The organism is Streptomyces sp. NPDC127119 (assembly GCF_042677425.1).
Lineage (GTDB): Bacteria > Actinomycetota > Actinomycetes > Streptomycetales > Streptomycetaceae > Streptomyces.
In genome coordinates, this window is the sequence record NZ_JBHXTO010000001.1 from 203125 (window position 1) to 260795 (window position 57671).

Below are 57671 nucleotides of genomic sequence, written 5' to 3' on the forward strand. Positions count from 1 at the left end.
CGACCGAGTTGCCGCCCCTCGTCCGCTGAGTGCCGTTTCGCCCCGCCGCCTTCCGGTCACGGGCGTCCCGCCCGGGCCGCCGCCCGCGCGCAGGGGGCGCGGCGGACGGACCGGAGGGCGGTCGGACCGGCTGCCGGGCCGACGGTCGTGATCACGTTCCGGCCGTCCTCGTCCCCGTCGGCGTCGGCGTGAAGTCGTGCATGCCGCGCAGTGGGGAGCACACCACCCAGGCGGCGGCCAGGGACGTGCCCGCGGCGGCGATCCACAGCGTGCCCCTGATTCCGATGGACTCGCCCAGTACGCCCCCGAGCAGTGCCCCGAGTGTCACCGCGCCGAAGCCGACGAAGCGGACGGTGGCGTTCGCCCTGGCCAGCATCGCCTCGGGGCAGACCACTTGGCGGTAGCTGACCTGGGCGACGTTGTACACGACGATGCCGTAGCCGGTGACGAGCAGGCCGGCCAGTGCCGGGGTGAGGGCGAGCAGGGTGCCCCGGCCCGCGAGCGGCACCAGCAGCAGGGCCGGGAACGTGGTCAGCGGTACCAGCCAGACCGCCCGTGCCTGGCCGATCCGGCGGACGACCCGGTGCGCCGACAGTGCGCCGAGCACCCCGCCCAGGCCCAGGACGCTCAGGGTGGCCCCGGCCGCGGAGCCGCTGAGACCGAGGACGCCGGTCAGGAACAGGACCTGTACGGCACCGAGTACACCGGCGAAGAAGTTGGCGGTCGCGGTGCAGCCGGTGATGGCGAGCAGGGTGCGGTGACGGGCCATGAAACGCAGCCCCTCACCCACCTCGGCGAGCAGGGGCGGGCCCGTGCCGTCGGGAGGGTTCGCCGGGTCCGGTTCGCGTACGCGGCGCAGCAGCAGACTGGACGTCAGATAGCCGAGGGCCGTCGCCAGCACGGGAGCGGCGGGCCCCGACAGCTGGACGAGGGAGCCGCCGATGCCGGGCCCGGTGATCTGGGCCAGGGACTGGCTGGACTGGAGGCGGGCGTTGCCCTCCAGGAGCCGGTCGCGGTCGACCAGGGCCGGCAGATGGGACTGGTAGGCGACGTCGAAGAGGACGGCGAGGATGCCGCACAGCAGGGCGACGGCGATGAGCTGGGCGACGCTGAGCAGGCCGCTCCACCAGGCCACCGGGATCGTGCACAGCAGCAGTGCCCGGCCGGTGTTGGCGCGCCGCATCAGCCGGCGCTGGCGGGCCCGGGCCACCCACACCCCCGCGGGCAGCCCGATCAGCAGGTAGCCCATGGTCTCCGCGGCGCTGAGCAGCCCCATCTCCAGCGGGGTCGCCGCCAGCGTGGTGGCGGCGAGCAGCGGCAGCAGGGCGTTGCCGACGTACGTGCCGAACTGGCTGACCGAGTCGGCCGCCCAGAAGAGCCGGAACGCACGGTGGTGCCGCAAGGAGGAGGGCGGGGGCGCGGTGGCGGTGGGCGGCTCGCTCACCGCGTGGTCCGGGGAGCGGCGGACACCGCGTCCGTGAGCACGTCCACGGCCCGGTCGATGTCGGCGGCCGTGACACCCGAGTGGGTGACCGCCCGGATACGGCCCCGCCCCAGTTCCGCGAGGTGGACGCCACGGACGCGCGCCGCCTCGATGAAGGACTCGGTGGTGTGGGAGGTGCCCTCGTCGTCCACGGTGAAGAACACCATGTTGGTGCGCGGCGGCTCCGGGTCGAGCCGCAGGCCGGGGACGTCGGCGAGGCCGTCGGCCAGCCTGCGGGCGTGTGCGTGGTCGTCGGCGAGGCGGTCGGTCATGTCGGTCAGGGCGACGATCCCGCACGCCGCGATCATGCCCGCCTGCCGCATCCCGCCGCCGAGCATCTTGCGGTAGCGGCGGGCGGTCGAGATGGACGCCTCGTCGCCGACGAGCATCGACCCGATCGGCGCGGACAGCCCCTTGGACAGGCAGAACTGGACGGTGTCGGCCGGAGCGGCGAGGTCGGCGGCCGGTACGCCGAGAGCGAGGGCCGCGTTGAAGATGCGGGCCCCGTCCAGATGCAGGGCGACGCCGTGCCTCCGGGCGAGGGCGCCGGCCGCCGCGAGGTAGCCGGGGGTGAGGGGGATGCCGCCGCGGCGGTTGTGCGGGGTCTCCAGCGTCAGGACGGCGGGCAGCGCGAACTGGGGGTCGTCCCGGTCGACCTCGAACGCCTCGGCCACCGCGTCCAGGGGCAGGGTGCCGTCCTCGGCGGCGGTTATGGGTTCGTAGACGATGCCGCCGAACACCGAGGCGCCGCCCGCCTCGTAGACGTAGATGTCCGATTCGGCGCCGACGACGGCCTTGCCGCCGCGCGGGCTGTGGGTGAGGAGGGCGGCGAGGTTGGCCATGGTGCCGCTGGGCATCAGGCAGCCGGCCTGCTTGCCCAGCACCTTGGCCGACATGGACTCCAGTTCGGCGACGGTCGGGTCCTCGCCGTAGACGTCGTCGCCGAGCCGCGCCGCGGTGGCGGCGGCGAGCATCCGGGGGGTGGGCAGGGTGAACGTGTCGCTGCGCAGTTCCACGACGTGGCTCATGGCCGGGCTCCTCACGGTTGACGGATCAGGGTCGACACGGCGGCGGCGAGCGCGCGTTCGGCGGACGCCCAGCGGCTCCTGCGGGCGTCGGCGGCGGCGCCGAGCCGGTCGAGACGGTCGGCGGAGTCGTCGAGGGCGGCGGTCACGGAGGCCGCGGCGGGCCCGCCCCCGGCGTTCGCGGAGGCGGCGACCGAGTCGGGGTCGAGGCCGTCGAGCAGGCCGCGGTGCCGGTCGCCGAGGTGCTCGGCGGCGGTGGCCCCGAAGGAGCGGCCGGTGGCGAGGGCCACCCTGCTGATGTCGCCGACCATGTGGTGGGCCGTGCGGAACGGCACCCCCGCCACGACGAGACGCTCGGCGAGCGCGGTGGCGGCGGTCTGCCCGTCGGCGGCGCGCCGCCGCATGGTGTCCGGGTCGGGTTCCGCGCCCTCGGTCATCAGCCGCAGCAGGACCACGGCGTCGGTGGTGGCCTCCAGGGCGGACCACACATGGCCGACCGCCTCGGTGCCCACCGCGATCGCGTTGGTGTACCGCGCGGTCGACATGGCCGCGGTCGCCGCGGTGAGCGCGCCGAGCGCGCCCGCAGCCCTGCCCTGGATGTTCTCCAGCAGGAACGGGTTGCGCTTCTGCGGCATCATCGAGCTGCTGCCGACCAGGCTGTCGGGCAGGACGAGCAGCGGGTTCTCGGCACTGGTCCAGGACTGGAGGTCGTGCGCGGTCCGGGTCAGGAGCACACCGAGGACGGTGCACGCGGCGAGCAGCCGCAGCACCACGTCCCGGGACGCCACGGCGTGCAGGGAGTTGGTGAGGGGTGCGTCGAAGCCCAGCAGTTCGGTGGTGCGGGCCGCGTCGACGGGCAGGGTGGTGCCCCCGACGGCCCCGGCGCCGAGGGGGTTCTCGCCGAGTTCGCGGCCCGCGTGGTCGAGCTGGTCCAGATCCCGTACGAGGGCCGCGGCGACCCCGGCGAGGTAGTGGCCGTAGGTGATGGGCACGGCGGGCTGGTGGTGGGTGTAGGCGGGCATGACGGTGGTGTGCCAGCGGCGCCCCCGGTCGACGAGGGCCCGGCCCAGGGCGTCCGTCTCGGTGAGCAGGCGGTCGTAGGGGCGTCGCAACTGGAGCCTGAGCACGGTGGCGTTGAGGTCGTTGCGGGAACGGCCGCTGTGCAGGACACCGCCGGTTTCTTCGCCCAGGGTGTCCACGAGGTGGCCCTCGTAGGCGAGGTAGCGGCCCCGCGGGGCGGGGAGGTGCCGCAGCGGGGCGAAGTCCGCGGCGCGCAGGTCCTCGATGCCGGCGAGCAGCCGGGCGGCCGTCCCGCGCTCGATGACGCCCTGTTCGGTGAGCATGACGACATGGGCGCGGTCCACCTCGCTGGTGGGGCCCAGTTCGGCGGCCACCGGGTCCGGGGGGACCCGCAGATGCCTTTCGAAGAGGATCTCCGCGGCGGCCGGGTGCACGGCGGAGGTCAGACGTCCGGTGGCGGTGGCTGTGGCGGTCGCGGTGGCCTCGGCGGTGGCGGTCATACGGGGCTCTCCTCGGCGCGTCGCGGTCGTAGGGAGGTGCGCAGCCGGGCCAGCGCGTCCTCCGCCGCCCGTGCGGCGGATGAGGCGCTGGGGGCGGTGGCGGTGGCGTGGCCGACCCGGTCGCGGTGGTCGTGCCGCGGTACGAGCGGGACGCCGCGGCTTCCCGTGAGGACCGTGGCGGTGACGTACCGCGGCGGACCGGCGGTGGCCGTGGGCGGATCGTCGAGCACCGAGGGTTCGTCGACCACGAGGAAGCGCAGTGCGGCGTGCCGCGCGCTGCGGGGTTCCAGGTCAGGCCGGTGGCCGAGGGCCGCGCCGACCTGGGCGGCGACCAGGTCGATCCCCAGGGCGGAACGGATCAGCTCGGGAATCATGCCGCCCGCGAGCCGTGGGTTGACCTCGATGAGCACGGGTCCGCGGGCGGCCAGCCGCAGTTCGACGTGGGCCGCCCCGTGGCCGAGGCCGAGCGCCTTCACCGCGGCCACGGCCGTGTCCGCGAGGAGCTGTGCCGTACCGGCGGGCACGGGAGCCGGTACGTCGTGCCCCGTCTCGACGAAGTGCGGGGCGGCGCCGAGGTGTTTGCGCACGACGGCGACGGGGGTGCGGCCGAACACCTCGACGGAGAACTCGGGCCCGTCCACGTACTCCTCGACGAGCAGGCCGGGGGCGGTCGGGATGCCGCGCTCGTTGTGCGTACGGGCCAGCAGGCGGGCCGCGTGCTCGGCGGCCTGCGCGCGGTCGCGGCACAGGCGGACGCCGGTGCTGCCGGAGCCGTCGGCGGGTTTGAGGACCACCGGCAGTCCCGTGCGCCCGACGGCGTCGAGGACGGCGTCGGCGTCGGTCACCAGGGTGTGGGCGGCCACGGGCACGCCCCCCGCGGCGAGCGCCGCCCGCTGATGGCCCTTGTGCCGGCACCGGGTCACGGCCCCCGGGTCGGGTCCCGGCAGGCCGAGCGCGTGCGCCGCCTCGGCGGCGACGGGGACGAAGTAGTCGGAACTGGTGGTCACCCCGGCCGGCGGACCGGCGCCGAGCGCGGCGATCGCGTCGAGGACCGCCCCGGCGCTGGACGTGTCGGCCTCGACCACGGTGATGTCCTCGGTACGGGCGTACCCGTAGCGGCCGGGGTCCTCGGCCAGCAGCACCGGCCGGACCCCGAGGTCCCGGGCGCGCCGGGCGAACAGCGGCCCGGTGCCGGAGGTGTTGGACTCGACGAGGACCAGGAAGGGCTCGGTCATCGCTGCTCCTCGGGAAAGGGGACGGGGCCCGGCCGGGCGGCGGCGCCGCGCAGGGCGTCGTCGAGGGTGCGGCGGCGCCACTCCATGCGCGCCCACCCCCCGACGGCGTCGCCGGGGTCGGTGACGGTGCGGGGCGTGGTGGCGGCCGGGCCGTCCAGCAGGCCCCGCTCCGCGAGCCACTCGTCCCGGTAGACCGAGTCCTGGTAGCGGTGCCCCTCGTCGGGGAGGAAGGCGACCACCTGGGCGTCGGGGTTGCGTTCGGCGTACCAGCGGGCGACGAGGAAGGACGCGCCGCTGGTGGGGCCCATGTAGAGGGCGTGCCGGGCGTGCAGTTCGCGGGTGGCCCGGACGACCTCCGCGGGGCCCGCCCAGTGCACCTCGTCGTAGGCGTCGTGGCTGACGTTGGACGGTACGAGGCTGTTGCCGAGGCCGCGCACGACGCGGGGCCCGTCGGTCTGGCCGAAGATGGCGCTGGGCGAGGTGTCCACGCCGATCAGGCGCATGTGCGGCTGGGGCAGCCGCAGGAAGGCGGCGGTGCCCCCGGTGGACCCTCCGGAGCCGACCGGTCCGACCAGGCAGTCCACGGCGCCGACGGTCTCCGCGATCTGCTCGGCGACCGCGGCGTACGCGTTGGGGTTGTCCGGGTTGTCGTACTGGCCCGGGACGTAGTGGTCGGGGTAGACGCTCCGCAGTTCCTCCAGCCGGTCGAGCCGGGCCTGCTGGAAACCTCCGCGCGGGCTGGGTTCGGTGCAGATCTCGACCCGGGCGCCCAGCTCGCCGAGCCTGCGGCGCAGCGCGGGGTCGATGGCCGGGTCGCCGACGATGACCAGGGGATAGCCGCGCAGCCGGCACACCATCGCCAGGCCGAGGGCGAAGGTGCCCGACGAGGTCTCCAGGACCGTGGTGTCGGGGGCGAGTTCGCCGCGCTGCTCGGCGCGGTCGAGCATGAAGCGGGCCGGGAGCAGCTTCATCAGGGTGAACGCGGCCACGCACAGGTTGGGGCCGAGGCGTATGAGCCGCGGCAGGACGGTCGCCTCGACGACCGAGTCGCTGGCCGCGGGCAGAGTGGGTGATCTCATGGTCTCCGCTCTCAGTTCTTGGTGGTGAAGTACCAGGAGTCGCCGATGCCCAGGTCGGCGAGGTGCTTGCGGGCGCTGTCGGTGCGGGTGGCGAGATCGGGCAGGTCGGGGTCGAAGAGGAGTCCGGCCACGTCACCGCTGTGCGCGACCTGGAGCCCGGCCGCGCCCACCGCCTCGGTGACCCGCAGCAGGTCCGTGAGCTGGGGGACGGGCAGGTGGCGCTGGTTGAGGCGGGCGCTGGCGGTCGCCACCCGGCCGAGCAGGGCGACGTCACCGGTGCGGACGGCCCGGCGGGCCGCGCCGAGCAGCGGGCGGAACGCCTCGATCTCCCAGACCGAGTAGCGCGCGGGCGGCAGGGCGAGGGTGTCGGTGCCCGTGCTGTCCTCGCTGGTGCCGAAGCCGACGACGGCCAGCGGCATCAGCGGGCCGCCCAGTTCCTCGATGACCTCGCCCTCGCGGTGGGCGAACAGGACGGCCCGGTGGGCGTACATGAGCGCGTCGGAGGCGGTCTCGGCGGCGACGGCCAGGGCGGCGTACTGGGCGGGGCTGGGCCGGCGCCCGGCGGCGTCGTACACGGCTCCGATGGCCGCCACGACGTCGGCGGTGGAGGAGCCGAAGCCGCGACTGGGCGGGATGTTGCTGGTCAGGCCGAGGGTGCCGCCGGTGAGGGCGCCGCCCAGGGTGCGCAGGGCGAGTTCGGCGGCCCGGCCCGCCTTGGTCCGCCAGGGGTCGAGGACGGTGACCCCGGTGCTGGTGTCGGACGGCTCGAAGACGGCGTGGGACTCGTAGAGGGGGCACGGGAGGGTGATCAGTGCGCGGCGCAGGCGTCCGTCGGACTCGAAGACGCCCTGGAGGATCTCTCCGTGGTGGCCGACGCTGTGGTGGGTTCCCCGGATGCGGACCGCCGTCCCGGACGGTGCTGTGGACATGTCGTGCAGCATGGCTACCTCGATCGAGGGTCGGAGGTCGGGTGCTGGGGTGCGGGGGCGGTCACGAGCGGGTGGCCGGCCTCGGCGCGGTGAGTCGGGTCGCCCGTGCGGGCAGCGTGGGCACCGCCACGAAGCGGGCGGGGATCTGGTAGTCGGGCAGCGACTCGGCGAGGAAGTCGACGAGTTCGCCGTCGTCCGGGATGACGGAACCGGTGTGCGGTACGAGGTAGGCGTGGAGTTCGCCGTCGGCGCTGAAGACCGCCGCCTCGGCGATCCCGCGGTGCGAGGTCAGCCGGGTGCGGGTCTCGTAGGGCGCGACGCGGAAACCCGAGACGGTCGGCCAGACCCCGGTCGGGCCGAGGATCTCGAAGCCGCCGGCGGCGGTGTGGCGGGCCCGGTGACCGGTGGGGGCGAACCTCGCCCCCGCGCCCCGCGCGAGGTGGAGTTCGCCGGGGACCCCGGCGGGCAGCGGCTCGCCGTGGCTGTCGAGGACGGCGGCGGCGACGCCGGGCACGGGGAGACCGACCGGCATCACGACCGCGGAGGGTCCCGGCACGCCGTCGTGCGGCCGGTACAGGGCCAGCGGCAGGTCCGGGGTGCCGAATCCGGTGGCGAGGCGGGCGCCGACGGGTTCCCGCAGGGCCGCGGGATCGGTGTCGGCGCCGATCGCGAGGACGGCGTCGGCGCCGTGGGCCAGCGCCTCGCGGTGGTGCGCGAGGAGGGTGTTGACGGTCGTGTCGGGCAGGAGGAGCGCGGCGAACGGCTCCTGACGCCCGGCGAGGAGGGCGGCCAGCGCTGCGGGCGAGGGCTCCGGTGTCCCGGTGAGGACGAGGGTGCCGCCGCGAGCCAGGGTGGTCCACACCTCAAGGAGGAACAGGGAGCTGTCGGCCGCGGCGGTCTGCGGGACGTGTCCCGCCCCGAAGCCGAGGGCGTCGAGTGCGGCGACCGCGCCGGTGAGCGCGGCGTGGGTGATCTCGGCCCGGCCCACCAGCGCCAGTACGTCACTGCCGGCCGGCCGGTGCCCGCCGTCCCGTCCGCCGGGATCGGCGGCCTCCGTCCGTCGGGTCACGGCCTCGGTGACGAGCGCCTCCGTGGCCGCCGGTTCGGTTCCGGGGGCGAGGACCCGCGCCGGGACCCCGGTACGGGCGGCGGCCAGCAGTGCGGCCACCAGGTCGGTGCCGGGCGGCAGCCGCAGGGCTGCGGGACGTCCGGGTCCGGCGCCCAGGCGGGACAGCACCCCCGCCAAACGGTCGGCGCGGGCGCCCAGTTCGCGGTAGGTGACGGAGTCCGGGCCCGTGCTCAGGGCCGTCCTGTCGGGGTGCTCGGCGATCTGCCGTTCCACCCGTTCCACCGGCGTGGGCCCGGCGGACGCGGCCTCGGCGGCCGGCGCCGCAGCCGCGCTGGTGAGCCGGAACCTGGACACCGGCAGGTCGGGCTCGTCGAGCGCGGTGCGCAGCAGGTCGCGGTAGGCGCCCACCATGCTCCGCATCGTCTCGGCGTCGAACAGGTCGGTGGCGTACTCCCAGATGATGGTCAGCGAGTCGTCCTCGCTGCTGGGGCGCTTGCCCACGCGCTGCTCGGCGCGGGGGATGGCGACGATGTTCAGGTCGGCCTTCGCGGACCCGTTGTGCCCCATGAACACCTCGCCGCGCAGCCCGGCGAAGTCGAGGTCGGGGACCGCGGAGTCGTGGAAGCTGAACATGGCGGAGAACAGCGGGTTGCGGGACAGGTCGCGGGTCGGGGCGAGGGCCTTGACGAGCTTCTGCAGTGGCACGTCCTGCCAGCCGTACCCCTCGACCGCCGTGCCGTGGACCTGCTCCAGCAACTGCCGGAACGTGGGATCGCCGTCGAGACGGACCCGCAGCGGCACCGTGTTGACCATCATCCCGATCAGGCGCTCCGCCTCGGCGAGCCTGCGGTTGGCCACCCCGACGCCGAGCACGAAGTCGGTCTGGTCCGCGTACCGCGACAGCAGGGCGGCGAACGCGGTCAGCATCGTCGAATAGAGGGTGACCCCGAACTCCCGGGCCCGCTCCCGCAGCCGGTGGTACTCGTCCGGGTCGAGGGTCAGCCGTACGACGTCGCCGCGGAAGGTGAACTCCGGCGGGCGGGGCCGGTCGGTGGGCAGTTCGAGAGCCGCGGGGGCCCCGTCCAGGGCCTTCGCCCAGTGATCGAGATAGCGGTCCATCACGGGGCCGTCCAGCCAGGACCGCTGCCAGGCGGCGAGATCGGCGAACTGGAAGCGCGGCTCCGGCGGGGCGACGGCGCCCTCGGCGAACACGCAGTACAGAGCGGTGAGTTCCTTCACGAACACCGCGAACGACCAGCCGTCGTGCACCAGATGGTGCTCCACATGGAGCAGCCGGTGCGAGTCCGGGGCGTCCCTGGCCACGACCCAGCGGGCCAGCGGGGGCGCCTGGAGGTCGAACGGCGTGGCCTGCTCCTTGGCCGTCAACTCCTCCCAGGCGCGCTCGCGTTCGGCCTCGGAGAGGGCGGAGAGGTCCACCAGGGGTACGTCGACGGTGACGGCGTCCATCTCCACGGGGCACTGCGCCGGCACCCCGTCGACCTCACGGAACGCGGTGCGCAGGATCTCGTGGCGGCGGACCAGCTCGGTGAGCGCGGCGCGCAGGGCGGTCATGTCCAGGGGGCCGCGCAGGGTGAGCGTGGCCTGCATCCGGTACGCCTCGTTGAGCGGCGAGAGCTGTTCGAGGAACCAGACACGCTCCTGGGGGAAGGACAGCGGGATCGGCCGGGTGCGGTCCGCGTGCCGCATCGGGGGCACCTCGGGGACCGCCTCGCCGTCGTCGAGAGGCGCGCCGCCGTCGACCAGTGCGGCGATCTTCCGTGGTGTGGCGTGGTGGAAGAGGTGGGAGAGCGGGATGTCGGTGCCGTGGTCGCTGCGGATACGGGCGGCGAGGCGGCCCACCAGCAGGGAGTGGCCGCCGAGTTGGAAGAAGTCGTCGGTGGCGCCGGCGGGCGTCCCGCCGAGCAGCTCCGACATCAGCGCGGCGACGGCCTGCTCGGTGGGCGTGGCCGGTTCGTCGCCGCTGCTCACCCCGGACCTGTACGGCGAGGGCAGCGCCTGGCGGTCCACCTTGCCGCTCGGGGTGAGGGGCAGCGCGGGCAGCACGACCACGGTGGAGGGAACCATGTGGGCGGGCAGCGTGCGTGCGCACCAGGTCCGCAGGTCGGCGGGGTGCACCGGGGTGTCGGGGGCGGACACGTAGCCGACCAGGACGGTGCCGCGCGCCACGACGACGGAGTCCGAGACGGCGGGGTGCGCGCGCAGCACCTCGGCGATCTCGCCCGGTTCGACGCGGAAGCCGCGGATCTTGACCTGGTGGTCGGCGCGCCCGGCGTACGCGTAGCGCCCGTCGGGCAGGCGGCGGGCGAGGTCGCCGGTGCGGTAGGCGCGGCCGTGCCCGGTGGGGACGTACCGTTCCGCGGTCAGGGCGGGGCGGCCGAGATAGCCGCGGGTCACTCCGGCGCCGGAGACGACGAGTTCGCCGATCTCGCCGGGCGGCACCGGCAGCCCTTCCTTGTCCAGCAGGTCGATCCGTACGCCCGGCAGCGGGCGTCCGATGTCGGGCGTCCCGGATCCGCTCACCTCGCCCGTGGTGGCGACGATGGAGATCTCGGTCGGCCCGTAGGCGTTGAAGACGCGCCGGCCGCGCCCCCAGCGGGCCACGATCTCCGCGGGCAGCGCCTCCCCTCCGCAGACCAGCGTGCGCAGCGCGGGCAGTTCGGCCTCCGGGAGCGCGGCGACGACGGACGGCGGCAGCAGGGTGAAGGTCACCGCGAAGCGGTCCATCAGGTCCACCAGGCCGGGGCCCGGCACCACGCTGTCGGCGTCGGCCAGGACCAGCGCGGCCCCGCCGGTCAGGGCGACGCCGGTCTCCAGGACGGAGGCGTCGAAGCTCGACGGGGCGAACTGCAGGACGCGTTCGCCCGCCCCCACCCCCCACTCGGCGCGCATCCCGGCGATGGTGGCGGCGACGCTCCCGTGTTCGACGAGGACGCCCTTGGGCCGGCCCGTGGAGCCGGACGTGTAGATGACGTAGGCGAGATCCCCGCGGCCCACGGAGGGCAGGGCGGCCGGGGCGGTCTCGTCGGCGCCCTCCGGGTCCAGGACGCGGACACCCGCGGGCAGCCGGCGGGCCGAGGACTCGTCCGCGATCACCAGGGAGACACCGGAGTCGTCGAGCATGTACTCCAGCCGGTCCTGCGGGTAGGACGGGTCGAGCGGGACCCAGGCGGCGCCCGCCCGCATGACGGCGAGCAGGGCGGTGGGCAGCGCGGGGCCGCGGCCGACGCAGACCCCGACCAGTCGGCCCCGGCCGACCCCGGCGGCCAGCAGCCGGTCGGCCAGCACCGCCGAGCGGCGCTCCAGGGCGCCGTAGGTCAGGGTGCCGCCCGACCACAGCAGGGCCGGGGCGTCGGGGGAGCGCAGGGCGTGCTTGAGGAACGCCTCGTGCAGCAGGGGGGTCTTCATCGTGTCGCACCTCGTTCGTGGTCCGCGGGAGTGGTGGCCGGGGAGGTCTCCGTGAGGAGCCGGCGCGCCTCGTCGTCGGACATCGCCTCGATCTCGGCCAGGATCAGGTCGTGGATGTACTCCGCCGTTCCGGCGACGGTCGGGCGCTCGAAGATCACGCTGAGCGGGAGCTGGGCGTCGAAGGCCTGCCGCATCCGGTTGACGGCCCGGGTGGCGATCAGCGAGTGGCCGCCGAAGGAGAAGAAGTCGTCGAGGACGCCGATGCGGGGCAGGGACAGCACGTCGGCCCAGATGTCGGCGATGATCCGCTCGGTCTCGTCGCGGGGAGCGACGTGGTCCGCGCTCTGGTGGTCCGCCGGGTCGGGCTCGGGAAGCAGCGAGGGGCTGAGCTTGCCGCTGGCCGAGCGGGGGAGCGCGTCCAGCACGGTGACGGTCGAGGGCACCGCGTACCCGGGCAGCCGGGCGGACAGGTGCTCGCGCAGCTCGTGGACGGTCGTCCCGGTGTCGTCGAGGGCGACGTAGGCGGCCAGCCGCAGATCGCCGGAGGGGACGCGGCGGGTCACCACCGCGGCGTCCGTCACCGCGCGGTGTTCGCGGAGCGCGGCCTCGACCTCCCCCAGTTCCACCCGGACGCCGCGCACCTTCACCTGGCGGTCCATCCGCTCCAGGTAGACGAAGGTGCCGTCCGGTCGCATCCGTCCGCGGTCGCCGGTCCGGTACACGCGCTCGCCGGGCCGGTAGGGGTGCGGGACGAAGGCGGCGGCCGTCTTGGCGGGGTCGCCCAGATAGCCGCGGGCCAGGCCGGTCCCGGCGATGCACAGCTCGCCGGGGACACCGGGCGGCAGGGGGGAGAGGCGGTGGTCGAGGACCAGCACCTCGTTGTTGTCCATGGGCCGGCCGAGGCTGACCGCGCCGGTGCCGCGGGTGTCCTGGGGGCCGCAGACGTGGAACGTGGAGTCGATGGACACCTCGGTGGCGCCCCAGGTGTTGTCCAGGCTGACCGTGTCGCCGAACGCGGCACGGAAGCGCTCCACGAGAACCGGGCGCAGCGCCTCGCCGCTGGACAGGACGCTGCGCAGGTTCCGGCGCAGCGCGGTGACGTCGTCGGGGCTGAGTTCTTCGAGGAAGAGGTCGAGGACGCTGGGCACGAACTGCACGTGGACGGCGCGGTGGCGGACGGCGGCGTCGACCAGTGCCCGCGGGTCGCGGTGCAGGCCGGGCGGCAGCAGCGCCACCGTGCCTCCGGTGATCAGCGGCCAGAGGATCTCGACGGCCGCGTCGTCGAACGGCAGGGTCGTCTTGTGCAGGACCGTCTCGCCCGGCCGCAGCCCGTGCCGGTGCTGCATCCACGCCATCCGGTTGACCCAGCCGCGGTGCGTGCAGGCCACGCCCTTGGGCCGGCCGGTGGAGCCGGACGTGTAGTAGACGGCGCACAGGTGGTCGGGGTGGACGGACACGGCGGGGGGTGCCGCCCGGTCGTCAGGGTCGACGGTGAGCGGGACGGCGCCCCCGGCGGTGACGGTGTCCGCGTGTTCCGGGACGGTGAGGCAGACCGGGGCACCGGCGTCGGTGAGCAGGGTGGCGACCCGGGAGGCGGGCGTGGCCGGCTCGATGGGCAGGTAGGCGCCGCCCGCCTTGAGAATGCCCAGGAGGCCGACGACCAGCGGGACGGAGCGGTCGATCAGCAGGCCCACGGGGATGTCGGGCCCGACCCCGTGGGCGATCAGCCGGCGGGCGACGGCGTTGGCGGCCGACTCCAGGGCCGCGTAGCTGGTCGTGGTGCCGTCGGCGTCGACCAGGGCGACCGCGTCGGGCCGGGCCGCGGCCGTGAGGGACACCAGTTCGTGCAGGGTGCGCCGGGGGGTGTCGACGGCCGGGCGCAGGGTCAGGGCGCGCAGGGCGTCCTGCTCCGGCCCCGAGAGCAGCGGGATGTCGTCGAGGAGGGTGTCGGGCCGCTCGGCGACGTGCCGCAGCAGCCGCTCCAGCCACTGTCCCAGGCGCTCCACGGTGTCGTCGTCGTACAGGTCGGTGTCCCAGTTCACGCCGCACCACAGCCCCGCGGCACCCTGCTCGAAGCTGACGCAGAGGTCGTACTTGGCGCCTTCGTACGGCATCGGGAGTTCGGTCACGGTCAGGTCCGGCAGCTGCGGGGTACGGCGGCGGCCGGTGCGGAAGTTGACCAGGATCTGGAACAGCGGGGTGCGGGAGGGATCGCGCTCGGCACCGCTCTCGCCCACGAGCCGGTCGAAGGGGACGTCGGCGTGATCGAACGCGTCGAGCGACACCTCCCTGAACCGCTCGACGAACTGACGGAACGTCAGCTCGGGGGAGGGTCGGCCCCGCAGGGGCAGCATGTTGATGAGGACGCCGAGCAGGCGCTCGGTGGCGGGGTCGTCGCGGCGCGCGTAGGTGGTGCCGGTGGTGACGTCCTGCCGGCCGGTGTAGCGGTACAGGACGCTCTGGACCGCGGCGGTCAGCAGCATCGCGGGGGTGGCTCCCGCGGAGCGGCCGAGCGCGACGAGCGGTTCGGCGACCTTCGGCGGCAGCACGAAGGCGGTACGCATCGCTCCCCGCCCGGCCCGTACGGCGGGGCGGGGCCGGTCGCCGGGCACCTCGAAGGGGGTGAGGTCGGCCAGCGCGGTGCGCCAGTGCTCCAGCCCGGCCGGTTCGGCTTCGTCGGCGAGGGCGTCGAGGCGGGCGGCGACGGTGCGGTAGGGCTCGGCGGGCGCCGGGACGGGGGACGGGTCCCCCGCGGTGAAGGCCGCGTAGTCGGCGGCCAGTTCGTCGTAGACGAGGGCGCAGGACCAGTCGTCGGCGGCGACGTGGTGGATCGTGAGGACGAGGGTGTGCTCACGCTCGCCGTGGCGGATCAGCAGGGCGCGCACGGGCGGTTCGGCGGCCAGGTCCATCGGGGTGGCCGCCTCCTTCGCGAGGGCCGCGTCGAGCGCCCCCGCGTCGGCCGCCGTCGTCTCCCGCAGCCGGAACGCGTCCGGCGGGCGGACCACTCCGACGGGCCGCGCGTCCCCCGCGACGACACCGGTGCGCAGTACCTCGTGGCGGGCCACCAGGGCTTCCAGCGACCGGCGCAGCGCGTCGCGGTCGAGGGCCCCGGCGAAGTGCAGCCGGAGCGGGATGAGGTAGTCGGACGAGCAGCTGCTCAACTGGTCGACGAACCAAGTTCGTTCCTGGTCGCGGCTGAGCGGCACCTGGACCCCGGTGGGGCCGGGGGTGGCAGACATGTGCGATCAGATCCTCTCGGGCAGGGCGGCCGGGGTGGCGGGTGCGGGGGCGGGGGTGGTGTCGAGCACGGCGAGGCTGCCGCGCCCCCAGGCCGGCTCGGGCAGGAGGCGCCGGTCCTCCTTTCCGTTGGCGTCCAGGGGCAGCGCGTCGAGCGCCACGTACTCGGCGGGCAGCATGTGGCGGGGCAGCCGGCCGGCGAGGAAGCGGTGCACGTCGGCGGCGGGCAGCGGACCCGCCGCACGCGGGACGACGTAGGCGACGACACGCTTGTCGCCGGGGGGCGCGACCCGTGCGGTGACCAGGCAGGCGCGCACCCCGGGCGCCTCGCAGAGCGCGGCCTCGATCTCACCGGGTTCGATCCGGAAACCGCGGATCTTGACCTGCTGGTCGGCGCGGCCCGCGAACTCCACGGTGCCGTCGGGGCGTTTGCGGGCGAGGTCGCCGCTGCGGTACGAGTACCGGCCGGTCGCGGGGTCGGTGACATAGCGTTCCGCGGTGAGTTCGGGCCGGTCGTGGTAGCCGCGGGAGACGGTCTCCCCCGAGATCCACAGTTCGCCGGTCTCACCGGGCGGGAGGGGACGGCCGCGTTCGTCCATGACGTGCAGGCTCGTACCGGGCAGCGCGGTACCCAGCGGCAGCGGGAACTCCACCTGGTCGGGGTCGGTGAGCAGCCGGCGGCAGACGGCCACCGTCGTCTCGGTGGGCCCGTAGATGTGCGCCACCGTCAGCCCGGGATTGGCGCTCAGCACGCGCCGCACCCGGGGCGGGGACACGACGTCCCCGCCCGTGACGACGGTGCGCAGGGGCGCGAACGCCTCCGGCACGTCGTCGGCGATCCGGTGGAAGAGACCCGCGGAGAGCCACAGGTCGGTCACCTTCTCGTCCACCAGGACCTCGGCGAGCTCCGCGGAGGTCAGCAGGTCGTCCGGCGGGAAGGCCAGACAGGCCCCGCGCAGCAGCACCCCCCAGATCTCCAGCACCGACGCGTCGAACGAGAAGGAACTGCTCTGCAGCATGGTGCGGCCGGGCCCGAGCGCGGCGAAGTCCTGCCGCAGCGCGAAGGCGGTGACATTGCGCTGCTCGACCAGGACCGCCTTGGGACGTCCGGTCGATCCCGAGGTGTACATCGCGTACGCCAGATCGGCGGACCCGGCCCGCACCGCGTCCAGGGCGTCGGCGGTGCCGTCGGTCGTGCGGTCGGCCGCGTCGTCGTCATCGGCGTCCTCGCCGAGCGGGGCCGGATCGAGGACCACGCAGTCCGCGAGGGCGCCCGGCAGGTCCTCGCCGGAGCTGCGGACCAGGACACGGATGCCGCTGTCCCGGCGCATGTGCGCCAGCCGCTCCTCGGGATACGTCAGATCCAGCGGTACGTAGGCGCAGCCCGCGCGCAGCACCGCCAGCGCCGCCACCACGAACTCGGGGCACGGGACGGCCGCCACCCCGACCAGTTCCTGGGGCCGGACGCCGAGCCGCAGCAGCCGGCGGGCGAGCCGGGTCGCCGCACGGTCCAGTTCGCCGTAGGTCAGCCGGGTGCCGGGCGCGCGCAGCGCCACGGCGTCCGGGGTGCGTACCGCCCACGTACGGAAGGCGGAATCGATCGTCACCATCGTGCGTCCTCCAGTCCGACCCCGAGGTCGTGCAGCAATTCGCGCAGGAAGTCCTCACCGGCGTCCGAGTTGGCCGTGACGACGAGCCCCAGACCGCGGTCCGGGTCGGCCCAGGTCAGGGAGCGGAAGCCGGGGACACCTCCGGTGTGTCCGAACCACCGGCGGCCGCCGTACGGTTTGCCCGCCGTGCCCAGTCCGCCCGGGGTGCCGGGATGGGTGCGGAGCATCTCGTCCGCCGCCTCGGCGCCCAGGAGGACCGAGGGGCCGCCGGTGACCGCCCGCTGGATCTCGACGGCGACCCGGGCCAGGTCCCGGGGCGTGGACCACAGCCCGCCCGCGGCCGACTCCGGGTACAGGTGCCAGCCCTCCGGGTGGGGGACGCCCGCCGCGTCGTGGTTGCGGGCGACCGTGGTGCCGGGCAACCGCGGGACGCGCGGCGCGAAGTCGCTGTCGCGCATCCCGAGCGGGTCCAGGACGAGCGAACGCATCAGGGGCGCGAAGTCCTGACCCGTGACGTCCTGGAGCACCTGCTGGACCACGGTGTAGTTGCTGCTCGCGTACAGGTACGGCGAGCCGGGCGGGCCCACGGGCCGCACCGGCGGGGTGAGTGCCGGGGGACGGCCGTCGAGCACCTGTGCCAGCGTGGGCATCGGCCGGTCCGCGCGGTAGCCGTCGTAGGACTGCGCGCCCAGGCCCGCGGTGTGGGTGAGCAGGTGGCGCAGGGTGACGCCGTCCCCGGGCAGCCGCCAGCCGGTGAGCAGGCGGTTTACGTCGGTGTCGAGGTCGAGACGTCCGTCCTGGACCAGGGACATCACGCCCAGCGCGGTGACGTGCTTGCTGATCGAACCGACCTGGAAGACGGTTCGCTCGTCCACCTCGACGGGGTCCTCGGCGCCGAGGGTGCCGAAGCCCCAGGCCCCGCGCAGGTCGCCGTCGGCGATCACCGCGATGCCCACGCCCGGGACCCGGTGCCGCAGCATCGGCAGCCTCGGCGCCGGAGTTCCGGCGAACAGCCGCCGTACGAACTGCTCGGCCGGCCGCCGCAGCGCCGCGGGCGGGGTGTCGCCCAGGTCGGTGAGATGCCGCAACTGCCGTTCGGCCAGGGAGCGTACGGTGCCGGCGTCGAAGTGGTCGGCCGCGTACCGCCACTCGATGTGCAGCTCGCCGCCGAGGACCGCCGCCTCGATCTCCACGAGGTGGGAGCGCCGCTGCGCGGGGTCGACGGGATCGCCGTACGTCCGGGGCAGCGGGCGCAGCAGGGCGTCCGGTGTCTCGACGGTGTCCCGGCGGCCGTGGTAGTTGAACGAGACCTGGGCCGGGGGCGCTCCGATGCCGCCCCCGCGCAGATACCGGGCGAGTCCGTGGCCGATGCCGCGTCCCGCGGGGGTACGGGTGTGCTCGGCGACCACGTCGATCCAGGCGTCCGTGCCGTCGGACTCGGGACGGGTGATCGTCAGGGGCTGCACGCTGGTGAACCAGCCGACGGTGCGGGTGAGGTCGACGTCGTCGAACAGCGGCTCACGGCCGTGCCGTTCGACGTCGATCACGCAGGTGTCACCGCCGGTGGCCTCGGTGAGCGTGCGGGCCAGGGCGGCCAGCATGAGGTGTTCCGGTTCGGCTCCGCGCAGCGCGGCGGCCTGGCGCAGCAGGGCCGCCGTGGGCGCGGCCGGCAGGACCACCTTCGTGACACGGGTGCGGCCCTCGGTGTTGTCGCCGCCCGGACCGTCCGCCGGCAGTGGTTCGACGGGTGGCCGCGGCAGCGCCCAGTAGGCGGCCTCGGCCTCGAACCCGGCGCTGCTCGCGTGCTCGTGGAGCCGCTCGGCCCAGTGCCGCACGGAGGTGGTCTTGGCGGGCAGTGCGCCTCCGCCGCACAGGGTGTTCAGGTCCTCGGTCAGGATGTCCCAGGACACGGTGTCGACGGCCACGTGGTGGACGACCAGCAGGAGTTGTCCCGACGGCCTGAGCAGGACGGCGCGCAGCAGGGGGCCGTGGGCCAGGTCGAGCCCGGCGTGCGCGGCCTCCACCGCGGCGTCGGTCTCCTGCGGGGAGTCCACGACCGTCAGCGGGTCGCCGTGGTCGCTGCCGTGCTCGCCGTGCTCGCCGTGGTCGTCCGGCGGTGCCAGGTACTGGTGCCAGTCGCCTCCCCGGCGCTGCCAGCGCAGCCGTAGCGCGTCATGGTGGTCGATCAGCGTGCGCAGCGCCGCCCGCAGGGTGTCGGGGTCGACTCCGGGACCGGTTTCGAGGAGCCGGCTCTGGTTGAAGCGGTCCAGCGGCCCGAGTCCGGCGTAGTGGTGCTGGATCGGCCCGAGGCGCACCTCCCCGGTGACGGGGCCCTGTTCGGCGTGCACGGCGGTGTCGCGGCCCAGGGCCGCCGCCTCGTCGCAGGCCGCGGCGAGCGCGGCGATCGTGGGGTGTTCGAAGACCATCTTCGGAGTGAGGGACAGGCCCGCCTCACGCGCCCTGGCGACGGTGTGGATCAGCAGGATGGAATCCCCGCCCAGCGCACGGAAGTTGTCGTGCACCCCGATCCGTTCCACCTTGAGGACCCGGCACCAGATCCGGGCGAGGGCCTCCTCCGTCGGCGTACCGGGAGCCGTGTGGGACCGCGCCGTCGCCTCCCGGGCGGCGGGGTCCGGGTCCGGCAGAGCGGCCCGGTCCACCTTGCCGTTGGCGTTGAGCGGTACGGCGTCCAGGGCGACGAGGAACCTCGGCACCATCACGTCGGGCAGTTCGGCGCGCAGCGCGGCCAGCGTACGGTCCGGGTCGTCGTCCCCGACGGTGTAGCCGACGAGACTCCGTGCGGCGCCCACGGTCCGTACGTCGGCGACCGCGTCCCGGACACCGGGTGCCCTGCGCAACGCGTCCTCGATCTCGCCGAGTTCGACGCGGACACCACCGAGCTTGACCTGGTGGTCGGCGCGGCCGGCGAACTCCAGGACGCCGTCGGCACGCCGGCGCCCCAGGTCGCCGGTGCGGTAGAGCCGGGAGCCCGGCGCTCCGAAGGGGTCGGGCACGAACCGCTCGGCGGTCAGCCGGGCCCGGCCGTGGTAGCCGCGGGCCAGCGTGGGGCCGCCGATGAAGAGTTCCCCGGTGACCCCGGTCGGCAGAGGTGCCATCGCCCCGTCGAGCACATGGACGGTGTTGTTGTCGATGGGCAGGCCGAGGGCGACCGCGCCCGTGTCGCCGACGGCGTCCTCGGCGGTGCACACCCGGCAGGTCGAGTCGATGGACACCTCGGTGGCGCCCCACGTGTTGTCGAGGCTGACCCGGTCCCCGAACACTTCGCGGAACCGGCGCAGCAGGGCGGGCCGTAGGGCCTCGCCGCTGGTGAGGACGGACCGCAGCCGGGGCATGGCCAGGGCCCGCGCCGGGGTGAGGACGTCGAGGAACACCTCCAGCACGCTGGGGACGAACTGCACATGCACCACGTCGTGCCGGGCGACGGCCTCGGCGATCGCGTGGGCGTCGCGGTGCGCGCCCGGCGGCAGCAGGACGACCTCGCCGCCGGTGATCAGCGGCCACAGGATCTCCACCGCCGCGTCGTCGAACGTGAGCGTGGTCTTGTGCAGGACCCCCTCACCGGGACGCAGACCGTGCCGGCGCTGCATCCACGCCATGCGGTTGACCCAGCCCGCGTGGTGCGAGGCCACCGCCTTGGGCGAACCGGTCGACCCCGAGGTGTAGTACAGCGAGCACAGGTCGGCGGGCAGCGCCTCCGGCCGGGGGCCGGGGCCGGGTTCGGCGGTCCAGGCCGCGGGGTCGTCCAGCGCGAGCACGCTCGCGTCGCTGTCTTCGGGAAGGGCCGCGCGCAGATGGCTCTGGGTGAGCACCACCCGGGCCCCGGCGTCGGCGAGGATGTACGCCTGGCGGCGGGCGGGGTGTTCGGGGTCGACGGGGACGAAGGCCGCCCCGGACTTCAGGATGCCGAGCACTCCCACGACGTGGTCGAGGGACCGTTCGGTGCACAGGGCCACCAGGTCGCCCGGCCGGACGCCCTCCAGGCGCAGGCGGTGGGCCACCCGGTCGGCCCGGGCGTCGAGTTCGGCGTACGTCCAGGTGTCGGAGCCGAGCCGGACGGCCACGGCGTCGGGCGTGGCCGCGGCCTGTTCCTCGACGAGGGAGTGCAGGGTGCGGTCGGCCGGGAAGGCGGTCGTCGTGTCGTTCCAGGCGCCGACGACCCGGGCGCGTTCCCCGGCCGACAGCATGGGCACGTCGGCGACGGTGGGACGGTCCTCGGCCAGGCCGGTCAGCAGCTGGACGAACTGGGCGAGCAGCCGGTCCGCGGTGACCTGGTCGTAGTGGGACTTCTCGCAGCCCAGTTCGAGGGTGAGCCCGGCGGCCCGCATGACCTCCAGGACCAGGGGATAGCCGGTGTCGCGGACCTCGCTCTCGGCGACCGGGACGACCCCCGGCGGCAGACCGCCGAAGCCGGTGTCGGTGAAGACGACCAGGCTGTCGAACAGCCGCCGTCCGGGCGCCACGTCGCTCGCCCGCTGGACGGCGGGCAGCGCGACGTGCGCCCGCCCGGCCACCTCGGTGATCCGGCGCTGCACCTCGCGCAGCAGCTCGGTGAGGGGTGCGCCGGGGTCCACCTCGACGCGCAGGGGCAGGGTGTTCATCAGCAGGCCGACCATGCGCTCGATGCCCGGGACATCGCCGAACCGGCCCGAGACGGTCGTGCCGAAGACGACGTCCCGTTCCCCGCTCGTCCGGCTCAGCAGCAGGGTCCAGGCGGTGTGGACGAGGGTGCCGACGGTGACGTGATGGCGGCGGCCGGCTCGTTCCAGGGCGTCGCACAGGTCGGCCGGAAGGGTCCGCCGGGCGCTCCACACGCCTTCGGCGGCGCCGGTGGGACGGCTGCCGGGCAGGGGCGTGGGGCGGGTGAACCCCGCCAGGTGGGAGCGCCAGTGGGCGTCCTCGCGCGCGGCGCCCTCGGGGGTGTCGTGCTCGGCGAGCTGGCGCAGGTGGTCCCGGTACGGGGGCGGGTCGGCGAGGACGGGCAGCCGGCCGGTCGCGCGCCGGCCGCGGTAGCTGTCGAACGCCTCGGTGAACAGGGCGTGCAGGCTCCACCCGTCGAAGACGACGTGGTGGGTCGTCCACACGAAGCGGTGCCGGTCCTCGGCCACGCGGATCAGCAGGAAGCGGGCCGGCGGGGCGGCGCCGAGGTCGAAGACGGTCCGGCCCTCCGCCTCGGTGAGCGCCGCGACCCGTTCCGTACGAACGTCCGGGGGGAGCGCGGACAGGTCGGTGTACCGGAAGCGGGGCGGCGCGGCACGCCGGACGGCCTGGACCGGGCGGGGCAGGTGCGCCCAGTGGAAGGTGGACCGCAGGATCGCGTGACGGTCGACCAGGTGGGTCCAGGCGTCCTCGAAGGCCGCCCGGTCGAAGTCGCCCTCGATGTCGACGGCGAAGGCGCGGACGTAGTCGCCGGTCTCCGCCAGCGTGTCGAGGAGCAGCCCGGTCTGCATGGGAGACAGGGGCAGGACGTCCTCGGTGTCGTCCCTGCCCACGGTGTCCAGGAACCCGTCCAGGGTGTCGCCGTCCAGTCCGGTGAACTGGAACGGCTCGCTCACCACGGGTTCCGCCGCGGGCGCCGCGGAACCGAGGCCCGCCAGCTCCGCCACCGTGGGGTGGGCGAAGATCTGCCGGGTGGTGACGGCGAGCCCGGCCTGCCGTGCGAGCGCGGAGACCATGACCGCCTTGAGGGAGTTGCCGCCCAGGGCGAAGAAGTCGTCGTCCGTCCCGATGTCCTCGGTGTGCAGGACACGGGCCCAGATGTCGGCGAGGCTCCGCTCGGCGGCAGTGCGGGGCGCGGTCCGCCCGGCGGTGCCCGTCGTCGGCTCCTCCGGGGCGGGCAGCGCCGCGCGGTCGACCTTGCCGGCCGGACTGAGCGGCATCGACTCCAGGACGACGAGCCGGGCCGGCACCATCGCGCGGGGCACCTTGCCGCGCAGATACGTCCGTACGTCGGCGGGGTCGGGCGCGTCGCCGACGAGATGGCCGACCAGGAACTCCTCGCCCGCCGTGTCCCGGTGGACGGTGACGGCGGCGAGCCGTACGTCCGGGTGGCCGGTCAACGCCTCCTCGATCTCCCCGAGTTCGATGCGGTGACCGCGGATCTTGACCTGGTGGTCGTCGCGGCCGAGGAAGCGGATCCGGCCGTCGGCGCGCCGCGCGGCGAGGTCGCCGGTGCGGTACAGCCGGGCGCCTGGACCGCCGAACGGGTCCGGCACGAACTGCCGCGCGGTCAGCGCGGGCCGCCCCAGATAGCCGCGGGCCACCCCCGCGCCGCCGAGGTACAGCTCGCCCGGCACCCCCAGGGGTACGGGCCGCATCGCCTCGTCGAGGACGTGGGCGGTGGTGTTGGGCAGGGGGAGGCCGATGGTCACCTCCTGCGCGCCCGGATCGACCTCGTCCCAGGTGGACCAGACGGTGGCCTCGGTCGGGCCGTAGACGTTGATCAGCCGGGGCAGGCCCGTACCCAGCTCGGCGGCCAGGGGCTCGGGCAGCGCCTCCCCGCCGACCAGGCCGACGGCGACACCGTCCGCCGCCCCGAACCCGGCGGCCAGCAGCAGCCGCCACCCGGACGGGGTGGCCTGGACATGGGTGACCCCGTGACGGCGGATCAGATCGCGCTGCGCTGCGGCGTCCCAGCGCCCCTCCTCGGGGACGACCACGAGCCGGCCGCCCGTGGTCAGCGGCACGAACATCTCCACGGTCGAGATGTCGAAGGACAGGGCGGTGAGCCCCAGCCACACCTGGGGGCCGGCCGGGCGCAGGACATGCGTCATGGCGGCGGTGAGATGGGCGAGCGCCGCGTGGGTGACCTCCACGCCCTTGGGGCGGCCGGTGGAACCGGAGGTGTACAGCACGTAGGCCACGTCGTCCGGCCGCGAGGGCTCGAAGCCGCCCGGCTCCTCCGGGGACCCGGGCTCCGGCCGCTCCCCGGCGCTGTCAGCGCCGCTGTCGTCGGCGCGGACCACACGCACCTCGGGCGGTACGGACGCCGGGAGCGGTTCGCCGCCCGCGAGCAGGACGCGTACCCCGGAGTCGGACAGCACGAAGGCGGTCCGGTCGTCGGGGTACTCCGGGTCCAGCGGCACGTAGGCGCCGCCGACCCGCCAGACCGCGAGCACCGCGGCCATCATGGTCGCCGAGCGGTCGAGACGCAGTCCCACCCGGTCCCCGCGACGCACCCCGGCGGCCCGCAGCCGCCGTGCCAGCCGCACGACCTCGTCGTCGAGCCGGGTGTACGACCACTCCTCGGCGGCCTCTGTGTCCTCTGCGGCCTCGGAGGCTTCGGCGTTTTCGGTGCCGCACACCACCGCCGTCGCGTGCGGGGTGCGTGTCGACTGCTCCCCGATCATCGCGGGCACGGTCGTGGCGGCGGGGAAGGCGTGCGCGGTGTCGTTCCAGTGGTGGACGACCCTCTCGCGGTCGGCGTCCGGCAGGATCGGCAGCTCGCCGACCCGGGCGTCGGGCCGCTCCACGAAGGCGGCGAGCAGACGGCCGAACGACGCCAGCAGGCGCTCGGCGTCACCGGAGTCGACACGGAGGTCGTCGTGGATGAGCTGGAGGACGGCCCCGGCCGGTGCGAAGCGCACGTTCAGCATCAGCGGATAGCCGCTGCTCTGGTGCACGGGACCCATGCGCAGGCGCAGACCGCCCAGGTCGGCGCGCTCGGCGACCGCCAGGTTCTGCATGACCAGGATGCTGTCGAACAGCCTTCGGTCGCCCGGCACCTCGGACCAGTCGTGGATGTCGACGAGCGCGGAGTGCTCGACGTCGCGCAGCCCGGCGAGCTGTCCGGCGAGGCGGCCCAGCCAGTCACCGAGCCGGTCGTCGTCCGCCCAGCGCACGCGTACCGGCAGGGTGTTGGACAGCAGCCCCACGACCTGCTCGACACGCGGCAGGTCGACGGAGCGCCCGGAGACGGTCAGCCCGAACAGCACGTCACGGCGCCGGCTCCAGCGGCCCAGCAGCAGCGCCCAGGCGCCCTGGAACACGGTGCCGGGCGTGCAGCCCCGCTCGCGGGCGAACCGGGTCAGACCCTCGGTCAGCTCCGCGTCCAGCGCGAGTTCGACGCTGCGGGCCGCTCCGGCGGGTTCGTCCTGCGGGACCTGCCGGACCACCGGGATCGGGGTGGGCTCGCCGAAACCGGCGAGGGAGTCGCGCCAGTAGCGTTCGACGGCGAGCGGGTCCTGTCCCGCCAGCCACTCCACGTAGGCGCGGTGGGGGACCGGTACGGGCAGGTCGCGCGGCGGGTGCCCCAGCCGGCGCAGGGCCGTGACGGTGGCGAAGACCTCGTTCAGGAGCGGGCCGACGCTCCAGCCGTCGGACAGGATGTGGTGGTTGTGCCACACCAGTTGATGGCTGTTCGGGCCGGTGCGGACGAGGTGGAACCGCTGGGGCGGGACGCGGAACAGGTCGAAGCCGCGCCCGCGTTCCTCGGCGAGCAGCGCTTCCAGGCGCCCGGGGAGGGCGTCCTCGGGGGTGTCCGTCCAGTCGAGGACGGTGAAGTCGGCCCGTACGGTGCGGTGGACGATCTGGAGCGGGTGGTCCAGGCCCTCCCAGCGGAAGGAGCAGCGCAGCGCGTCGTGCCGGTCCAGTACGTGCTGCCAGGCCGCGACGAGCGCGTCCTCGTCGAGGTCGCCCTCGATCTCCCAGCGGTACTGGTTGAAGTAGGAGTGGCCGCCCGGGTCGTGGAGGCTGTGGAAGAGCATGCCCGCCTGGAGCGGGGTGCAGGGGTAGATGTCCTGCACGTCCCCGGTGGGCAGCCCGGACAGGACGCGTTCCAGGCCGTCCCGGTCCAGGCCGGCCAGCGGGAAGTCGTCGGGGTCCACCCCGCCGGCCGCCGTACCGGTGTCCAACGGGACGGCCACGGCGGCGAGTTCGGCGAGTGTCTGATGGGCGAACACCTGGCGTGCGGTGAACGCGTAGCCCGCCTCCCGGGCCTTCGACACGAGGTACACGGCGGTGACGGAGTCGCCCCCGAGGGTGAAGAAGTTGTCCTGCGCGGCGACCGGCGGGATGTCGAGCAGCCGGCTCCAGATGTCGGCGAGGACCCGCTGGACCCCGTCGGCGGGCGGTGTGCGCTCGGCGGGAGCCGCGCTCCGCGGGGCCGGCAGCCGGCGGCGGTCCACCTTGCCGTTCGGCGACAGCGGCAGGCTCTCCAGGAAGACGAGGACGGCGGGCACCATGGCGACGGGCAGGGCGGCCGTGAGGTGGCGGCGCAGCTCGTCCTCCGAGGCACCTCCGACGACATAGCCGACGAGCCGGGCCCCGGCGGGCAGCTGCTCCGCCACCACCACGGCGTGCGCCACGTCCGGGTGTCCCGTCAACCGGGCCTCGATCTCGCCGAGTTCGATGCGGTGGCCGCGGATCTTGACCTGGTGGTCGTCGCGGCCGAAGAAGCGGATACGGCCGTCCGGGCGCCGGGCCCCCACATCGCCCGAGCGGTACAGGCGCGCCCCGGGCGGTCCGAACGGGTCGGGCACGAAGACGCCCGCGGTCAGCCCCGGGCGCGCGTGGTAGCCCCGCCCGACCCCGGGCCCTCCGATGTACAGCTCGCCCGGTACACCGACCGGCACGGGGCGCAGGGCCGCGTCGAGCACGTACACGGTGACGTTGTCGACGGCCGTGCCGACGGTGATCTCCGCGGCCGGATCGGTGACGTCGTCGTACGTGGCCCACACCGTGGACTCGGTGGGCCCGTAGCAGTTGAACAGGCGTCCGGCCCTGCGGCGCAGCTCCGCCGCCAGCGTGGGCGGCAGCGTCTCGCCGCCGGTCAGGGCGACCGCCAGGTGCGGCAGGCGGTCCGCCGCGGCGAGCAGGACCCGCCAGCCCGACGGGGTCGCCTGCACATGGGTGACCTGGTGCCGCCGGGCGGTCTCGACGGCGGTGCCGCCGTCGTGCGCGGCGCCCTCGGGGGCCAGGACCACCCGGCCGCCGGTGGTCAGCGGCAGGAACATCTCGACCAGCGCGATGTCGAACCCGATGCCGGTCAGGCCGAGCCACACGTCGTCCGGGCCGGCGCCCAGCCGTTCCCCGGTGCCGCTCAGGAAGTTGACGAGCCCGGTGTGCTCGATCGCCACCGCCTTGGGGCGGCCGGTGGAGCCCGAGGTGTACAGCAGATAGGCGAGGTCGGCGGGGAGCGGCGCGGGCCCGGGCCGGGCCGGCTCCGTGGACGCGATGCGGTCCGCCGTGCGGTCCGCGGGGTCGGCGTGGAACACCGGCACCCGGCCGAGCCGCTCGTGCCGACCCCGCTCCGCGACGACGAGCGCGACGTCCGCGTCCTCCAGCATGGTGCGCAGACGCTCGTCGGGATGGTCCAGGGGCAGCGGGAGGAAGGCGCAGCGGGCCTTCCACACCGCGAGCAGGGTGGCCACCAGCTGCTCGGAGCGGGGCAGATGGACCCCGACCAGTGCACCGGGCCCGGGGACGGCCGTGCGCAGCCGCGCGGCCATGCGGTCCGACCACGCGTCGAGCTCGCGGTAGGTGAGGGACGCGGTGTCCGAGGTGACGGCCGTGGCGTCGGGCGAGGCGGCGACGGCGGCGGCGAACAGGTCGAGCACGGTGCCGTCGGGCGGTGTGGCGCCGGTGCTCTGGAAGCCGTCGACGACCTGGGCGCGTTCGGCCGCGGACAGCAGTTCCACCTCGCCGACGGTGGTGTCGGGAGCGGCGACCGCGCGGGTCAGCACCTCGACCAGCGAGTCGAGCATCCGCTCCACCGTCGCGGGCTCGAACAGGGTGCTCTCTCCCACCAGGTCGAGCCGGACGCCCTCGTCCAGGTTCGCGGCGACCAGCGACAGGTCCACCTTCGCGGACGCCAGGCCGATCCGTTCGCGCTCGACGGTGACGCCGGGCAGCTCCCACACGTGCTCGCGTGACTCGATGCACTGGTACATGACCTGGGACAGGGGGTTGCGGGACGCGTCCCGGGCCTGCCCGGAATCCGCCACCAGCTGCTCGAAGGTGACGTCCTGGTGCTCAAGGGCCCCGAGCACCACGGTGTTCATCCGGCGCACCAGTGTGGTGAAGCCCGGGTCGTCGGTGACGTCCACCGTCAGCGGCAGGGTGTTCGCCAGCATGCCCACGAGCGGTTCGGTGTCGGCGGCGACCCGTCCGGAGACCGGTGTCAGCACGGAGAAGCGGTCCTGTCCTCCGCTCCAGCGGTGCAGATAGCCGGCGAACACCGTCAGCAGGGCGGTGAAGAGGGTGACGTTGTGCCGCCTGGCGAAGTCGCGCAGCGCGGAACTCACCTCGGGTGACAGCAGCCGGCGGGCGCCGTGCCCCCAGAAGGACGGGGTGGGCGGACGTATGTGGTCGGTGGGCAGTTCGAGGACCGGGGGCACTCCGTCCAGGACCGAGCGCCAGTACGCGAGTTGGCGTACCAGCAGGTCACCGGAGAGCCGCTCCGACTGCCAGGCCGAGTAGTCCGTGTACGAGGCGGGAAGCTCGGGCAGTGTCCTCGCCAGGTCCTGGCGGCCGGCTCCGCGCGTGCACGCCGCGTACAGGGCGCCGAACTCGCGGGCCAGCACACCGCACGACCACTCGTCGGCGACGCAGTGGTGCAGGTTCAGTACGAGGACGTGGGTGGTGTCGTCGCAGACCGCCAGCACGGCCCGGAAGACGGGGCCGCGCTCCAGGTCGAAGGGGAGAGCGATCTCCTCCTCGGCGAGCCGCACCGCCGCGGCCGCCCGGGCGGCCGGCGGCAGGTGCGTCAGGTCGACGGTCCGCAGCGGGGCGGGCCCGGGAGGCAGCGGGATCTGGCGGGGCGGGCTGTCGTCCCGGAACGTCATGCGCAGGGTCTCGTGCCGTTCCACCAGGGCGTCCAGCGCGCGGCGGACCGCGTCGCGGTCCAGCGTCCCGGTCAGCCGCAGTACGCGGTGGACGCTGAACGTGGAGTTGTCCGACAGGAGTCGGTCCGCGACCCACAGGTTGTGCTGGACGGGCGCCAGCGGGGCGCTCCCGGCGCCGGGGCGGCGCGGCACGGAACTCACGGCACCCGGGGGCGCCTTCGCGGTGTCCGACCGCCCACGCAGCCGCTGTGCCAGCAACTCCCGCTTCGCGGAGGTCAGTTCCCTGTCCTCCGCGACCGACTCTCCCGCTCCGGCTGCTTCTTCGGTCCGCGTCGTCATGACGGTCGTCTCACCGGGCCTGACGGAGGCTGAGCGGCCGCATGTCGGTCCACACCCGCTCGACATGGGCGAGGCAGTCCTCCTTGGAGCCGGAGGTGCCCTCGTCGAACCAGCCGGCGGGCAGTTCCCGTCCCGTCGGCCAGACCGAGTACTGCTCCTCGCCGTTCACCACCACGCGGTACGTCTGCGCCACCATGCCTTCACCTCTCGAAAAGTCGTTACGGACGTGCGATCGGTACGGCCGGCCCTCACCGCGGGCCGGCCCGGAGCGGCCGGCTCCGAAGCGGCCGGCCCCCGGAGCGGGTCAGGCGGCCGTGCGCCGCAGCGCCACGAGGGCGAGCGACTCGGGGGTCCGGGACCTGAACAGGTCGCGGACGGTGATCCGGACGCCCAGTCGCGCGCTGATGAGGGACACCGCCCGGGCGGCCGTCAGCGAGTCGCCGCCGATGTCCAGGAATCCGCTGCTCGTGTCGGGCACCTCCTGTGCGCCCAGCACCTCTCCGAAGACCGTGGCGATCCGTACGGCGATCGCCCGGGCCTCCTCGGTCGCGCTGTCCACCGTCATATTCCGTTCCCTTCGGGCTCGAAGACTTCTGACTTCTGCAGCGGGGGGCGAATTCGCGATTGTTCGCATACGCCCCCGGTGCCTCATCACTGTGACTCCGGCGGGTAATTCGTCTCCAGTCCCCCGGCCCCTCAGCAAACTGCGCGACATGAAAGTGAGCGGGTCACATTTCACGCCCATGCGAGCAGAACCGGCCACGGAGACAGGGGCCGGAGAGGGAATCAGTATTCTGTTCCGCCGCTGTTCACCCGGCGGCCCGGAGCGGCCGGAGTCCAGGGGGACGGTGGCTTCTTGGCAGCTCAGAGGTGGTCTCGGCCCCATATCCTCGCGGTGTCCCGAGAATGCGTGTCTGGCGAAGGCCGCTTTCCCATGGAATACTCTGCGACCGCCGTCGAAGATATTTTCGCGCGCGCTCATGGCATCCGTACGGGGGCCGATTTACGCGGCCTCCGCCGATGCCGATCGTTCGTCCGGCCGCCGTGCCCCGCGAACTGCCCGCCTGCGCTGTACGAGCATCCATCCGCGTGTTTTCCGGGGCGGCGTCACCACATTCTTCTCCGCCGACGTCCACGCGTGGTTCCAGACCAGAAGGCACTGAACCCGAAAGGCGACAGCCATGTTCCGTACCATGCTCAAGTCCAAGATCCACCGAGCCACGATCACTCAGTGCGACCTGAACTACGTCGGTTCCCTCACCCTCGACGCCGACCTGATGGACGCGGCCGATCTGCTCCCCGGCGAGCTGATCCACCTCGTGGACATCAACAACGGCAGCCGGCTGGAGACCTATGTGATCGAGGGGCCCCGGGGCAGCGGGATCATCGGCGTCAACGGCGCCGCGGCCCGCCTCGTCCAGAACGGCGACCTCGTGATCATCATCGCCTACGCGGCGGTGGCGGACGGGGACGCCTCGAAGGTGGAGCCCCACGTGGTCTTCGTGGACGAGCACAACGGGATCGTGCAGTTGGGCGACGCCCTGGGTGCGGCGCCCGACGGCCACGGGCTGATCGCCGGGGACACGGTGAAGACCGGCTGACACATCGCGGGCCGGCGCTTCACGAGAAGACCTCGCGAGCGCCGGCCACCGGCCCCGCCGTACCCCCGCCCGACCATGCCGGCCCTGTCCAGGGCCGGCTTTCGCGTGTAGGGGGTCCCGGCGGGGCCCGATCCCACCGGAACCGGCCACGAGCGACGCCCGCGCGGCCGTGGACGGGCCGTGACCGGCTCCCGGAACCGGACCGCATCCGGCCCGCAGCGGGCCCGCATCCCGCCGACGGCGTCCGTATTGCCATCGATTGCGGCCCCGTGGGTTTTTCGTTCACCCCCCGCTTTGGTGCCGGAGAACTTGGTGAATGGTTCCGTCGGTGGATTGTGGGACGGGCGCACACCATCCTGGAAGAGCGGAAGGGGAAACGGCCGGACAGCACCGGACGGGACCTTCCAAACATTCCTCACTCTGAATTCTGGGAGAAATCATGAAGTCTGTCCGTGTGTTCGTGGCCACTGTTCTCTGCGCGATGATGGTCGGCGCCGTCGCCGGCACCGCCGCCGCCGAAACGGGCAGCGCCGACTACCGGACGACGTCCTCCGTCGCGCCCGGCGACGACAGCGGCTGGGGTCGCATAGCCGGATGACCTGCAGGTATACACGGGGAAGTCGACCCGTGGCGAGTTCCGGAGTCTGTGATCCAGCAGGTCCCGGAACGCAGGAATCAGACAGAGAAAGGGCGCCCGACTCCGTGAGCAATAAAATACGGGATGCTGTCCGGAAAATTGGTGACCGGGAAAGAGAAGCACTCGGACATGTGGCGCGCGGGGACACCTACGGGGAGATCCCCCGGCGCTTGAATGTCAGTCCGCATGCCGTCGGAAAAACCACGGCGACCGGAATCTCGTTACGCGAACGCGCCGCGGGTGGCCCGCGTCAGCGGTCGGTGCCCGCACCGACGGAGGGAGCCCGGGAAACAGCTCCCTTCGCCGAGCTCCTGAAGCGGCACCGGGGCCGGTCCGGGCTGACGCAGCAACAGCTGGCGGACTTCGCCACGCTGAGCGTCCGGGCGATCCGGGACCTGGAGAGCGGACGGGTGCGACGGCCCCGGCGGGAGAGCGTGGGGCTGCTCGCCGACGCGTTGCGGTTGGGCGACACGGAGCGTCTGCAACTGCACGCCGCCGGAGGAAGCCCGGCGGACCTGCGGGTCTCCCTGTTCGAACTGCCCGCGCCGCCCGCCCTGCCCGAGCCACCGGCTCCGCCCGGCGCGCTGGTGGGACGGGAAGCCGAACTGCAGGTTCTGCTCGATCAGGTGACCGTCCACGGTCACCGTCTGGTGAGCGTCGTCGGCATCGGGGGCATCGGTAAAACGCATCTGGTGCTCGAGGCGGCCCAGTCACTGCGCGCCAGGGGCTGGCGGGTCGGGTGGCACGCCCCGGCCGGAGATCCCCTGTGCTGCGGCGCGATCCCCGCGGCCGGCCTCGGCCCCAACTCCAACTCCAACCCCAACTCCAACCCCAACTCCGGCTCCGGCGAACGGTCGCCGGGTGCCACCGGCTCGACCGACGACCTCGTCGAGGCGATCGGCGAGCGGTACGACCTGCTGCTGATCGACGGCGACGACGCCCCTAGCCCCGGCCGGGTCGACATCGGCGAACTGCTTCGGCGCCGGCCGGGACTGCGCGTCGTGGTGACCGGCCTGACGCCACGACATCTGCCGGGCGAACGCGTCCTGCCGCTCACCGCGATGGCCGTGCCGGAGGAGACGCGGGACCACGACCACGCCCGGTTGAGCGAGGTCGCGTCCGTGGCCCTGTTCCTGTCCCACATGCGCCGTTCACGGCCGGGGTTCCGGCTCCGGCAGGACAACGCGCACACCGTGGCGGGGCTGTGCCGCTGGCTCGACGGCGTACCCAGGGCACTCGAGTACGCGGCGGGCTGGTGCCTGGTGTACCCGCCCGAACTCCTGCTGGCCAGGGCTGGCCGTGACTCCTCCCTCCTCTCCTCCCCGGCGGGCTGCGGCTGCCAGGACCTGCTGCGTTCTGTCGCCCGCAGCGTCGACATCGTGGCCGAGCGCCACCGCCGGGTGCTGGCCGAGGTGGCGGACCGTCCCCACTGGACGGTCGCGGACCTCGGCCACCTCGTGCCGGATCCGGCCGCCGCCCTGCACGCGCTGCTGGTCCACGGCCTGGTACGGCCGGCGGGCGCCCGACTGCCGGAGCACTTCACGGCGCTGCAGCTGGTGCGGCTCCTGCACGGACGGGACCGCGTCCCGACGGGCGTGGCCCGGGCCGGCTGAGACTGCCGCTGCTTCTGCCTACCGGGGCCCGCGGCGGCCCCTACGTTTACCCGTGTCTTGGCGGTCGATGAAAGGGACTGGAAATGGTCACCTGCCCGGAATGTGAGAACGCGGTGGTTCCCGCCGGAACACCGGTGATTGGCGAGATAGTGGAATGCGGTGAATGCGCCAGCGAACTGGAGATCCTCACGCTGGACCCGATACGGGCCGCCCTCGCGCCGGAGATCGAAGAGGACTGGGGCGAGTGAGCCGCGCCGAGCCGTTCGCGGTCCTCGCGTCCCGGGTACGGGCCAGCGAGAAGAGAATCCTCGAAGCCCTCTCCCGCAGAGGGATCTCCCATCGGCACATCGACAGCCGTGAGTGGTGGCACCGACTCGGTGACCGCTTCCCCCATCCGATCGTGCTGAACAGGGAGATCGGGCTCGCCAGGGCGACGTACGCGGCCGACGCGCTGGAGGCGGCGGGTGCGACGGTGGTCAACTCCGCACGGGCGACAGCGCTGTGCGGCGACAAGTGGCGCACGTCCGCGGCACTCGTCGAAGCCGGACTCCCGACCCCGCGCACGGCCCTCGGGCTGACCCCGGAAGCCGCGCTGACGGCGCTGGAGAGCCTCGGCTATCCGGCCGTGGTGAAGCCGCTGCAGGGCTCGTGGGGCCGGCTGGTCTCCGCGTTGCCCGACCGGCAGACCGCGGAGACCGTGCTGGAGTACGTCGCCGCCCTGCCCTCACCGCAGGCGCGGATCGTCTACCTGCAGGAATGGATAGCCAAACCGGGCCGGGACATCCGGGTGATCGTGGTGGGCGGCGAGGCGCTGGCCGCGACCTACCGGCGCAGTGAGCACTGGCGGACCAACGTGGCGCGGGGCGCCGTGAGCGAACTGTGCCCCCTCACACCGGACATCGCGAAACTCGCGGTCATGGCCGCGCAGGCCGTGGAGGCCGAGATCGCCGGTGTCGACCTGATCGAGGACGGGACGGGAGAGATCCTGGTCCTCGAGGTCAACCACGGCGTCGAGTTCTCCGGTCTCCAACAGGCTCTCGGCGACACGGTCTCCGTCGCCGACCGGATCGTCGACCACCTCCTGGAGAAGTCACGCTCATGCTCCGAGTAGCGATCGTCGGGGCGTCCGGCTACATCGGCGGCGAACTGCTGCGGCTGCTGCACGGTCATCCACGGGTCACCGTCGTGGCCGCCACCTCCGACCGCCTGGCCGGACGCCGCGTCGACGGCCCCCACCCCAACCTGCGCGGCCACACGGAGCTGTGCTTCGTCGGCCACGACACCTTGCCCACCATCGATTTCGACGTACTCCTCCTGGCCGCTCCGCACCGGGAAACCATGGGAAGGATGGCCGAATTCCTGAAACTGGCCGGGACGGTCATCGATCTGTCCGGCGATTTCCGCCTGCGGGACCCCGACATCTACGCGTCCTATTACGGGGTCGCGCACAGCGCGCCGGAGCTGATTCCCGAATTCACCACCGGGCTGCCCGAATGGCATCGCGCCGAACTCGCCACGAGCGACCGGATATCCGTTCCCGGTTGCATGGCCACCGCCGGCATGCTCGCGGTCCGGCCGCTGGCCCGGGCGGGGCTGATCGAGGGCACGGTCCGGGTGGACGCCAGAACCGGTTCCAGCGGCTCGGGCGTCTCCGCCGGAGCCGCCGGCGCCCATGCCGAACGCAGCGGCGCCCTCCGCGTGTTCGCCCCCTCCGGGCACCGGCACGAGGCGGAGATCGCCCAGGCCACGGGACACCCCGTGCGGATGACCGCCACCGGCGTCGAGGCGGTCCGCGGCGTGCAGGTGCTGTGCCACGTGAAGCTGGCGTCCGGCGCGTCGGAGAGGGACGTCAGGTCCGCGTTCCGCGCGGCGTACGGGAACGAGCCGTTCGTCCGGGTCATCGCCCAGCGGCAGGGCCTGTACCGGCTCCCGGAGCCGAAGATCCTGACCGGATCCAACTTCTGCGACGTCGGGTTCGCGGTGTCCGCGGACGACGGCACCGCGGTCCTGATCGGAGCCCTGGACAACCTCGTCAAGGGCGGCGCGGGCGGCGCGGTGCAAAGCCTGAACGTCCGCTTCGGCTGGCCGGAGCGGACAGGCCTGGAATTCACCGGACTGCATCCGAACTGACGTGAGGCTGATGAAGCGAATGCACGACATTCTCGTGGTCAAATGCGGCGGCAACGCCGCCGTGCGGTCGGAGGCGATCTGCGCGGACGTCGCCGCCGTGCACCGCGGCGGCAGGCCGGTGATCCTGGCCCACGGCGGCTCGGCGGACATCGACCGGCTCGCCGAACGCCTCGACGTACCCTCGCGCCGGCTCGTCGCCCCGGACGGGGTGTCGACCCGGTACACCGACGAGTCGACGCTCGAAGTGGTGCAGCTGGCGCTGGCCGGCTCCGTCAAACCCCGGCTGCTGGCCGCCCTGCGCGCGTCCGGAGCGGACGCGGTCGGGCTGACCGGCCTGGACGCCGGACTTCTCCTGGCCGCCCGCAAGCCGGCGCACCGCGCACTCGTCGACGGACGCCGGGTCATGGTCAGGGACGACCACTGCGGACGGATCGTCGCGGTCAACGACGACCTGCTGTCCACGCTGCTCACCGCGGGGCTGCTGCCCGTGGTGTCGCCGCCCGCCGTGGCCGAGGACGGACGGGTGGTCAACGTGGACGCGGACCGCGTCGCCGCGGCCGTCGCGGGCGCCGTCCGGGCGAGCACCCTCGTGCTGCTCACCGGGGCGAGGGGGGTGCTGGCCGACCGGTACGACGAGGGGTCGGTGCTCCCCGTCTGCCGGGTCCCCCGCCGGGGGGCGCCTCCGGTGGTCACCGGCGGCATGGGGGTCAAGCTGATCGCGGCCCGGGACGCACTGCTGTCCGGTGTGCGGCGCGTCCTGATCGCGGACGGCCGCAGGCCGCGTCCCGTCCAGGAGGCCCTGGCGGGCGCGTGCACCGAAGTGCTCCTGGAGGAAGAGTGACAAGGTTCTCCGACCCGGCAGCGGTGGAACTGCTGCAGGGCATGCTGAAGATCCCCTCACCGTCCTTCGAGGAGTCGGAGCTGGCCGCCCACGTCGTGGACGCCATGCGCGGAGCCGGTCTCACCGCGCGGATCGACGCGGCGGGCAACGCCGTCGGAGAGATCCGGCGCGGCCCGGGGCCGACGGTGATGCTGCTCGGGCACCTGGACACCGTGCCCGGGGACATCCCGGTGCGGGTGGACGGCGACCGCCTGTACGGCAGGGGCGCCGTCGACGCCAAGGGGCCGCTCGCCACGATGATCTGCGCCGCCGCCGGCAGTACCGGCTTCCGCGGCCGGATCGTCGTCGTGGGCGCGGTGGAGGAGGAGACCACGATGTCCCGGGGCGCGGTGGAGATCCGCCGTACGCACGAGCCGCCGGACGCGCTGGTCATCGGCGAGCCCAGCGGCTGCGACACGGTCGTCCTCGGGTACAAGGGAAAGCTCGACCTGCGCTACCACGTACGGTGCGAGGCGACCCATCCCAGCAACGTCGTGCCCAAGGCGTCCGAACTCGCCGCGCGGGCCTGGACGGAGCTGCTGGACCTGCTCGGCCCCGGCGCGAGCCACGCCCGGTTCGACAGCCCCGGCCCGACCCTGACGTCGATCGAGGGTGGACTGACGTCCGCCACCGCGGAGTTCAGCATCCGGATTCCGCCGGGCTTCGACGCCGAGGGCCTGGTGACCGCGCTGTCCGCACGGCTGGACCCGGACACGCTCCAGGTCGTCAACACGGTGCGTGCCTGCCGGGTCGGCCGCAACGACCCGGTGGTACGGGCGCTGTCGGTCGCGATCCGCGCACAGGGCGGCAGCCCGAGGGCCAAGGTGAAGACCGGCACCTCCGACATGAACACCCTGGCGGAGCGGTGGACCGTACCGATGGCCACCTACGGGCCGGGGGACAGCGGCCTGGACCACTCCGACCGGGAACACATCGAACTGTCCGAGTACCTGTTCGGCATCGGGGTGCTGACCCGTGCGCTGGCCGAACTGGACGAACACCTCCCCGGAGAGCACCGATGAGCGACGACCACGCGCGCACGGCACGGGAACTCGTCGTGCGGATGTGCGCCAACCCGGAGGGCGGCCACCTCGGCGGATCGATGTCCATGGTCGAGATCCTGGTGACGCTCTACCGCGACGTGCTGAGGATCGACCCGGAGCGGCCCCAGGCCCCCGACCGGGACATCCTGCTGCTGAGCAAGGGACACGGCGCGATCGGACTGTACGCCGTCCTGGCGGAGCGGGGCTTCTTCCCCGAGGAACTGCTGGCGAGCTACGGCACCGCGGACAGCATGTTCACCGCGCACCCCAATCCGGCCGTCCCCGGGGTCGAGATGCCGACCGGGTCACTCGGCCACGGACTGCCGCTCGGCGTCGGCTTCGCGCTCGCCGCACGCTTGGACGGGAGCGACCGGCGCTGCTTCGTCGTGCTCGGCGACGGCGAACTGCAGGAGGGTTCCGTCTGGGAGGCCGCGATGGCGGCCGGCGCCCAGGGCCTGGACCGGCTGGTGGCGATCGTGGACCGCAACGGGCTCCAGATCAGCGGAGACACCGAGGAGACCATGGGCCTGGAGCCGCTCGGGGACCGCTGGCGCAGCTTCGGCTGGACGGTGCTCGACGTCGACGGGCACGAGCCGGACCAGCTGCGGGCGGCCCTGTCGCGCGTCCCGCACACCCCGGGCAGACCGACCGTGCTGCTGGCCCGCACGGTCAAGGGCAAAGGGCTGCCCTACATCGAGGGCCAGGCCCGCAGCCACTACGTCCGGCTCACCGAGCGCGGGCACCGGCGTGCCCGTGCCGCGGTGCTGCGCGGCGAACGACCCCGAACGGAGACGACATGACCGTCGTGACAGCCGAACCCACCGTGTCCACCGGACCCACCGGACCCCCCGTGTCCACGGAACCCACCGTGTCCGCCGAGGCCCGCGCGGCCCGGGAGGTGTACCGGGACGTCCTGGTCGAACTGCTCGGCCGGGACGAGCGTCATGTGTGCCTGGACAGCGACACCGGTCTGTTCTCCGGCACCGACTGGGGCGACGCCGCGCCGCGCTATCTCAACCTCGGTATCGCGGAACAGAACCTGATGGGTGTCGCGGCGGGACTCGCCAGGTCCGGCCGGATCCCCTTCGTCAACACCATGGCGACCTTCGCCGCCACCCGCGCGCTGGAAGCGGTGAAGCTCGACATCGCCTGGAACGACCTGCCGGTGCGGATCGCCGCCACCCACGGCGGACTCTCCGCCGGCCATCTCGGCTCCACCCACCACGCGCTGGAAGACCTCGGCATCATGCGGATGCTGCCGAACATGACGGTCCTGGTGCCCGCGGACGGCCCTGCCACCGAGACCCTGGTCCGGGCCGCCGCGGAGCTGCCGGGACCGGTGTACCTGCGCCTCGGACGCGGCGCGACGCCGAGTCTGGCGCCGGGGGCGGAGCCCGTACGGATCGGGGTCGCGCAGCGCCTGCGCCGGGGCACCGACGTGACGCTGATCGCCACCGGACCGCACCCCGTGCTCACCGCGGTCGAGACCGCCGGCGAACTGGCCCGCGCCGGGATCGACGCGGCCGTGCTCAACATGCACACGGTCAAACCGCTCGACCGGGAGGCGATCGTCGAGGCCGCCACCCGCACGCGCGGAATCGTCACCGTCGAGGAACACTGGGCGGCCGGGGGCCTCGGGTCCGCCGTGGCCGAGGTGGTGGCCGACCTCGGCGTCGCCTGCCCCGTACGGCGGGTGGCGGTCGCCGACCGGTTCGCCGCCGGCACCGGGGGACACCGGCATCTGCTGGCGCGCAACGGGATCTCCGGCGCGACGGTGACCGAACACGTACGACGCCTGCTGGCCTGAAACCCGGCGCCGAAGCGGCCCCGGCGGCCCGAACCGCCCCCGCACGCCACCGCACCCCATGATCCGGGACCAGGATCATGGGGTGCGGTGGCGTGCCGTCACCGGGTGCCGAACGCCCCGGCCCATTCCTTGTCGGCGATCTCCGAGGCGCGTTCCCAGTGCGGTGTGTAGTCCGTCGTCGCGGCGACGGCGGCCAGCGTCTCGCGGTGCTGCCAGACCTTCTCGAACGCGTCGGCGTACCGGTCGAGCAACGGGCCCGAGTCCGGGTGCAGATGCGCCTTCTGGATCGTGAAGGAGTCGTCCAGGACCCGCAGGGTGGCCGGGAAGTCCTCGGCCCGGTAGGGGCGGTCCACGACACCGGGCAACGCCCACGGGTAGGCACCGAACCCGCGCCGGCCGGTGAAGACCCGCTGCGCGGGCAGCGGTTGCAGCTGGTAGGGCACGGCGGGCACGCCCTCGGCACGCAGGGCCCGCTGGACGACCGCGCGCAGCGGGCCCGCGAACGCGTCGGCCAGTCCGAAGGCGGCGGGGTTCACCCGGATGCGCAGGATGTGCCAGGCATGGGTGCGGTCCTGCGGCACCTCCGGCACCAGGAAGCCGGGATACGCGGCCAGCCGCCCCAGCAGCCGGCTGACGTTCTCCTCGCGGACGGCCGTCTCGGCGGGGAGCCGCGCGAGACGGCTGCGGGTGAAGGCCGCCTGCACCGCGTTCGGTTTGCAGTTCCAGCCCAGCAGATGCGCCACGTAACTGCGCTCGCCGCCCGCCGGAATGAGCTCACCGAACTGCCGCAGCATGGTCGCCCTCGTCGCCACGTCCGCGTCGTCGGTCGTGATCAGGCCGCCCTCACCGCAGGTGGCGAGGTTCTTGCTGACGTTGAGGCTGAAGGCGTTCACCACGCCGAACGAGCCCACGGACCGGCCCCGGTACCGGGCGCCGTGCGCCTGCGCCGCGTCCTCGACCACGGTCACCCCGTGCCGGTCGGCGATCGCGGTGATCTCGTCCAGCTCGGCGGGCAGGCCGTGCAGATGGACCACGACGATCGCCTTGGTCCGGCCGGTGATCGCGGCCTCGACCGCCGCGGGGTCCAGGTTGAACGTGACGGGGTCGATGTCCACGAACACCGGGACGGCCATGAGGTGCAGCGGGGCGGTGGCGCTGCCGATGAAGCTCAGGGCGGGCACGATGACCTCGTCGCCGGGCTCCACACCCGCGGCGCTCAGCGCGACCGACAGCGCGGCCGTTCCGTTGCTCACCGCCACGCAGTGCTCCGTGCCGACGTACCGCGCCCACTCCCGTTCCAGGCCGGTGATCTCCTGCTCTCCCGACGAGGCGGTGGTGAACCGGCCGGACCGCAGGACCCGGTGGACCGCCTGCTCGTCCTGGTCGGTCACCATCGGCCAGGGCCTGATGCCGAGTTCTCTGGGTACGGCCCGGCCACCGCCGAACATCGCAAGGTCGACCGTCGGCTGGACCGCCTGCTGGATTGTCACCGCTGAGCCTCTTCTCGATGTGATTCCGTCCGTACGTCGCGCATGTCATCGTCCGTGCGCTCCGTCGCGTCCGGCGGCAATCCCACCGGCAATTCAGCCGCGTTCCTCCACGGCGCTCCTTCCAATTGCCGCTTTGACTGCCGCAGGCGCCGAGCGCCGCTCGCTAACTTCGTTCCTGATTCCAGACCGGACTCGGAATGAGGGAATACGTGACCAGCCCTTTCGATGAACCGAATTCGAGTGTGGCCGGGGAAACTCCGGTCACCCGGCACCAGCGCGTCCTGTGCCACCTGGTCGCCGATGTCCTCGGGGTGAGCGACGTCGGGGCCGACGACGGGTTCGTGGCGCTCGGCGGAGACAGCATCATCGCCATGCAACTCGTCAGCCGGGCACGGAAAGCCGGTCTGCGGATCACCGTCGGCGACGTGCTGACGCGGCGGGACATGGCGGCGCTGGCCCAGACGGCCACCACGCTGGACCGGGAGCGGGCGTCCGTCGTGGACAGCGGCGTGGGAGCGGTCGTCACCACTCCGATCATGCACTGGCTCCGGGAACGCGGCGGCCCGGTCGACACCTACAACCAGTTCGCGGTCCTGCGCACGCCGGCCGGGCTGACGCGGCCCCGCCTGATCGCGATGACACAGGCCCTGCTCGACCACCACGACATCCTGCGCCTGCGGCTGTCCGTGCCCGGCGACGGGGCGGACTGGGCGCTGGAGACCCTGCCGCCCGGCGCGGTCGACGCGGCCTCCGTCGTCCGGCGGGCCGACGTGGCGGGACACCCCGAACAGGACCTGGCCGCGCTGGTACGACAGGAGTCGGACGCGGCGCGCGACAGGCTCCGCCCCCGGGAGGGCAACGTCCTGCAGGCCGTGTGGTGCGACGCCGGACCGGATCGCCGGGGCCTGCTCGCCCTGGTCGTCCACCACCTGGCCGTCGACTCCATCTCCTGGCGCGTCCTGGCCGCCGACCTCGCGACGGCCTGGCAGGCCGTCGAGAAGGGTGCCGCGATCGCTCTCGATCCGGTGCCGGTCTCGTTCCGCCGCTGGTCCCACGTCCTCGCCGAGCAGGCGCACTCACGGACCGCCGTCGCCGAACTCCCCGGCTGGCTCGACCGGTTGCGTCCCGGCGCCGCCCGGTTCGGCGACCGGGCGAGGGTCCCGGGACAGGACCTCGAAAGCCGCGACCGGAGCTTCACCGAGTCCCTGCCGGCCGAGTTCACCGAGGCGTTGCTGACCACGGTCCCTTCGCTGTTCAACGCAGGCATCAACGACGTACTCCTCGCCGGTCTCGCGCTGGCACTGGGCGACTGGCACCGCGCACGCGGTACGGCCGGGGACGGCACCGCACTGCTGCACCTGGAGGGCCACGGCCGGGAGGACGCGCTCGCGGAGGTGGATCTCTCCCGGACCGTGGGCTGGTTCACCAGCCTGTTCCCGATCCGGCTCGACCTGGGCGAGACGGACCGGGCGGAGCCGCACGCCGCGGGACCTGCGGTGGGCGACGCGGTGAAGCGGATCAAGGAACAGGTGCGCGCGGTACCCGACAAGGGAGTCCGCTACAGCCTCCTGCGCCATCTGAACCCGGAGACGGGCGCGTTGCTGAAGGAGGCGGCCCAGCCGGAGTTCGTCTTCAACTACCTGGGCCGTTTCGAGGTCGCGGACGACGCCGACTGGTCGGTCGTACCGGAGTACGGGACCGGTCTGGACGACACGGGATCAGGGATGCCCATGGCCCACAGCATCGAGGTCAACGCGGCCACGGTGGACCGGGCCGACGGTCCGGAGCTGCGGGCCACCTGGGCCTGGGCCGACAGCGTCGTGTCCGAGGCGGACACCCGCGAGCTGGCGCAGGCGTGGTTCCGGAGCCTCCGGACCCTGGTCGCGCACGCCCGCGAACCCGGAGCGGGCGGACTCACCCCGTCCGACCTGACCCTGAGCTCGCTCAGCCAGCACGAACTCGAAGAGATCGAATCCGATCTGCGGGCTTTCTGAGGAAGTTGACACTGAAGATGAACCAGTCGGTAGTCGAGGACGTCCTTCCCCTGTCACCCCTTCAGGAAGGCCTTCTCTTTCACGCGCTGTTCGACCGGGAAAAACACAGTCCGTACCTCGCGCAATTCGCGGTGGATCTCGAAGGACCGGTGGATTCCGAGCTCCTGAAGGCCGCCGCGGACACCGTGATACGGCGCCACGCCACCCTGCGCTCCGGATTCCGGTACCGCAGGACAGGTGAACCGATACGGGTGGTCCGCCGCGAAGTCCCGCTGGACTGGCGGGAGATCGAGACCGGTCAGGAGGACGCGGCGGAACGGATCGCCGAACTGACCGAGCAGGACTGGGCCCGGGGCATCGACGTCGGCGGATCGTCGCTGATCAGGTTCACCCTCGTCCGGCACACCGCCCGCCACCACCGGCTGCTCGTCACCGCCCACCATCTCCTGCTGGACGGCTGGTCCTTCGCCCTGCTGTTCCAGGAACTCTTCGCGGTGTATTCGCAAGAGGGCGGCACCGCCGGCCTGCCGCCGGTGCGTCCGTACCGGGACCACCTGGCGTGGCTGGCGCGACAGGACCGGGCCGGCGCGGAGCGGCACTGGGCGGCGGCCCTGGAAGGGGTCGCCGAGCCCACCCTTGTCGCGTCCGCCGATTCCCGGAGCGGTCCGCCGCCCGAGGAGGTGGAGGTGCTGCTGCCGTCGGCGACGACGGCGCTGCTGACCGCGCACGCCCGGCGGAACGGCGTCCTGCTCAACACGGTGTGCCAAGCGGTCTGGGCCATCCTGGTCGGTTCGCTCACCGGACGCGACGACGTGGTGTTCGGCTCGACGGTCAGCGGCCGTCCGGCGGAGCTGACCGGCGCGGACTCGATGATCGGGATGCTCATCAACACGGTTCCGGTACGGGTACGGCTGGACCGGGCGGCTTCGGTGAGCGCGCTGTTCGAGCAGATCCAGGCGGGCCGCGCCGCGTCGCTCGACCACGATCACCTCGGCCTGACCGACATCCAGCGCCTGACCGGTCTCCCCACCGCGCTCTTCGACACCAACGTGGTCTTCGACAACTTCCCGATGCACGACTACAAGGTCGACTCGCCCGACGGCGACCTGCAGGTGGGCGTCACGTTCCGGGACAGCGCGCACTTCCCGCTGACCCTCGCCGTCGAACCGGGCGAGCGGCTCGCGCTGCGCCTGCACCACCGCCCGGACCTGTTCACCGCCGCGCAGGCGGCCGAGCTCGCCGACCGGCTGGTGCTGCTGCTCGAACAGGTGGCCGAGGACCCGGACCGGCCGCTCTCCGCGCTGACCCTGCTGTCGCCCGAGCAGCACGACCTGGTCGTACGGCAGTGGAACGACACCGCGGCCGAGCTGCCCGCGGTGACGCTCGCCGAGCTGTGGTCGGAGCAGGCCCGGCGCACGCCGGACGCACCGGCCCTGGTCGCGGCCGACGAGCGACTCAGCTACGCCGAACTGGCCGGACGAGTGGACCGGCTGGCGGCGCGACTCGCCCACCGGGGCGCGGGCCCCGACCGGATCGTGGCCGTGGCACTGCCCCGCTCGGTGGAACTGGTCGTCGCGATCCTCGCCGTCGTCCAAGCAGGCGCGGCCTACCTTCCGGTGGATCTGGACCACCCCGCCGGGCGGATCGCCGCGATGGTCGCGGACGCCGGGCCGATCCTCGTACTGACCGACGCGAAGAACGCCGCCGCCGTCCCCGGCCCCACACCGAAACTGCTGCTCGACGAGCCGATCGAACCGAACGCGCCGGTTTGCGCCCAACCCGTGCGACCGCTCCCCGCGCACCCCGCCTACGTCATCTTCACCTCCGGATCCACCGGACGCCCCAAGGGCGTCGTGATCCCGCACGCGGCCATCGTCAACCGGCTGCTGTGGATGCAGGACCGGTACCGGCTCACCGGCGCCGACCGGGTCCTGCAGAAGACCCCGGCCGGGTTCGACGTATCGGTGTGGGAGTTCTTCTGGCCGCTGATCTCCGGGGCGGCCCTGGTACTGGCGAAGCCCGGCGGACACCGCGACCCCGCCTATCTCGCCGAGCTGATCCGGCGCGAATCGGTGACCGTCACGCATTTCGTGCCCTCGATGCTGCAGGCGTTCCTCCGGGAGCCCGCCGCGGCCGGCTGCACGGGCCTGCGCCGGATCATCTGCAGCGGCGAGGCCCTGCCCGCGGAGACACAGCGCGAACTGTTCGCCACGCTCGGCTCCACCGAACTGCACAACCTCTACGGACCGACCGAGGTCGCCGTCGACGCGACCTACTGGCAGTGCCGCCGCGACGACGAGGGAAGTACGGTGCCGATCGGCCGGCCGCCGGCCAATGTGGCGGCGTACGTGCTGGACGGCGGGCTGCGGCCGGTGCCGCCGGGGGTGGTGGGCGAGCTGTACCTGGGCGGGATCCAGCTCGCCCGGGGATACGCAGGACGTCCCGCGCTGACCGCCGAACGGTTCGTGGCCTGCCCGTTCGCGGCCGGGGAGCGCATGTACCGGACCGGCGACCTGGCCCGCTGGACCGCCGGCGGAGAGCTGGAGTACGCCGGCCGCGCGGACGCCCAGGTGAAGATCCGGGGCTTCCGCGTGGAGCTCGGCGAGATCGAAGCGGTGCTGGCCGGCCACCCCGAGGTGGCGCAGGCCGCGGTCCTGCTCAGGGAGGACCGGCCGGGCGACCAGCGCCTGGTGGCGTACGTCGTGACCCGGTCCGCGGGCCTCACGGACCTCGCACTCCGCCGGTTCGTGGCGGACAGCGTCCCCGACTACATGGTCCCCGCCGCGGTGGTCCTGATCGAGGCCATGCCGACGACGATGAACGGAAAGCTCGACCGGGCCGCCCTGCCGGAGCCGGACCGGACCGCGCACGCCGTACGGGAGCCGCGCAGTCCGCGCGAGGAGATCCTGTGCGAACTCTTCGCGGAAGTGCTCGGAGTGCCCCGCGTGGGCATCGACGACCACTTCTTCGACCTGGGCGGGCACTCCCTGCTGGCCCTGCGGCTGCTCTCCCGGATCCGGTCGGTCCTGGGGGAGGGCTTCGAGATCCGCGACCTGTTCGCCGAACCCACGGTGGCCGGACTGGCCCGGCTCACCGGAGCCGCGCGCCCCGCCCTGACCGCCCGGACGGGGGCGGAGCCCGTGCCGCTGTCGTCCGCCCAGCGGCGGCTGTGGTTCCTGAACCGGATGGAACGCGACGAGGGAACGTACAACGTGCCCGTCGCGGTCCGGCTCACCGGAACGCTGGACCGGGACGCGCTGCAACAGGCGCTGGCCGACGTGGCGCTGCGGCACGAGAGCCTGCGCACGGTCTTCCCCGAGGAGGGCGGTGAGCCGTACCCGGTCGTGCTGGACTCCGTTCCCGCGATCGAGGTCGTCGAGGTGGCACCGCGGGACCTCGCCGGCGCCATGGCGGAGCGGGTCCGCCACCGGTTCGACCTCACCGCGCACGCGCCCCTCCGGACCACCCTGTTCCCGCTCGGCCAGGACGAGCACGTCCTGCTGCTGGTCGTCCAGCACATCGCGGCCGACGGCTGGTCCCTGCGCCCGCTGCTGCGGGATCTCGGCCTGGCGTACACCGCCCGCCGCGAGGGGAGTGCTCCCGACTGGGCGCCGCAGCCCGTGCGGTACGCCGACTACACGCTGTGGCAGCGGGAACTGCTCGGGGACGCCGAGGACCCGAACAGCCTGATGACCCGTCAGTTGAGCTACTGGCAAAAGCAGTTGGCCGAACTGCCCGCGGAACTCACGCTGCCGGTGGACCGGCCGCGCTCCGCGGTGGCCGCGCAGTCCGGCGGCACGGTGGCCGTCCACTGGGAACCGGAACTGCACCGCAGGCTGCTCGAACTCGCCAGGTCCGCCGGCTGCACGCTGTTCATGGTGCTCCAGGCGGGATTCGCGGCGCTGCTGACCCGAATGGGCGCGGGCACCGACATCCCCTTCGGCACCCCGGTGGCGGGCCGCACGGACAGCGCGCTCGACGACCTGGTCGGGTTCTTCGTCAACACCCTGGTGCTGCGCACCGACACCGCGGGCGACCCCGGGTTCACCGAACTGCTGCGCCGGGTCCGGGACACCGACCTGGAGGCGTTCGCCCACCAGGACGTCCCCTTCGAGCGGCTCGTCGAGGTCCTGCGGCCCGAGCGGTCGCTGTCCCGCAACCCCCTGTTCCAGGTCATGATCCAGGTGCAGCACGGCGGGACCACCACCGCGGACTTCGCCGGACTGGAGACCGGCCACGCCCCGGTGAGCTGGGACGTCGCGAAGTTCGACCTCAGTCTCGAACTGGTCGACGAGCGCGACGACCGGGGCGCACCGGCCGGCCTGACCGGCTACCTGGAGTACGCCGAGGAACTGTTCGACCGGACCACCGCCGAACAGCTCGTGGCCCGCCTGCGACGGCTGCTGGAACAGGTGCTCGCCGCCCCCGAACGGCCGATCGGCGCCGTCGACGTCCTCTCGGACGGTGAACGGCGACGCCTCCTCGCCGAGCGCCCCGTGCCCGTACCCGCGCCGCGGACCGTGTTCCTGCCCGACGCGTTCCGGGAGCAGGCCGCCCGCACCCCCGACGCGACGGCGCTGGTCTTCGAGGACACCGCGCTGACCTACGCCGAACTCGACGCACGTGCCACCCGGCTCGCCCGCCACCTCGTGAGCCGGGGCGCGGGCCCGGACCGGGTGGTGGCGGTGGCCCTGCCCAGGACCACGGACCTGGTGGTCGCCCTGCTGGCGGTACTGAAGTCGGGCGCCGCCTTCCTCTTCGTCGACCTGGCGTACCCGGCCCGGCGGATCGCCCACCTGCTGGCGGACTCCGCCGCCGCCCTGGTCGTCACCGACAGCGCGTCCGCCGGATCGCTGCCCGTCCACGAACCGGTGCTCGTCGACAGCCCCGCACTCGACGACGTGTCGCCGGAAGGACTCACGGTCGCGCCCGCCGCCGACCATCCCGCCTACGTCGTCTACACCTCGGGGTCGACCGGCGTGCCCAAGGGCGTGACGGTGACGCACGGCGGGCTGGCCAATCTGCTCGCCTTCTACCGCGAGGAGGTCATCGCCACCGCCGAGCGGACCCGCGCCCCGGGACGCTGCCGCATGGCGCTCACCGCGTCACTCTCCTTCGACACCTCGGTCGTCGCCCTGCTGTGGCAGGCCGTCGGCCACGAACTCCACCTGATCGGCGACGACACCCGCCGCGACCCCGCCGCCATGGCCCGCTACCTGGACCGGTGCGGCATCGACGCCCTCGACGTGATGCCCAGTTACGCCGAGGAGCTGATCCGGCAGGGGATGCTCGACCCGGACCGGACGCCGCCGGCGGTGCTGATGACCGGCGCGGAGACGGTGGGCGAGAAACTGTGGACACGGCTCCGGGAGACCGCGGGGATCACCGTCTACAACATCTACGGACAGACCGAGACCACCGTCGACTCCCTGTTCTGGACGTCGGACGACGGCGACCGGCCCCTGATCGGCCGGCCGATCCCCGGTGTGGACGTGTTCGTGCTCGACCAGGACCTGCGTCCCGTCCCGCCGAAGGTGATCGGCGAACTGTACGTCGCGGGAGCCCAGTTGGCGCGGGGCTATGTGAACCGCCCCGGCCTCACCGCCGAGCGGTTCGTCGCGAACCCGTTCAGGCCCGGACGGCGCATGTACCGCACGGGCGACCTGGTCCGGTGGACCGACGACGGCGCGCTGGAATTCCTCGGCCGGGCCGACGACCAGGTGAAGATCCGCGGGTTCCGCGTCGAACTCGGCGAGGTCGGGGCGGCACTGGCCCGCCACGAGGACGTCGCGCACGCGGTGGCGGTCCTGCGCGAGGACCGGCCCGGGGACGCACGGCTCGTCGGCTACGTGCTCGCCCGGGACACGGAACCCGACGTACGACGGCTGCGCGAGTTCGTACGGCAGAACCTGCCGGACCACATGGTGCCCGCCGCGATCGTGGTCATCGACGAACTGCCGCTGACCCCGAACGGAAAGGTCGACGTCGCCGCGCTGCCGCAACCGGTCTACCCCACCGGCACCCGGCGCGCACCGCGCACCCTCCGCGAGGAGCTACTGTGCGGGCTGTTCGCGGACGTGCTCGGCCGTGACGAGGTGGGCATCGACGACGGCTTCTTCGACCTCGGCGGCCACTCCCTGCTGGCCGTGCGGCTGAGCAGCAGGGCGCGCTCCGTGCTGGGCGTGGAACTGCCGGCCCGGCTGCTGTTCGCCACCCCGACCGTGGCCGGACTGGCGGACAGCCTCGACGAAGCGCTCCCCGGCAGGCCCGCGCTCCGGGCGGGACAGCGCCCGGACGTGCTGCCGCTGTCCTACGCCCAGCAGCGACTGTGGTTCCTCGACCAGTGGGAGGAGACGGGCACCAGCTACAACCTTCCTGTCGCTCTGCGCCTGCGGGGTCCGCTGGACCGGGACGCTCTCGAACAGGCCTGGTCCGACGTCACGGACCGGCACGAGAGTCTGCGGACGGTCTTCGTCGAACAGGACGACCGGCCCGCGCAGTCGGTGCTCGCGCCGGGAGCGGTCCGGCCGGTACTGGCGCACCGCGAGGTGACCGAGGCCGGGATCGGAGCGGCGATCCGCGCCGCGGCGGACCAGCGGTTCGAACCGGCCGCGCAACCTCCCCTGGCCGCCCACCTGTTCACGACAGGGCCGGAGGACCAGATCCTGCTGCTGGTGTTCCACCACATCATCTGCGACGGCTGGTCGCTCGGGCCGCTCCTGCGCGATCTCTCCACCGCCTACGCCGCCCGCACCCGCGGCGAGGCTCCGCGGTGGGACGAACTGCCCGTGCAGTACGCCGACCACGCGCTGTGGCAACGGGAGTTGCTGGGCGGTGAGGACGACCCCGACAGCCTGCTGTCCCGTCAACTGACCCACTGGCGCGACCGGCTGGCCGGTCTCCCGGTCGAACTGGCCCTGCCCACGGACCGGCCGCGGCCCGAGATCAGCGACTACGCGGGCGGATCGGCGGACATCGCGTGGGGCCCCGACCTCCACCGGAGCCTGCTCGCGCTCGCCAAGGAGCACAACTGCACGCTGTTCATGGTGCTCCAGGCCGCATGCGCCGCCCTGCTCGGCAGGCTGGGCGCGGGGGAGGACATCCCGATCGGCACCCCCGTGGCCGGCCGCACGGACGACGCCGTCGACGACGTCGTCGGGTTCTTCGTCAACACGGTGGTCCTGCGGACCGACCTCTCCGCGGACCCGAGTTTCGCGGAACTGCTCCGCCGCGTCCGGGCCACCGACCTCGCGGCCTACGAGCACCAGGACATCCCGTTCGAGCGGCTGGTGGAAGAGCTGAACCCACCGCGTTCGCCCGGCCGCCACCCGCTCTTCCAGGTCATGGTCCAGCTCCAGCACGCGAGCGACGGTCCGCGGTTCCCCGGTCTGCGGGTGTCCGACTGGCCCATCCCGTCGACCACCGCGAAGTTCGACCTGGTCGTCGACGTGGAGGAGCGGCTCGACGAGGACGGAGCACCGGCCGGACTGACCGGGGCCCTGATGTACTCGACCGCGCTGTTCGACGCCTCGACGGGCGAGCGGCTCGCCGACGGCCTGCGCCGGCTGCTCACCCAGGCCGCCGAGGACCCGCGACGGCCGGTCGCCGATTTCGACGTACCACCTGTCCAGGACCGGCAATCCGACGACCGGCGCTCCGACGACCGGCGGTCCGGTGACGTCTCCGCCGGCATCTCCGGTGACGTCACCGCACGCCCGGCTCCCTCGCGGGACGCGGCACCGGCCGCCACCGGGCCGCGTACGGCGACGGAGGAGGTGCTGGCCGGGCTGTTCGCGCAGGTGCTCAGCCTGGACTCGGTCGACGTCGACGACAACTTCTTCGCCCTGGGCGGGCACTCGCTGCTGGCGACCCAGCTGATCTCCCGGGTGCGCTCGACCCTGGGGCTGGAACTGCCGGTCCGCGAACTCTTCCGCGCCCCGACCGTCGCCGGGGTCGCCGTGTACCTCGCGACGGCCCGGCCCGCCCGGCCGGCGCTGCGGCCCGCCGCTGCCCGCTGACCGCGCGGGCGTTCACCGACAGACCTGGGAGACGGACCTCATGCTCACCATGTTCGGACTGGAACAGCTGGAAGAAGCGGTGTACCGGGAGATGCGCGGGTCGCCGCCACCGGTCGCCGAGGAGATCGCCGACCGGCTGGCCGTCACGCCGGACCTGGTCCGGGCCTGTCTGGACCGGCTGCTCGAACTCGGCCTGCTGCGGCCCTCGTTCGAGGTGCCCGGCCGGTACGCGGTGGTGGACCCGGTCCTGAGCCTGCAGCAGTCGCTGGCCGGCCAGCACGAGGAACTGATGCGCCGGCAGCGGCGGATCGCCGAGACCCATGCCGAGGTCGTCCGTCTGCTCGTGTCCGACGCCTCCGGCCGGTCGGGCCGGGCCGAACAGGTCGAACGGCTCCTGGGGATGGACGAGGTGCAGTGCCGGGTGGACCGGCTGACGGGCGAGGCCACCCGCGAGGTGCTCACCTTCTGGCCCGGTGGCGCGCGTTCGGCGCCGGAACTCATGGCGGCGCGCCGCAACGACGCGGCGCTGCTGAGCCGCTCGGTGTCGATCCGGACCGTCGGCACGGACACCGGCTCCTACGACGCCGCGACGACGGCGCACGTGCAGTGGCTGACCGGCAACGGGGGCCGGTTCCGCCGCTCCGAGGCGCCGCTGCCGAGGATGACCCTGTTCGACGGTTCGGTCGCGCTGGTCCCCCTCGACCCGCGGAACGCGACGGCGGGCGCGCTCCAGGTCACCGACCCCGGACTCGTCGCCCCCATGGTCGCCCTGTTCGAACAGACCTGGTCGTCGGCGACCCCGCCGGACACCGGGCGGCCCGCGGCGGACGACACCCTGAACGGCAAGGAACTGGCGCTGCTCAGGCTGGTCGCCGAGGGGTGCACCGATGCCGCCGCCGCCGGCCGGTTGCATGTCTCGCACCGCACCGCCCGCCGCATGATGGCGGCCCTGATGGAGCGCCTGGGCGCCCGCAGCCGCTTCGAGGCCGGGGTCAAGGCCGCCAGGCTCGGCTGGCTCTGACCACCGGGCGACCCCCGTGCGGCCCCGCGCGATCGGCGGGCGCCGCCCTGAGCTGGCCCGCCGCACCCACCTGTGACACCACTCTGAGAGGACCATCCCGTGAACAACCCGTTCGACGACGAAACAGGCTCCTACCTCGTCCTGACCAACGCGGAGCGCCAGCACTCCCTGTGGCCCGCGGACATCGACGTACCCGCCGGATGGTCCACCGTCTTCGGCGCGGCGACGCGGGCCGCGTGCCTGGCCCATGTCGAGGAGAACTGGACGGACATGCGCCCGGCGTCCCTCGTGGCCGCGATGAACGGGGCCTGACCGATGACAGCGAACGACATCGGTACCGCCGCGCCGACGCCCGCCGCGCCGACACTCACCGGGGCGTCACGGTGACCGGCGTACGGGACACCACGATGGTGCCCCTGCACCGGACGCCGCACGCCGAACGGACCCTGGTCGGCCTGAGCTTCTTCGGCGGCGGTACGGCCGCGTACCGGCCGTGGACCGCGCACCTGCCCCCCGCGACCGACCTGACCGTGCTCTGCTACCCCGGCAGGGAGGGGCGGTTCGTCGAGCCCTTCGCCCGCGACTGGTCCGAGCTGGTGGACGATGTCGCGGACTCCCTGCGGGCGGCCGACCTCGGCCCGTACATCCTCTTCGGGCACAGCATGAGCGGCTGGACGGCCTTCGACGTCGCCGCCCGGCTGGAGCCGGACGAGGCGCACCGGCCCGAGGCGCTCGTCCTGTCCTCCTGCAACGCGCCGGACCGCGGCCTGACCGACAGCGAACGCTCTCCCGCGGCCCAGGACGACGACGAGCGGCTGCTGGAGTGGATGGGGACGCACGGCCTGCTGCCCCCGCACGTCCGTGAGAGCGCCGACCTGACCGAGGTGGCGCTGGAGCTGATGCGGGCCGACATCGCCGTCCGGGACACCTTCGTCCACAGCGGCGCCACGGTGAGCGTGCCGCTCCAGGTGTTCTCCGGCGCCGGCGATCCGCTGATCCACGCCGACACGGGCCCCCGCTGGAACGGCCTGACCTCCGGCCCGTACCGGCACGACGTGCTCGGCGGCGGCCACTTCTACACCCCCGAGATCTGGCAGACCCTCCCGAGCCGGATCGCCCCCGTCCACGCCGTCGCATCCGGCTCTGCCTCCTGAGGAGTGACCTCGTGTCCCCAGTGTTCCCGGTGTCCTACGCCCAGCGCAGGCTCTGGTTCCTGAATCGCGTGGACGGCCGGTCGGCGGTCTACAACTGCTCCCTCGTGATCCGGGCGAGAGGTGAACTGGACCGCACCGCCCTGGCGGCGGCGCTCACCGACCTGGCGGACCGGCACGAAGTGCTGCGCACGGTGTACCCCGGGGCCGACGGCGAACCCGTACCGCGCGTGCTCGACCGACGGCCCGAGCTGGACGTGGTCGCGTGCGAGGAGGATGAACTCGCCGACGCGCTCTCCTCGGCCGTCGACCGCGGGTTCGACCTGACGACGGATCTCCCGGTCCGGGCGACGGTGGTCACGACGGCGCCACGCGCACACGTACTGGCGCTGGTGATCCACCACATCGCCTGCGACGAGTGGTCCTGGGAGCCGCTGCTCACCGACCTGGCCACGGCCTACCGGGCCAGGGCCGCGGGGGAGCCCCCGCGGTGGACGCCACTGCCGGTGACCTACCCGGACTACGCGGTGTGGCAGCGGGAGCTGCTGGGCGACCAGGACGATCCGGCGAGCCTCCTCGCGACGCAGCTGTCCTTCTGGCGGGAGCAACTGGCCGGGCTGCCCGCCGAACTGGACCTGCCGTTCGACCGGCCGCGCCCCGCGGTGGCCGACCACCGCGGTGACCAGGTGCCGCTGAAGCTCGACGCCGAGCTGCACGGACGCCTCCTCGCGGTCGCCGCCGACCACGGCTGCACCACGTTCATGGTGCTGCAGGCCGCACTGGCGGTCCTGCTGTCCCGGCTGGGGGCCGGTACGGACATCCCGATCGGCACCCCGGTCGCGGGACGGCTCGACGAGGCACTGGAAGACGTGGTGGGTTTCTTCGTCAACACGCTGGTGCTGCGCACCGACGTGTCCGGCGATCCGACCTTCACCGAACTGCTGCACCGGGTACGGGACACGGATCTCGCCGCCTACGACCACCAGGACATCCCCTTCGAGCGGCTCGTCGAGGACCTGAACCCGGAGCGGTCACTGGCACGGCATCCGCTCTTCCAGGTCATGCTGACCCTGTCCAGGGGCGAGGAGGCCACGCTCGCGCTGCCGGGTCTCGAGTGCACCGAAGTGCAACTGGACTCGCAGGTCGCGAAGTTCGACCTGTCCGCCGACTTCCGGGAGAACCACACGCCGGACGGGAACCCCGCGGGCATCGACGGCTCCCTGGAGTACGCCACCGGCCTGTTCGACCGGGCCACCGCCGACCTCGTCGCCGATGCCCTGCCCCGGTTGCTGGGGCACCTCGTGTCGGCACCGGACCGGCCCACCGGCGAGGCCGACCCGCTCTCCGCCGAACACCGCCACCAGGTCCTCGACGTGTGGAACGACACCGCCGCGCCCACGGCGACGGCCACCGTGCCGGAGCTGTTCGAGGCGCAGGCCGCGCGCACGCCGCGGGCGACCGCGCTGGTGTGCGGGAGCACGAGCCTCACCTTCGCCGAACTCGACGACCGGGCCGACCTGCTCGCGCACCGGCTGCGCGCCCTGGGAGCCGGGCCGGAACGGGTGGTCGGGCTGGCCCTGCCGCGGTCGGCCGACTCCGTCGTGGCGATGCTGGCCGTGCTCAAGACCGGCGCGGCCTATCTCCAGGTCGATCTCGAATACCCGCAGGACCGGATCGCGCACATGCTGCGGGACACCGCACCGGTCGCCGTCGTCACGGACACCGCGACCGCCGCCGCGTACGGGTTCGGCGCGCTGCCCACGGTGCTCGTCGACCGACTGGAGACACCGGCCGCTCCCGTCGCCGCCCTGAACTGCCGCGTGCTGCCGGAGAGCGTGGCGTACGTCATCTACACGTCCGGCTCGACCGGCCGCCCCAAGGGCGTGCTGACCCCGCACTCCGCGCTGAGCAACCTGTACGCCTTCCACCGCGCGGGGCTGATCGCGCGCACCGAGGCCACCGCGGGCCGCCGGCTGAGGTCCGCCGTCACCGCCTCGCTGTCGTTCGACACGTCGTGGGAGGCACTGTTCTGGATGCTGGCCGGACACGAACTCCACGTGATCCGCGACGACATCCGGCGGGACGCCGCCGCGCTGACCGCGTACGTCGAGACCGCCGGGATCGACGTCCTCGACGTCACCCCCACCTACGCGGAGCATCTGCTCGACGAGGGCCTGCTGTCCGGACCCGGTGCGCCGCTGGTGCTGCTGCTCGGCGGGGAGGCCGCCGGGCAGGCGCTGTGGACCCGCGTACGGGAGGCGTCCGGGACGCTCTGCTACAACCTCTACGGCCCCACGGAGTGCACCCTGGACGCGCTGTGGTGGGACGCCGCGGACAGCCCGCACCCGCTGATCGGCAGGCCGATCGGCAACACCAGGGTCTTCGTGCTCGACGAGCGGCTGCGCCCCGTCGCGCCGGGCGTCCCGGGCGAGTTGTACGTGAGCGGCCCCGGCGTGGCCCGCGGCTACCTGAACCGCCCGGCCGCCACCGCCGAACGGTTCGTCGCCTGCCCCTGGGCCCCGGACGGGGAGCCGGGGAGCCGTATGTACCGCACCGGTGACCTGGTCCGCTGGGACCACCGGGGCAGGCTGGACTACCTGGGCCGCGCCGACGACCAGGTCAAGGTGCGGGGCTTCCGCATCGAACTGGGCGAGGTGGAGGCCGCGCTGGCCCGCTGCCCGGAGGTGGCGCAGGCCGCCGTGGCCGTACGCGAGGACGCCCGGGGCGACAAGCGGCTGGTGGGGTACGTGCAGCCGGCCGGGGACCGGGCGCCCGAGGCCCGCGAGCTGCGCGGGTGGCTGTCCTCGATCCTGCCCGACCACATGATCCCGTCGTTCTTCCAGCCGCTGGGACGGCTGCCGATGACACCCAACGGAAAACTCGACCGGGACGCGCTGCCACCCCCGGACTTCACACACCGTCCGGCGTCGCGCGGTCCGCGCGGACCCTACGAGGACGTTCTCTGCGGGCTGTTCGCGGAGGTGCTGGGGCTGGACCGGGTCGGCGCCGAGGAGAACTTCTTCGAGCTGGGCGGTCACTCCCTGCTCGCCACCAGACTGCTCTCCCGGGTACGAGCGGTGCTGGGCGGGCACCTGACCATCCTGGACCTGTTCCAGGCACCCACCGTCGCCGAACTGACGGACCGGCTCGCCGACGGCACCCGGCACGACCCCCTGTCGGTGCTGCTCCCCTTGCGGACGGGAGCCGGCCGGCCCGCGGTCTTCTGCGTGCATCCGGCCGCCGGCATCAGCTGGGGCTACGCGGGCCTGCTCGGTCACCTCGACGCCGGTCACCCCGTCTACGGCCTGCAGTCGAGGGGCCTCACCGATCCGGCGGCGACCGGCCGCTCCTGGCGCGAGACGGTCGAGGAGTACGTGCGGCAGATCCGGTCCGTCCAGCCCGCGGGCCCCTACCGGCTGCTCGGCTGGTCCTTCGGCGCCGTGGTCGCCCACCTGCTGGCCACCGAACTGCAGTCCCAGGGAGCCGAGGTCGACCTGCTCGCACTGCTCGACGGCTATCCGCCCGACTCGATACCCGGCCACCCACCCCTCGTCGACGGCGACTCCGGGACGTACACGGAGCTTCTGGAGTCCCTGGGGTACGACCTCTCCGAACTCGGCGGGGGACCACTGGGCTACGAGGACTACGAGCGGGCGGTCCGCCGGCCGGGCAGCCCGCTCGAACGGCTGACGCCGGAAGAGGCCGCCGCGCTGGCCCGGGTGTTCGTGGACAACGACCGGATCTTCGAGGAGCTCCGGCCCGGGACGTACCGGGGGGACCTGGTGTTCTTCTCCGCCACGGAGGGAAGACCCGAGGACGCGCCGCCGCCGGAGTCCTGGCGCGACCACGTGACCGGCCGGCTCGAAGTGCACGAGATCGCCTGCGGCCACGGTGAGATCACCCGGGCGGAGCCGATCGCCCGGATCGGCGCCGTGCTCGCCGGGAAACTCGCCCTGCTGGACGGTTCGCGGCCCACGGCGGGTGAACGATGACCGCCACGTCCCGACAGAGCCCCGTCGACCAGGACACGTCCCACGAGAACCCGGTCGACCAGGGCACGTCTCACGAGAACCCGGTCGACCAGGGCACGTCTCACGAGAACCCGGTCGACCAGGGCACTTCCCACCAGAGCCCGGTCGACCAGGGCACGTCCCAGCAGAGTTCGGTGGCCGGACGCGAGTTCCGGTTGTTCTGGTTCGGGGAGACCACGAGCCTGCTCGGCAACGGGATCGCCGTGGTGGCACTGCCCCTGGTCGCCGTCATCACCCTGCACGCCGACACCTTCGTGGTCGGCATGCTGACATCGGTCGCCTATCTGCCCTGGCTGATCCTCGGCCTGCCCGCGGGCGCCTGGGTGGACCGCCTGTCCCGCCGCCCGGTGATGCTGGTCTGCGACGCCGTCTCCTTCGTCACGTTCGTCAGCGTGCCGGCCGCGGCCTGGGCGGGCGTTCTCACCGTCCCGCACCTGCTCGTGGCCGCGTTCACCGGCGGTTGCGCGAACGTCTTCTTCACCACCGCGCACCGCGCGTATCTGCCGACCCTGCTCCGGGACGAGGAACTGCTGGCGGGCAACGCGCGGTTGCAGGGCAGCGAGTCGACGGCGGAGGTCATCGGCCCCGGCCTGGCCGGAGTGCTGGTGCAGGCCTTCGGAGCCGTCGCGGGACTCCTGGCCAACGCCCTGAGCTTCGTGGTGTCGTGGCTCTGCCTGCGGGCGATCCGGACGACCGAGCCGCCGCCCCTGCCGGCCCCAACGGTCCGGCGGCGCCGGCTGCGCACCGAGGTCGGCGACGGTCTGGGATTCCTGTTCCGTGACCCCGTCCTGCGTACCCTCGCGGTCTTCAGCGCGGTGTCCAACATCGCGTTGACCGGACTGAGTTCGATCGAAGTGGCGTTCCTGGTACGGACGGTCGGTGTCGGCGAGGCCGTCCTCGGCGCGGTGCTGACGTTGTGCGGCCTCGGCGGGGTCCTCGGCGTGCTGCTGTCCCACCCGGTGTCCCGGCGGTTCGGCACCGCACGGGCCGCGCTGATCTTCCAGGTCTGCGCCGCGCCCTTCACGCTGCTCTTCCCGCTGACCGGCCCGGGAGCCGGCCTCGCGTTCTTCGTCGTCGGCGGTGTCGGCGGCGGCGCGGGAGTGGTCGCGGCGAGCATCATCACCGACACCTTCCGCCAGCGGTACTGCCCACCCGACCTGATCGGGCGCATCAGCGCGAGCGCGGCCGTGATCAGTTTCGGCGCCATCGCCGTCGGCGGACTGCTCGGCGGCGCGCTCGGCGAACTGTTCGGCGTCCGGGAAACACTCTGGGCGATGAGCGGGCTGCAAGTCCTTTCGACGGCCATTCTGCTGTTCAGCCCGATACGAAAACTGCGCGATTTCCCCGAATCCGACCGCGCAATTCTTGCGGCCGAGGCCGAAAAGGCCGTGTCCTAAAGGGTCCTGGCCGTTTCCGCACACCGTCGAAGGCTTTTCTCGGCGTAGCGCATAAGTAAGATATTGATAGCGAAGAAAGAACGCAGAGAGTTCATCGAAGCGAGG

At 73.3% G+C, this 57671-nt stretch carries 30 protein-coding genes; 17 read left to right on the forward strand and 13 right to left on the reverse strand.

Annotated features, from left to right (window positions below):
- Nucleotides 1-151: 151 nt before the first annotated feature.
- The 12 genes from ACFVH5_RS00740 to ACFVH5_RS00795 form a co-directional block, all read right to left on the reverse strand.
- Nucleotides 152-1444 carry an MFS transporter gene (locus tag ACFVH5_RS00740; RefSeq protein WP_385830944.1) on the reverse strand — a complete coding sequence of 431 codons (1293 nt, stop codon included), beginning with the start codon at nucleotides 1442-1444 and terminating at the stop codon, nucleotides 152-154.
- Entirely contained in the window at nucleotides 1441-2511 is a 1071-nt protein-coding gene (locus ACFVH5_RS00745; protein ID WP_385830946.1) for a GntG family PLP-dependent aldolase, read from the reverse strand. The genes ACFVH5_RS00740 and ACFVH5_RS00745 overlap by 4 nt, the downstream gene beginning before the upstream one ends.
- Nucleotides 2512-2522: 11 nt before the next feature.
- On the reverse strand, nucleotides 2523-4028 hold the full coding sequence (locus ACFVH5_RS00750) for a lyase family protein (protein ID WP_385830947.1): 1506 nt from the start codon (nucleotides 4026-4028) through the stop codon (nucleotides 2523-2525).
- Nucleotides 4025-5263: an ATP-grasp domain-containing protein gene (locus tag ACFVH5_RS00755; protein ID WP_385830948.1), complete on the reverse strand. Its 1239-nt coding sequence runs from the start codon at nucleotides 5261-5263 to the stop codon at nucleotides 4025-4027. The genes ACFVH5_RS00750 and ACFVH5_RS00755 overlap by 4 nt, the downstream gene beginning before the upstream one ends.
- Nucleotides 5260-6342, reverse strand: a complete 1083-nt coding sequence (locus tag ACFVH5_RS00760; protein WP_385830949.1) for a pyridoxal-phosphate dependent enzyme — start codon at nucleotides 6340-6342, stop codon at nucleotides 5260-5262. Before ACFVH5_RS00760 ends, ACFVH5_RS00755 begins: the two co-directional genes overlap by 4 nt.
- Before the next feature lie 11 nt (nucleotides 6343-6353).
- The gene (locus tag ACFVH5_RS00765) at nucleotides 6354-7271 is read right to left on the reverse strand and encodes a GHMP kinase (protein WP_384798363.1); all 918 of its coding nucleotides are present in this window, start codon (nucleotides 7269-7271) and stop codon (nucleotides 6354-6356) included.
- 61 nt (nucleotides 7272-7332) lie between these two features.
- A complete protein-coding gene (locus tag ACFVH5_RS00770; protein ID WP_385830950.1) occupies nucleotides 7333-11766 on the reverse strand; it encodes an amino acid adenylation domain-containing protein in 4434 nt (1477 codons plus the stop codon).
- Entirely contained in the window at nucleotides 11763-15005 is a 3243-nt protein-coding gene (locus ACFVH5_RS00775; RefSeq protein ID WP_385830951.1) for an amino acid adenylation domain-containing protein, read from the reverse strand. Before ACFVH5_RS00775 ends, ACFVH5_RS00770 begins: the two co-directional genes overlap by 4 nt.
- 6 nt (nucleotides 15006-15011) lie before the next feature.
- Entirely contained in the window at nucleotides 15012-16613 is a 1602-nt protein-coding gene (locus tag ACFVH5_RS00780) for an amino acid adenylation domain-containing protein (RefSeq protein WP_385830953.1), read from the reverse strand.
- Entirely contained in the window at nucleotides 16607-28753 is a 12147-nt protein-coding gene (locus ACFVH5_RS00785; RefSeq protein ID WP_385830954.1) for an amino acid adenylation domain-containing protein, read from the reverse strand. The genes ACFVH5_RS00780 and ACFVH5_RS00785 overlap by 7 nt, the downstream gene beginning before the upstream one ends.
- Nucleotides 28754-28763: 10 nt before the next feature.
- Entirely contained in the window at nucleotides 28764-28949 is a 186-nt protein-coding gene (locus tag ACFVH5_RS00790) for an MbtH family protein (protein WP_384798349.1), read from the reverse strand.
- A 108-nt stretch (nucleotides 28950-29057) separates the two neighbouring features.
- Nucleotides 29058-29318 (reverse strand): acyl carrier protein, encoded by a 261-nt coding sequence (locus tag ACFVH5_RS00795; RefSeq protein ID WP_385830955.1) that lies wholly within the window; start codon nucleotides 29316-29318, stop codon nucleotides 29058-29060.
- A 616-nt stretch (nucleotides 29319-29934) separates the two neighbouring features.
- Here ACFVH5_RS00795 and panD point away from each other — a divergent pair.
- The 10 genes from panD (at nucleotide 29935) to ACFVH5_RS00845 (ending at nucleotide 38464) form a co-directional block, all read left to right on the forward strand.
- Nucleotides 29935-30354 (forward strand): aspartate 1-decarboxylase, encoded by a 420-nt coding sequence (panD, locus tag ACFVH5_RS00800; RefSeq protein WP_385830958.1) that lies wholly within the window; start codon nucleotides 29935-29937, stop codon nucleotides 30352-30354.
- Between the two features lie 439 nt (nucleotides 30355-30793).
- On the forward strand, nucleotides 30794-30952 hold the full coding sequence (locus tag ACFVH5_RS00805; RefSeq protein WP_385830959.1) for a hypothetical protein: 159 nt from the start codon (nucleotides 30794-30796) through the stop codon (nucleotides 30950-30952).
- Nucleotides 30953-31251: 299 nt separating this feature from the next.
- Nucleotides 31252-32604, forward strand: coding sequence for a helix-turn-helix domain-containing protein (locus ACFVH5_RS00810; RefSeq protein ID WP_385830960.1), 1353 nt, complete (start codon nucleotides 31252-31254; stop codon nucleotides 32602-32604).
- Nucleotides 32605-32687: 83 nt separating this feature from the next.
- Nucleotides 32688-32852 carry a lysine biosynthesis protein LysW gene (locus ACFVH5_RS00815; protein WP_210888966.1) on the forward strand — a complete coding sequence of 55 codons (165 nt, stop codon included), beginning with the start codon at nucleotides 32688-32690 and terminating at the stop codon, nucleotides 32850-32852.
- Complete coding sequence (locus ACFVH5_RS00820) at nucleotides 32849-33715, forward strand: RimK family alpha-L-glutamate ligase (protein WP_385830962.1); 867 nt, start codon at nucleotides 32849-32851, stop codon at nucleotides 33713-33715. The genes ACFVH5_RS00815 and ACFVH5_RS00820 overlap by 4 nt, the downstream gene beginning before the upstream one ends.
- The gene (gene argC / locus ACFVH5_RS00825; RefSeq protein ID WP_385830963.1) at nucleotides 33703-34734 is read left to right on the forward strand and encodes an N-acetyl-gamma-glutamyl-phosphate reductase; all 1032 of its coding nucleotides are present in this window, start codon (nucleotides 33703-33705) and stop codon (nucleotides 34732-34734) included. The genes ACFVH5_RS00820 and argC overlap by 13 nt, the downstream gene beginning before the upstream one ends.
- A gap of 10 nt (nucleotides 34735-34744) precedes the next feature.
- The gene (locus ACFVH5_RS00830; RefSeq protein WP_385830964.1) at nucleotides 34745-35575 is read left to right on the forward strand and encodes a [LysW]-aminoadipate kinase; all 831 of its coding nucleotides are present in this window, start codon (nucleotides 34745-34747) and stop codon (nucleotides 35573-35575) included.
- Nucleotides 35572-36636, forward strand: coding sequence for a M20/M25/M40 family metallo-hydrolase (locus ACFVH5_RS00835; protein WP_385830966.1), 1065 nt, complete (start codon nucleotides 35572-35574; stop codon nucleotides 36634-36636). Before ACFVH5_RS00830 ends, ACFVH5_RS00835 begins: the two co-directional genes overlap by 4 nt.
- Nucleotides 36633-37457 (forward strand): transketolase, encoded by an 825-nt coding sequence (locus tag ACFVH5_RS00840; protein WP_384798322.1) that lies wholly within the window; start codon nucleotides 36633-36635, stop codon nucleotides 37455-37457. Before ACFVH5_RS00835 ends, ACFVH5_RS00840 begins: the two co-directional genes overlap by 4 nt.
- Complete coding sequence (locus ACFVH5_RS00845; RefSeq protein WP_385830967.1) at nucleotides 37454-38464, forward strand: transketolase family protein; 1011 nt, start codon at nucleotides 37454-37456, stop codon at nucleotides 38462-38464. The genes ACFVH5_RS00840 and ACFVH5_RS00845 overlap by 4 nt, the downstream gene beginning before the upstream one ends.
- A gap of 98 nt (nucleotides 38465-38562) precedes the next feature.
- Here the strand turns inward: ACFVH5_RS00845 and ACFVH5_RS00850 are convergent, their stop codons facing one another.
- A complete protein-coding gene (locus ACFVH5_RS00850; protein WP_385830969.1) occupies nucleotides 38563-39954 on the reverse strand; it encodes a DegT/DnrJ/EryC1/StrS family aminotransferase in 1392 nt (463 codons plus the stop codon).
- A gap of 209 nt (nucleotides 39955-40163) precedes the next feature.
- On the opposite strand from ACFVH5_RS00850, the gene ACFVH5_RS00855 reads away from it, so the two are divergent.
- The 7 genes from ACFVH5_RS00855 (at nucleotide 40164) to ACFVH5_RS00885 (ending at nucleotide 57566) form a co-directional block, all read left to right on the forward strand.
- Complete coding sequence (locus ACFVH5_RS00855; RefSeq protein WP_385830971.1) at nucleotides 40164-41948, forward strand: condensation domain-containing protein; 1785 nt, start codon at nucleotides 40164-40166, stop codon at nucleotides 41946-41948.
- A 17-nt stretch (nucleotides 41949-41965) separates the two neighbouring features.
- Entirely contained in the window at nucleotides 41966-49966 is an 8001-nt protein-coding gene (locus ACFVH5_RS00860; RefSeq protein ID WP_385830973.1) for an amino acid adenylation domain-containing protein, read from the forward strand.
- 40 nt (nucleotides 49967-50006) lie between these two features.
- Nucleotides 50007-50987, forward strand: coding sequence for a LuxR family transcriptional regulator (locus ACFVH5_RS00865; protein ID WP_385830975.1), 981 nt, complete (start codon nucleotides 50007-50009; stop codon nucleotides 50985-50987).
- A 99-nt stretch (nucleotides 50988-51086) separates the two neighbouring features.
- Nucleotides 51087-51299 (forward strand): MbtH family protein, encoded by a 213-nt coding sequence (locus tag ACFVH5_RS00870; RefSeq protein WP_384798306.1) that lies wholly within the window; start codon nucleotides 51087-51089, stop codon nucleotides 51297-51299.
- 71 nt (nucleotides 51300-51370) lie between these two features.
- Nucleotides 51371-52141, forward strand: coding sequence for a thioesterase II family protein (locus tag ACFVH5_RS00875; protein WP_385830977.1), 771 nt, complete (start codon nucleotides 51371-51373; stop codon nucleotides 52139-52141).
- 11 nt (nucleotides 52142-52152) lie between these two features.
- The gene (locus tag ACFVH5_RS00880; RefSeq protein WP_385830978.1) at nucleotides 52153-56130 is read left to right on the forward strand and encodes an amino acid adenylation domain-containing protein; all 3978 of its coding nucleotides are present in this window, start codon (nucleotides 52153-52155) and stop codon (nucleotides 56128-56130) included.
- Complete coding sequence (locus ACFVH5_RS00885) at nucleotides 56127-57566, forward strand: MFS transporter (protein ID WP_385830979.1); 1440 nt, start codon at nucleotides 56127-56129, stop codon at nucleotides 57564-57566. The genes ACFVH5_RS00880 and ACFVH5_RS00885 overlap by 4 nt, the downstream gene beginning before the upstream one ends.
- Nucleotides 57567-57671 lie beyond the last annotated feature (105 nt).

Excerpts from the sequence above, each read along its gene's own strand:
- ACFVH5_RS00745 (WP_385830946.1), bottom strand. The coding sequence starts at position 2,511 with ATGAGCCACGTCGTGGAACTGCGCAGCGACACGTTCACCCTGCCCACC.
- ACFVH5_RS00750 (WP_385830947.1), bottom strand. The coding sequence starts at position 4,028 with ATGACCGCCACCGCCGAGGCCACCGCGACCGCCACAGCCACCGCCACC.
- ACFVH5_RS00755 (WP_385830948.1), bottom strand. The coding sequence starts at position 5,263 with ATGACCGAGCCCTTCCTGGTCCTCGTCGAGTCCAACACCTCCGGCACC.
- ACFVH5_RS00760 (WP_385830949.1), bottom strand. The coding sequence starts at position 6,342 with ATGAGATCACCCACTCTGCCCGCGGCCAGCGACTCGGTCGTCGAGGCG.
- ACFVH5_RS00765 (WP_384798363.1), bottom strand. The coding sequence starts at position 7,271 with ATGTCCACAGCACCGTCCGGGACGGCGGTCCGCATCCGGGGAACCCAC.
- ACFVH5_RS00770 (WP_385830950.1), bottom strand. The coding sequence starts at position 11,766 with ATGAAGACCCCCCTGCTGCACGAGGCGTTCCTCAAGCACGCCCTGCGC.
- ACFVH5_RS00775 (WP_385830951.1), bottom strand. The coding sequence starts at position 15,005 with ATGTCTGCCACCCCCGGCCCCACCGGGGTCCAGGTGCCGCTCAGCCGC.
- ACFVH5_RS00780 (WP_385830953.1), bottom strand. The coding sequence starts at position 16,613 with ATGGTGACGATCGATTCCGCCTTCCGTACGTGGGCGGTACGCACCCCG.
- ACFVH5_RS00785 (WP_385830954.1), bottom strand. The coding sequence starts at position 28,753 with ATGACGACGCGGACCGAAGAAGCAGCCGGAGCGGGAGAGTCGGTCGCG.
- ACFVH5_RS00790 (WP_384798349.1), bottom strand. The coding sequence starts at position 28,949 with ATGGTGGCGCAGACGTACCGCGTGGTGGTGAACGGCGAGGAGCAGTAC.
- ACFVH5_RS00795 (WP_385830955.1), bottom strand. The coding sequence starts at position 29,318 with ATGACGGTGGACAGCGCGACCGAGGAGGCCCGGGCGATCGCCGTACGG.
- panD (WP_385830958.1), top strand. The coding sequence starts at position 29,935 with ATGTTCCGTACCATGCTCAAGTCCAAGATCCACCGAGCCACGATCACT.
- ACFVH5_RS00805 (WP_385830959.1), top strand. The coding sequence starts at position 30,794 with ATGAAGTCTGTCCGTGTGTTCGTGGCCACTGTTCTCTGCGCGATGATG.
- ACFVH5_RS00815 (WP_210888966.1), top strand. The coding sequence starts at position 32,688 with ATGGTCACCTGCCCGGAATGTGAGAACGCGGTGGTTCCCGCCGGAACA.
- argC (WP_385830963.1), top strand. The coding sequence starts at position 33,703 with ATGCTCCGAGTAGCGATCGTCGGGGCGTCCGGCTACATCGGCGGCGAA.
- ACFVH5_RS00830 (WP_385830964.1), top strand. The coding sequence starts at position 34,745 with ATGAAGCGAATGCACGACATTCTCGTGGTCAAATGCGGCGGCAACGCC.
- ACFVH5_RS00840 (WP_384798322.1), top strand. The coding sequence starts at position 36,633 with ATGAGCGACGACCACGCGCGCACGGCACGGGAACTCGTCGTGCGGATG.
- ACFVH5_RS00845 (WP_385830967.1), top strand. The coding sequence starts at position 37,454 with ATGACCGTCGTGACAGCCGAACCCACCGTGTCCACCGGACCCACCGGA.
- ACFVH5_RS00860 (WP_385830973.1), top strand. The coding sequence starts at position 41,966 with ATGAACCAGTCGGTAGTCGAGGACGTCCTTCCCCTGTCACCCCTTCAG.
- ACFVH5_RS00865 (WP_385830975.1), top strand. The coding sequence starts at position 50,007 with ATGCTCACCATGTTCGGACTGGAACAGCTGGAAGAAGCGGTGTACCGG.
- ACFVH5_RS00885 (WP_385830979.1), top strand. The coding sequence starts at position 56,127 with ATGACCGCCACGTCCCGACAGAGCCCCGTCGACCAGGACACGTCCCAC.